This window comes from Streptosporangium vulgare (assembly GCF_042428775.1).
Taxonomy (GTDB): Bacteria; Actinomycetota; Actinomycetes; order Streptosporangiales; family Streptosporangiaceae; genus Streptosporangium; species Streptosporangium vulgare.
The window spans coordinates 1-48,624 of the sequence record NZ_JBHMBS010000043.1; the positions used below are offsets into that span (position 1 = coordinate 1).

General features: G+C 70.0%; 45 protein-coding genes and 3 pseudogenes. 26 read left to right on the forward strand and 22 right to left on the reverse strand.

Annotated features, from left to right (window positions below; genetic code table 11):
- Positions 1-103 precede the first annotated feature (103 nt).
- Both ACFFRH_RS41480 and ACFFRH_RS41485 read right to left on the reverse strand, forming a co-directional pair.
- On the reverse strand, positions 104-370 hold the full coding sequence (locus ACFFRH_RS41480) for a multicopper oxidase domain-containing protein (protein WP_386163476.1): 267 nt from the start codon (positions 368-370) through the stop codon (positions 104-106).
- Positions 367-1,515: pseudogene (locus ACFFRH_RS41485) on the reverse strand (IS3 family transposase). Before ACFFRH_RS41485 ends, ACFFRH_RS41480 begins: the two are co-directional and overlap by 4 nt.
- A 665-nt stretch (positions 1,516-2,180) precedes the next feature.
- Between ACFFRH_RS41485 and ACFFRH_RS41490 the strand changes: the two are divergent.
- Positions 2,181-2,522, forward strand: coding sequence for a DUF3147 family protein (locus ACFFRH_RS41490; RefSeq protein ID WP_386163478.1), 342 nt, complete (start codon positions 2,181-2,183; stop codon positions 2,520-2,522).
- A complete protein-coding gene (locus ACFFRH_RS41495; RefSeq protein WP_386163481.1) occupies positions 2,519-2,920 on the forward strand; it encodes a DUF3147 family protein in 402 nt (133 codons plus the stop codon). Before ACFFRH_RS41490 ends, ACFFRH_RS41495 begins: the two co-directional genes overlap by 4 nt.
- Before the next feature lie 754 nt (positions 2,921-3,674).
- On the opposite strand, the gene ACFFRH_RS41500 is transcribed toward ACFFRH_RS41495, so the two are convergent.
- On the reverse strand, positions 3,675-4,598 hold the full coding sequence (locus tag ACFFRH_RS41500; protein ID WP_386163483.1) for an IS3 family transposase: 924 nt from the start codon (positions 4,596-4,598) through the stop codon (positions 3,675-3,677).
- Positions 4,483-5,805 carry a hypothetical protein gene (locus ACFFRH_RS41505; RefSeq protein ID WP_386163485.1) on the reverse strand — a complete coding sequence of 441 codons (1,323 nt, stop codon included), beginning with the start codon at positions 5,803-5,805 and terminating at the stop codon, positions 4,483-4,485. The genes ACFFRH_RS41500 and ACFFRH_RS41505 overlap by 116 nt, the downstream gene beginning before the upstream one ends.
- On the opposite strand from ACFFRH_RS41505, the gene ACFFRH_RS41510 reads away from it, so the two are divergent.
- The 6 genes from ACFFRH_RS41510 to ACFFRH_RS41535 all read left to right on the forward strand — a co-directional run bounded on the left by ACFFRH_RS41510 (position 5,804) and on the right by ACFFRH_RS41535 (position 15,844).
- Positions 5,804-6,985: a site-specific integrase gene (locus ACFFRH_RS41510; protein ID WP_386163487.1), complete on the forward strand. Its 1,182-nt coding sequence runs from the start codon at positions 5,804-5,806 to the stop codon at positions 6,983-6,985. The two genes, ACFFRH_RS41505 and ACFFRH_RS41510, sit on opposite strands and share 2 nt — an antisense overlap.
- A 579-nt stretch (positions 6,986-7,564) precedes the next feature.
- The gene (locus ACFFRH_RS41515) at positions 7,565-7,783 is read left to right on the forward strand and encodes a hypothetical protein (protein ID WP_386163489.1); all 219 of its coding nucleotides are present in this window, start codon (positions 7,565-7,567) and stop codon (positions 7,781-7,783) included.
- 305 nt (positions 7,784-8,088) lie between these two features.
- Positions 8,089-9,888, forward strand: a complete 1,800-nt coding sequence (locus ACFFRH_RS41520) for a thiamine pyrophosphate-requiring protein (RefSeq protein WP_386163491.1) — start codon at positions 8,089-8,091, stop codon at positions 9,886-9,888.
- A complete protein-coding gene (locus tag ACFFRH_RS41525; protein ID WP_386163493.1) occupies positions 9,885-11,000 on the forward strand; it encodes an enolase C-terminal domain-like protein in 1,116 nt (371 codons plus the stop codon). Before ACFFRH_RS41520 ends, ACFFRH_RS41525 begins: the two co-directional genes overlap by 4 nt.
- Before the next feature lie 190 nt (positions 11,001-11,190).
- The gene (locus ACFFRH_RS41530) at positions 11,191-14,037 is read left to right on the forward strand and encodes an FAD-binding and (Fe-S)-binding domain-containing protein (RefSeq protein ID WP_386163495.1); all 2,847 of its coding nucleotides are present in this window, start codon (positions 11,191-11,193) and stop codon (positions 14,035-14,037) included.
- Positions 14,038-14,065: 28 nt separating this feature from the next.
- Positions 14,066-15,844 (forward strand): glycoside hydrolase family 15 protein, encoded by a 1,779-nt coding sequence (locus ACFFRH_RS41535; RefSeq protein ID WP_386163497.1) that lies wholly within the window; start codon positions 14,066-14,068, stop codon positions 15,842-15,844.
- A gap of 11 nt (positions 15,845-15,855) precedes the next feature.
- On the opposite strand, the gene ACFFRH_RS41540 is transcribed toward ACFFRH_RS41535, so the two are convergent.
- Both ACFFRH_RS41540 and ACFFRH_RS41545 read right to left on the reverse strand, forming a co-directional pair.
- Positions 15,856-17,259 carry an SDR family oxidoreductase gene (locus ACFFRH_RS41540; protein ID WP_344748850.1) on the reverse strand — a complete coding sequence of 468 codons (1,404 nt, stop codon included), beginning with the start codon at positions 17,257-17,259 and terminating at the stop codon, positions 15,856-15,858.
- Between the two features lie 89 nt (positions 17,260-17,348).
- The gene (locus tag ACFFRH_RS41545; protein ID WP_344748869.1) at positions 17,349-17,588 is read right to left on the reverse strand and encodes a hypothetical protein; all 240 of its coding nucleotides are present in this window, start codon (positions 17,586-17,588) and stop codon (positions 17,349-17,351) included.
- Here ACFFRH_RS41545 and ACFFRH_RS41550 point away from each other — a divergent pair.
- Positions 17,546-17,749 (forward strand): excalibur calcium-binding domain-containing protein, encoded by a 204-nt coding sequence (locus ACFFRH_RS41550; protein ID WP_344748852.1) that lies wholly within the window; start codon positions 17,546-17,548, stop codon positions 17,747-17,749. The two genes, ACFFRH_RS41545 and ACFFRH_RS41550, sit on opposite strands and share 43 nt — an antisense overlap.
- Before the next feature lie 105 nt (positions 17,750-17,854).
- Here ACFFRH_RS41550 and ACFFRH_RS41555 read toward each other — a convergent pair whose 3' ends face one another.
- Positions 17,855-18,109: a helix-turn-helix transcriptional regulator gene (locus ACFFRH_RS41555; RefSeq protein ID WP_344748854.1), complete on the reverse strand. Its 255-nt coding sequence runs from the start codon at positions 18,107-18,109 to the stop codon at positions 17,855-17,857.
- A gap of 143 nt (positions 18,110-18,252) precedes the next feature.
- Between ACFFRH_RS41555 and ACFFRH_RS41560 the strand changes: the two genes are divergently transcribed.
- Both ACFFRH_RS41560 and ACFFRH_RS41565 read left to right on the forward strand, forming a co-directional pair.
- Positions 18,253-18,774, forward strand: a complete 522-nt coding sequence (locus tag ACFFRH_RS41560) for a hypothetical protein (protein ID WP_344748855.1) — start codon at positions 18,253-18,255, stop codon at positions 18,772-18,774.
- Positions 18,775-19,008: 234 nt separating this feature from the next.
- Positions 19,009-19,851, forward strand: coding sequence for an IS5 family transposase (locus tag ACFFRH_RS41565; RefSeq protein WP_386163501.1), 843 nt, complete (start codon positions 19,009-19,011; stop codon positions 19,849-19,851).
- 39 nt (positions 19,852-19,890) lie between these two features.
- Here the strand turns inward: ACFFRH_RS41565 and ACFFRH_RS41570 are convergent.
- From ACFFRH_RS41570 to ACFFRH_RS41585, 4 genes and pseudogenes are all read right to left on the reverse strand, one after another.
- Positions 19,891-20,629: pseudogene (locus ACFFRH_RS41570) on the reverse strand (IS30 family transposase); the annotation flags it as partial.
- 4 nt (positions 20,630-20,633) lie between these two features.
- Entirely contained in the window at positions 20,634-21,401 is a 768-nt protein-coding gene (locus ACFFRH_RS41575; RefSeq protein WP_386163503.1) for a DDE-type integrase/transposase/recombinase, read from the reverse strand.
- Between the two features lie 568 nt (positions 21,402-21,969).
- Positions 21,970-22,623, reverse strand: coding sequence for a hypothetical protein (locus tag ACFFRH_RS41580; RefSeq protein WP_344748856.1), 654 nt, complete (start codon positions 22,621-22,623; stop codon positions 21,970-21,972).
- The gene (locus ACFFRH_RS41585; protein ID WP_386163505.1) at positions 22,616-23,566 is read right to left on the reverse strand and encodes a sugar-binding transcriptional regulator; all 951 of its coding nucleotides are present in this window, start codon (positions 23,564-23,566) and stop codon (positions 22,616-22,618) included. Before ACFFRH_RS41585 ends, ACFFRH_RS41580 begins: the two co-directional genes overlap by 8 nt.
- Positions 23,567-23,730: 164 nt before the next feature.
- On the opposite strand from ACFFRH_RS41585, the gene ACFFRH_RS41590 reads away from it, so the two are divergent.
- The 6 genes from ACFFRH_RS41590 to ACFFRH_RS41615 all read left to right on the forward strand — a co-directional run bounded on the left by ACFFRH_RS41590 (position 23,731) and on the right by ACFFRH_RS41615 (position 30,331).
- A complete protein-coding gene (locus ACFFRH_RS41590) occupies positions 23,731-24,765 on the forward strand; it encodes an ABC transporter permease (RefSeq protein ID WP_344748859.1) in 1,035 nt (344 codons plus the stop codon).
- 6 nt (positions 24,766-24,771) lie between these two features.
- Entirely contained in the window at positions 24,772-25,773 is a 1,002-nt protein-coding gene (locus ACFFRH_RS41595) for a substrate-binding domain-containing protein (protein WP_344748860.1), read from the forward strand.
- A complete protein-coding gene (locus ACFFRH_RS41600) occupies positions 25,774-27,396 on the forward strand; it encodes a sugar ABC transporter ATP-binding protein (RefSeq protein ID WP_344748862.1) in 1,623 nt (540 codons plus the stop codon).
- A gap of 47 nt (positions 27,397-27,443) precedes the next feature.
- Positions 27,444-28,115 carry an SIS domain-containing protein gene (locus tag ACFFRH_RS41605; RefSeq protein ID WP_344748863.1) on the forward strand — a complete coding sequence of 224 codons (672 nt, stop codon included), beginning with the start codon at positions 27,444-27,446 and terminating at the stop codon, positions 28,113-28,115.
- A gap of 2 nt (positions 28,116-28,117) precedes the next feature.
- Positions 28,118-29,584, forward strand: coding sequence for a xylulokinase (gene xylB, locus ACFFRH_RS41610; RefSeq protein WP_386163508.1), 1,467 nt, complete (start codon positions 28,118-28,120; stop codon positions 29,582-29,584).
- 102 nt (positions 29,585-29,686) lie between these two features.
- Positions 29,687-30,331 carry a transaldolase family protein gene (locus ACFFRH_RS41615; protein WP_344748864.1) on the forward strand — a complete coding sequence of 215 codons (645 nt, stop codon included), beginning with the start codon at positions 29,687-29,689 and terminating at the stop codon, positions 30,329-30,331.
- A gap of 24 nt (positions 30,332-30,355) precedes the next feature.
- Here ACFFRH_RS41615 and ACFFRH_RS41620 read toward each other — a convergent pair whose 3' ends face one another.
- Positions 30,356-30,685 carry an HIT family protein gene (locus tag ACFFRH_RS41620; RefSeq protein WP_344748865.1) on the reverse strand — a complete coding sequence of 110 codons (330 nt, stop codon included), beginning with the start codon at positions 30,683-30,685 and terminating at the stop codon, positions 30,356-30,358.
- A gap of 60 nt (positions 30,686-30,745) precedes the next feature.
- Between ACFFRH_RS41620 and ACFFRH_RS41625 the strand changes: the two are divergent.
- Positions 30,746-30,976: pseudogene (locus ACFFRH_RS41625) on the forward strand (IS3 family transposase); the annotation flags it as partial.
- Between the two features lie 175 nt (positions 30,977-31,151).
- On the opposite strand, the gene ACFFRH_RS41630 reads toward ACFFRH_RS41625, so the two are convergent.
- The 6 genes from ACFFRH_RS41630 to ACFFRH_RS41655 form a co-directional block, all read right to left on the reverse strand.
- Positions 31,152-33,389 carry a heavy metal translocating P-type ATPase gene (locus ACFFRH_RS41630; protein ID WP_386163511.1) on the reverse strand — a complete coding sequence of 746 codons (2,238 nt, stop codon included), beginning with the start codon at positions 33,387-33,389 and terminating at the stop codon, positions 31,152-31,154.
- Positions 33,390-33,419: 30 nt separating this feature from the next.
- Complete coding sequence (locus tag ACFFRH_RS41635) at positions 33,420-34,196, reverse strand: DUF8832 domain-containing protein (RefSeq protein WP_386163513.1); 777 nt, start codon at positions 34,194-34,196, stop codon at positions 33,420-33,422.
- Positions 34,197-34,423: 227 nt separating this feature from the next.
- Positions 34,424-34,636, reverse strand: a complete 213-nt coding sequence (locus tag ACFFRH_RS41640; RefSeq protein ID WP_344748867.1) for a heavy-metal-associated domain-containing protein — start codon at positions 34,634-34,636, stop codon at positions 34,424-34,426.
- 53 nt (positions 34,637-34,689) lie between these two features.
- Positions 34,690-34,971 carry a metal-sensitive transcriptional regulator gene (locus ACFFRH_RS41645; RefSeq protein ID WP_030924263.1) on the reverse strand — a complete coding sequence of 94 codons (282 nt, stop codon included), beginning with the start codon at positions 34,969-34,971 and terminating at the stop codon, positions 34,690-34,692.
- A gap of 129 nt (positions 34,972-35,100) precedes the next feature.
- On the reverse strand, positions 35,101-36,519 hold the full coding sequence (locus tag ACFFRH_RS41650) for an MFS transporter (RefSeq protein ID WP_386163515.1): 1,419 nt from the start codon (positions 36,517-36,519) through the stop codon (positions 35,101-35,103).
- A 144-nt stretch (positions 36,520-36,663) separates the two neighbouring features.
- Positions 36,664-36,945, reverse strand: a complete 282-nt coding sequence (locus ACFFRH_RS41655) for a heavy-metal-associated domain-containing protein (RefSeq protein WP_386163517.1) — start codon at positions 36,943-36,945, stop codon at positions 36,664-36,666.
- A gap of 315 nt (positions 36,946-37,260) precedes the next feature.
- Here ACFFRH_RS41655 and ACFFRH_RS41660 point away from each other — a divergent pair, with 315 nt between their 5' ends.
- A complete protein-coding gene (locus tag ACFFRH_RS41660) occupies positions 37,261-37,440 on the forward strand; it encodes a hypothetical protein (RefSeq protein WP_386163519.1) in 180 nt (59 codons plus the stop codon).
- Positions 37,441-37,750: 310 nt separating this feature from the next.
- Entirely contained in the window at positions 37,751-39,139 is a 1,389-nt protein-coding gene (locus tag ACFFRH_RS41665; RefSeq protein ID WP_386163521.1) for an Ig-like domain-containing protein, read from the forward strand.
- Between the two features lie 457 nt (positions 39,140-39,596).
- Here the strand turns inward: ACFFRH_RS41665 and ACFFRH_RS41670 are convergent, their stop codons facing one another.
- A complete protein-coding gene (locus ACFFRH_RS41670; RefSeq protein WP_386163523.1) occupies positions 39,597-39,962 on the reverse strand; it encodes a MerR family transcriptional regulator in 366 nt (121 codons plus the stop codon).
- Positions 39,963-40,088: 126 nt separating this feature from the next.
- Here ACFFRH_RS41670 and ACFFRH_RS41675 point away from each other — a divergent pair, with 126 nt between their 5' ends.
- The 5 genes from ACFFRH_RS41675 (at position 40,089) to ACFFRH_RS41695 (ending at position 45,009) form a co-directional block, all read left to right on the forward strand.
- Positions 40,089-40,994, forward strand: coding sequence for an NADP-dependent oxidoreductase (locus tag ACFFRH_RS41675; protein WP_386163525.1), 906 nt, complete (start codon positions 40,089-40,091; stop codon positions 40,992-40,994).
- A 13-nt stretch (positions 40,995-41,007) separates the two neighbouring features.
- A complete protein-coding gene (locus tag ACFFRH_RS41680; protein ID WP_386163527.1) occupies positions 41,008-41,232 on the forward strand; it encodes a Tn3 family transposase in 225 nt (74 codons plus the stop codon).
- A 75-nt stretch (positions 41,233-41,307) separates the two neighbouring features.
- On the forward strand, positions 41,308-42,420 hold the full coding sequence (locus ACFFRH_RS41685) for a MerR family transcriptional regulator (RefSeq protein WP_386163529.1): 1,113 nt from the start codon (positions 41,308-41,310) through the stop codon (positions 42,418-42,420).
- Positions 42,420-43,733 (forward strand): MFS transporter, encoded by a 1,314-nt coding sequence (locus tag ACFFRH_RS41690; protein WP_386163531.1) that lies wholly within the window; start codon positions 42,420-42,422, stop codon positions 43,731-43,733. The genes ACFFRH_RS41685 and ACFFRH_RS41690 overlap by 1 nt, the downstream gene beginning before the upstream one ends.
- Positions 43,734-44,115: 382 nt before the next feature.
- Entirely contained in the window at positions 44,116-45,009 is an 894-nt protein-coding gene (locus ACFFRH_RS41695; protein ID WP_386163533.1) for a hypothetical protein, read from the forward strand.
- A gap of 362 nt (positions 45,010-45,371) precedes the next feature.
- On the opposite strand, the gene ACFFRH_RS41700 is transcribed toward ACFFRH_RS41695, so the two are convergent.
- Both ACFFRH_RS41700 and ACFFRH_RS41705 read right to left on the reverse strand, forming a co-directional pair.
- Positions 45,372-45,593: a nuclear transport factor 2 family protein gene (locus ACFFRH_RS41700; protein WP_386163535.1), complete on the reverse strand. Its 222-nt coding sequence runs from the start codon at positions 45,591-45,593 to the stop codon at positions 45,372-45,374.
- 52 nt (positions 45,594-45,645) lie between these two features.
- Positions 45,646-46,140 (reverse strand): winged helix-turn-helix transcriptional regulator, encoded by a 495-nt coding sequence (locus ACFFRH_RS41705; RefSeq protein WP_386163537.1) that lies wholly within the window; start codon positions 46,138-46,140, stop codon positions 45,646-45,648.
- Positions 46,141-46,231: 91 nt separating this feature from the next.
- On the opposite strand from ACFFRH_RS41705, the gene ACFFRH_RS41710 reads away from it, so the two are divergent.
- On the forward strand, positions 46,232-47,641 hold the full coding sequence (locus ACFFRH_RS41710) for an MFS transporter (RefSeq protein WP_386163539.1): 1,410 nt from the start codon (positions 46,232-46,234) through the stop codon (positions 47,639-47,641).
- 70 nt (positions 47,642-47,711) lie between these two features.
- On the opposite strand, the gene ACFFRH_RS41715 is transcribed toward ACFFRH_RS41710, so the two are convergent.
- Positions 47,712-48,509 carry a cytochrome P450 gene (locus ACFFRH_RS41715; protein WP_386163544.1) on the reverse strand — a complete coding sequence of 266 codons (798 nt, stop codon included), beginning with the start codon at positions 48,507-48,509 and terminating at the stop codon, positions 47,712-47,714.
- Between the last annotated feature and the right edge of the window lie 115 nt (positions 48,510-48,624).

Below are 48,624 nucleotides of genomic sequence, written 5' to 3' on the forward strand. Positions count from 1 at the left end.
GGCATGATCCTTCCGTGCCGGCCCGTCCCCGCTCGTCTCCTGCGAAGACCACTTCCGCCCGGTGGCGGGACGCCCCGCCCCGCCGTGAAACTTCCACGCGGTGCTAGCCGCCGTGCCCGCCGTGGAAGGGGGATGTCACGCCCTCGTACCGCAGATGCGGGGCCGTCCCCTGGTCGGCGTGCGCGAGGTTGTGGCAGTGGTTCATCCACACGCCGGGATTGGCCGCGCGGAACGCCATCTCCCGCACCTCGCCGGGCCGCACGTCGAAGGTGTCCAGCCACAGCGGGCTGCCGGACGGTGAACCGCGCCGGGATTGCTGGAGGCTTTGATGTACCCCGAGTTCGGTGGAGTCGGTTTGGTTGACTCTCATGCCGACTGGACGTTCGGGTAGAGCATCTCGTATTCGATGGGGGTGAGCATCCCCAAGGCACTGTGTCGTCGTTGCCGGTTGTGGAAGATCTCCAGGTATTCGAAGATCGCATTTGCCAGTTCGATCCGGGTCCTCCATCGCTTGCGGTTGAGCAGCTCGGTCTGCATCCGTCCCCAGAACGACTCGATGACGGCGTTGTCGAAGCAGTCGCCGATCGATCCCATGGACGGGACCAGGCCAGAGGCCTTGGCGCGTTGGGTGAAGGGCCAGGAGGTGAATTGCACTCCGTGATCGGAGTGAATCAGCGTTCCAGGCGGTGGTGTGCGGTTGTGGATGGCCATGCCGAGCGCGTTGGTGACCAGCGTTGCGGTCTGGCCGGCATCGATGGACCATCCCACCACCCGGCGGGAGTAGACGTCCAAGACGACGTAGCAGTAGACCTTGCCCTCGCGGGTGGGGTGCTCGGTGATGTCGGTGACCCCCAGCTCGTTGGGGGCGCCCCGGGCGAACTGGCGCTCGACCAGATCCGCGGCGGTGGGGGTCTGATGAACGGGCCGGCGGCGCTTGTTGCCGGGCAGGCCTTTGATACCGGCGCGGTGCGTCAGCATGGCCACCGCACCGTGCCCGACCGCGATGCCGCGCCCCATGGTGAGTTCAGCGTGAACCCGCAGGCCGCCGTAGACGCCGTTGGATGCGGCGTGCACTTTGCGAATTTCGTCGGTCAGCCAGGCGTGCCGGAGCGTCCGGGCCGAGGGCGGCCGGTCTCGCCAGGCGTAGAAGCCCGACTCCGACACGTTCATGATCCGGCAGCAGACCTGGATGGGGAGCCCTTCGGCGGCCATCACCGCGATGGCCTCGAACCGCCTTTTGGGGGCACCGCCTCTCTCAGAAGCTCTGCGGCGCGCCTGGTCACGGCCAGCTCGGTCTCCAGCTCAGCGATCTTGCGCCGGGCCGCGACCAGCTCAAGGTGATCGCAGGAGGTGATGCCGGGCTTCTGACCGGTGTCGATCAGCTCCTGCTCACGCCAGTTGTAGATCGTCTGGTCGCTGATCTGTAGATCGAAGGCCACTTGCCGCACGGTCCGGCCGGCCTTCAGCAGGTCCTCCGACCTTGCGGCGAAACTCAGGGGGATATCTCTTAGACATGCCGACCTCTTGAAGGGAGCGGAGGCATGTAGTCAATCAAAGCGACTCCACGAAAGCCGGGGTACATCAGTTTCGATGTCCGGTCCGACAGAAGGTGCACCAAGCGGTGAAGGCGTTCCCCACACCCTGACCACCAGTGCCCACTACGTGAGTGCTCCGACCCGGCAGGCAGGTGCTGAGCGGGCCCTCGAACAAGCCTTTTCCCGAACTCCGGCACCGTATCCGGCCTGCCGGACTCTCACTCAGGTTCGAGCGCCGGTTACCGAAGCCGGCCATTCGATGATCCGGTCGACGCCAGGTGGCGGTTCGGCGGCGGCCCGGCCCGGAATCCCGCCGGCAGCATCACCCGCTCCGCGTCCGCCGCCACCGCGAGGCGGGCACAACCCGCCCTCATCGCGCCGAATCCCCTGCCGCTTTGCCGATCTTTATCCCCGCTGCGGGCTTTTCCCGAGCTGCTGGGGGGCAGTCCAATGGCGAGCCGCCGACGAAGAAGCCGCTGCCCAGCCAGCGCTGCCACTCCAGCCCGCAGCAGGCGGGAGAGGCCGCGCGGGCGACCTGAGCCGTGTGCCTTCCGCCCGCGGCGGAAGGTACACGGGGATGAGGCGCGGGCTTAGGGGACGATGCCTCCCTCCTCCCAGGCCGCCCGCGTTGCCGGGAGGACGCCGATGAGCCAGGTGTGGTGGATCGCGGTGCGAGGATTGTTCGGAGGCGTTCTTGTGATGACCTTCGCCATGATCGGTGAGATGACGACGCCGAAGCGGTTCGCCGGCATCTTCGCCGCCGCTCCCGCTGTGGCGCTGGCCGGGATGACGGTTACGGTGTTGAACGAGGGCAGCCGCGCGCTCGCGGAGTCCGCGCTCGGCATGATCGCCGGGGCGGTGGCGATGGTGGCCTACTGCGCGGTGGCCGTGCCCCTGGTGCGCCGCCTGGGCGCTCTGGTGGGGTCGCTGACGGCACTGGCGGCGTGGGTGGCTGTCGCGGGCGCGGGCTGGGCGCTGATGACATGAGCGCGGGAGAGAAGATCCGGCTGCGGCCTTCCAGACTGCGGAACACACCGGTGCGTGGGCTGGCGGTGCGCTTCGGCTTCGGCGCGCTGGTCTCGGTGGTCGCCGGCTTGGTCGGGCTACAGCAGGGGCCGGTCACGGGAGGGGTGTTCCTGGCCTTTCCTGCCATCCTGGCCGCCACGCTGACCCTCATCGAGGAGAAGGAGCACCGGCGCGCTCCGGCCGCCCAGGACGCCCGGGGTGCGGTGCTGGGCGCGGCGGGCATGATTGTCTTCGCCGGGTGCGTCTGGGCGCTGGCCGCCCGGCTGCCTGCTCCGCTCGTCCTGGGAATCGCCACCGTGGCGTGGGCGGTGATCGCCGCCGCCCTGTACCTGGTGTTCGGCGCCCGTCGTGGCCGATGAACCCAGTGGCCTCGGATCACCCGCCTTCGGCCGGGGAGGTAGCGCTATGAAAGACCCGAGGTGTATGCGGTGATCGGCCTGGTTTTGCTGGCCGGAGATGCGCGTCCGGGCAGGTGGTCGAGGAGTTCTATGTCGCTGTCTGGGCCCGGGATGGCGGCCGGGCGTGCGCCTTGCTGACACCGGCCGCCGTGAACTCGCTCGCCTCGGGCGGGCCCGACTGCGCAAACGCCGTCCTTGAGTGGCGTTTACCCGGCCGGGGCCCGCGCGGGTAGGCCGCCTCTGGGGTGGAACCGGAAAACCTTCCGAAGCGGCTTCATGGCGATACCGCCCCGGGCGAACAGAGCTCCGAGCCCGCAGTAAGGAAACCCGCCCATGATCGACCGCCCGTTCCTGCGCCGCCTGACCCGCGCCGCGAGGCCACCCAGGGTAGACGGACGGATCCGGATAGGCGCCGACGGAAAAGCGTCGGCCCTTTCCTCCCCCGTCGTGCAACCCCATCGCGGATATAGGTCCAGAGACCTACCAACCGGAGTAGGACTTTCCACCCTGTTCAGTGAATATGGGCACAGACCCTGTGGGTTCACATCGCATCAGCGTGATCTCGCCTCGGGAAACTTGTGCGCCCCCCTTTGGGGTGGCACACCGGCTCAGCTCCGCTTCATCCGTTCCCGAAGCTTCGCGCGGGCCCGAGCGCCTGAGATGGCTTCCCTGGATTGAACTTGCTCCGCTTCGGCGGACACCATCGTTGTGGTGGTCAGGCCGCTGCGGCGGCCTCGTGGGCGGCAGGGCTACGGTAGCCCAGGCTGCTGTGCAGGCGGTGCAGGTTGTACCAGCCTTCGATGAACTCGAAGATCGCGCTGTGGGCGGCGGCTCGGGTGGGCCAGGGCTGGATGTCGAGGAGTTCTCCCTTGAGGGTGGCGAAGAACGACTCGGCCAGCGCGTTATCCCAGCACTGGCCGGTGCGCCCGACCGACAGCCGCACCCCTGGCCGCATGGCCAGCTGGGCGTAGGCGGCGCTCGTATATTGACAACCACGATCCGAATGGAAGATCACCGGCCCGCTCGGCCGACGACGGGCGCAGGCCTGCTGCAGGGCCTCGGCGACCAGATCGGTACGTAGGTGACCGGCGGTCGCCCAGCCGACCACCCGGCGGGAGGCGATGTCGATGACGGTGGCCAGATACAGCCGGCCCTCCTCGGTCGGCACATATGTGATGTCGCCGCACCAGCGCGTATCGATGGCCGCCGCGTCCGGCATGAAATCGCGCTCGATCAGGTCTGGCCGCAGGCTCGCGTACGGATCGGAGATCGCGGTCTGCCGCCGGCGGCGCCGATACCGTCCGGCCAGACCGAGCGTGCGCATCAGCCGGGCCACCCGCCGCCTGCCACATCGCTGCCCGTCCTGCTGCAACTGCGCGTGCACCCGCGGTGCGCCGTAGCTGCCCCGCGGGCGCACGTGCACCTCGGCGATGCGCTCGGCCGGCGAGGACGCGGCTTCTTCTTCCCCATGCTCTCCATCATGGACATCCTTTCGGGGACGAGCCCCTGATCTCGAATGTCCGTCAAACCGGATCAAGCCCACCCTCAGCGGTTGCGGCTTGCGGAGGCGGTTGAAGAGTGAGTAGACGGTTAATCGTCTGCTGGGCGGCCTCTTCGCGCTGTTCGGCGGCTTGAGCACGGAGTTCGGCCCCTTCCAGCGCCTTTTGCAGGACCTCCAGTCGGGCGCCGGCCACCGCGATTGCGGTGCGTGCCTCATCGCGCTGGATGCCGGTTCGCCGCAGTTGTTCACGTTCGGTGGCGAGTTCCTCGCGCACCTGGGTGGTCTCGGCGCGGGCCGCCGCGACTTCCTGGTGTGTCTTCTCCCGGGCGGTCTCGGCGCGCTCGGCTCGGCTGGCAGCGGCTTTCAGATCGGTATGTGCCTGGTCGAGAGCGGTGGTGCGGTCGGCCAGGGCGGTTTTTAGTGCGGCGATCTGCCGGTCGTGTTCGGTGGCCGCGGCGCGGGCCTGGCGGCGTTCGGTGTCCAGGACGCCTTGCAGAGCGTCACGTTCGGAGGTGATGCGCCGGGTCGCGCGTTCGGCGGTGGTGGCGCGTTCGGCGCTGGTGGTGGCGTTTTGCTGGGCGTGGGTGCGGGCGGATTCGTGCTCGCCGGCGGTGCGCCAGGCCGCGCGTTCGGACTCCTCGGCGCGTTGCTGGGCCGCGGCGGCTTTTTCCATCGCTGTCTCGCTGGCGGCGATCGCGGCCTTGGCCTTGTCTTGAGCGGCGGTGGCGCGCCGGTCGGCGGCGGCGACGTGGTCGGCAGCGCGCTGCTCGGCGGCCGCGGCGGCGGCGCGGGCCTCTTCGGCGGCTTGTTCGGCGGCGTCGATCTGGGTGAGCGCGCCGGTGGTCGCGGCGTGCAGCGCCTCGCGGAACGCGGCCAGCTGGACGCTCCACTGCTCGCCCGCGGCCAGCAGGTCCCCGCTCAGCGCGCCGGTGCGGCGCAGCGCCTCGGCGACCATCGGGGTGTGGGTGGCGGTGCGGGCGCGGTGTGCGGCGCTGCGGCAGGCGTCTCCGCAGTACAGGGCCGGGCGGCCGCTGCGGCGCCCGCCACCACGCCCGGTGGGTTCCAGCCGGTTGGCGCAGCCCGAGCGGGCGCACATCCGCCCGGTATCGGGATCATCTGGGCCTGTCTCCAGGGGGGCGGAGGGGGCGACCGCGTGGGAAGGATCTTCAGTCATCGACAAAGAATAGCATCGTATCGTTCGTGAACGATCGCTTTTCGTTTCGATACGAAACGAAATTTCGAAGATCAATGCATCCCAGGCAGGCTTGCGATAAGTTGCCTTATCGCAAGCCTGGAACGCCGAAATAGAACCAATGGTCCTATGAATCAACAGGAGCAGTCGCATGAACCTGGAGCACCCGGGCAACGATGACGGCACGATGCTGGGCCTTGACGGCGATGACGGTGCCGAAGTGGATGCCTTCCCCGATGAGCCGAGCCCGTCTGGGACCGCGCTCGCTCGGCGCGCTCCGGCCGACGATGCGGCACGGATAGACAATGCGGTCGTTTTGGACGGAGTGACGGTCACCGACGGTCGGCGTTCGGCCGACGATCAGGTGACTGAGGAGGCGGCGCGGCTGATCGCGGCGGCTCCTGCGGCCAACACCACCCGCGCCTACGCCCGCGTCTGGGCCGACTACCTGGCCTGGTGCACCGCCACGGGACGTACCCCGCTGCCGGCCACCGGCGCGACCCTGGCCAGTTTCGTCGCCGAGCTGGCCGGGCGCGGCCTGGCTCCGGCCAGCATCGACCAGGCGCTGGCCTGCGTGTCGTCCGCGCACGGCAAGGCGGGCTTGGCCAGACCGCACACCACCGCCGCCCGCGACGCGTTACGCGCCTACCGTCGCGCCTGGAGCACCAAACCGGGCAACACGGTGCGCAAGGCCCCGCCGATCACCATCGACATCCTGCGCAGCCTCATCGCCCACACCCCCGACGACACGCCTACCGGGATCCGGGACCGGGCCGCGCTGGTGCTCGGCTTCGCGCTGATGGGCCGGCGCAGCGAACTCGCCGCCCTCGACTGCGAGCACCTCACCTTCCCGCGCCAGGGTTTGGAGGTGTTCATCCCCGTCAGCAAGACCGACCAGGACGCCGCCGGGCAAACCGTCGCGGTCCCCTACGGCTCACACCTTTCCACCTGCCCGGTCCGCTCGGTGCAGGCCTGGCTGGCCGTGCTGCACGAGTGCGGCATCACCACCGGGGCGCTGCTGCGGCCCATCGACCGCTTCGGCCGCATCGGCGGCACCCCCGGCTGGGCCGGCCGCAGCGGGCTACGCTTGTCCGGCGTCACGCTGAACACCATCGTCAAGGACGCCGCACTGCGCGCAGGCCTGGCCGACGCCGAACGCTACAGCGCGCACGGGCTACGCGCCGGCGGCGCCACCACTTTGGCCGATGCGAACGTGCCTACCGGCAAGATCGCCGAACAGGGCCGCTGGAAGCCCACTTCCCCCACCGTGCACGGCTACGTCCGCGCCGTCGACCGCTGGAAGGACAACCCCATGGGCAAGGCCGGGCTGTAAAAAAGGGGGCAGAGCGAGGTGAGCGGGCTATCACAGCAGTGCGGCCAAGACGCTGTGACGTTCACCTGTCGGCAGTGCGGAGAAGGCCGCCAGGACGTACTGGGTCGCCACGTTGTAGGGCAGCACACGTGCGTAGGAGTTTCGCAACATAACCGCGCACGCTGGCAGAGGGTGAACCGGGCCGGGATTGCTGGAGGTGATGTACCCCGGCGCGGTTCAGGATCGTCCGGTTGGCCAGGCTGGAGATCAGGACCGCGAGCAGTAACAGCGCGGAGAAGGCGAGCAGCAGGTTCATCGGCGGGCTCCGGTCCGGTCGGGGACGTGTGAGAAGAACTGCCGACCAGACTTCCCGGCGCACCGCCGCGCACCCTAACAACCCCGCAAGCCCGCCGATACGCCGCCCATCGATCACGGTCGCCGGTGTCCTGCTCCCGCCCGGCCCACCGGGTGCAGGGAAAGGTGTTTACAGAACAGGCCAGTTGGGCAATATGTCACCTTTTGTGGTGGTTTAGCGCCTATTTCGGGTAGGGGAGAAGCAGGAAAAAGGAGCGACGGCATCACCGGCTGGGGGGGAGGGTCATGAGGAAACCGCTGAACTTCCGGTTGATCACCTCCTGTGTCGCGTTCATCGTCTTGCTGGCGCTCACCCTTGGCGCCGGGATTTCCCAGGCGTGGCCGCTCTTCCTGGCGGGTCTCGCGCTGACCGCGGTGGCTGCCGCCTGCGCGCTGGTCACCGGGGAGTGGCTGGCGACCCTGCGCAGGGGCCGCTCCCCCAGGTCCGGAGCCCGGCGCCGCTGAGCGCCGACGGCCAACGGCCGGCAGGAGGGTGCCGCGTGGCCCGCTCCGGATCCGGCGGAGACTCCGGGTGGGGGTCGGCCTGGTGGTGCCCTCCAGCGGCATGACGCGCGCGAATGCCTGCGGCAGGCTGGCGCGGAGCCGGTACCGGGCCACCTCGTATTCCTCGGTGAACAGGCCGGTGGTGTCGCGGCTGGACCGGATTCGCCCGAGGCGGCCGGGCCTGGAACCGGCCGGTGGGGTGGACGGGGGCGGGGGTATATCCCAAGGTGAGAGCGGTCCTTTGACCGTCTGAGGGGGAATGACCGATGGCTTCGACGACCGTTGCCGACTATGTGCTGGAGCGCCTGCGTGAGTGGGGGGTCGAGAGGGTTTTCGGCTATCCGGGCGACGGCATCAACGGCCTGCTCGCCGCCTGGGGACGGGCCGGGGACCGGCCGGTGTTCGTCCAGGCGCGGCACGAGGAGATGAGCGCGTTCGAGGCGGTCGGCTACGCCAAGTTCGGCGGCCGCCTCGGGGTCTGCGCGGCGACCTCGGGGCCGGGCGCGATCCACCTGCTCAACGGCCTCTACGACGCCAAGCTCGACCACGTCCCGGTGCTCGCGATCGTCGGCCAGACCAACCGCAGCGCGATGGGCGGCTCCTACCAGCAGGAGGTCGATCTGCTGTCGCTGTACAAGGACGTGGCCGGCGCCTACGTGCAGATGGTCACCGTGCCCGAGCAGCTGCCGAACGTGCTGGACCGGGCGATCCGGGTGGCACTGGCCGAGCGGGCCCCGACCGCGGTCGTCCTGCCCGCCGACGTGCAGGAGCTGGACTACTCCGCGCCGGGCCACGAGTTCAAGATGGTGCCCTCCAGCATCGGGATCGACTGGCCGACGATCTCTCCGGACGAGGAGGCGCTCCACTACGCCGCCGACCTGCTCAACGCCGGCGAGAGGGTCGCGATCCTGGCCGGTTCGGGCGCCCGGGGGGCCCGTGAGGAGCTCCAGCAGGTCGCCGGGCTGCTGGGCGCGGGCGTGGCCAAGGCACTGCTGGGCAAGGACGTGCTCTCGGACGAGCTGCCGTACGTGACCGGCTCCATCGGGCTTCTGGGCACCCGGCCCAGTTACGAGATGATGAGCGGCTGCGACACGCTGCTCACCGTCGGCTCCAGTTTCCCCTACACCCAGTTCCTGCCGGACCTGGACCAGGCGCGGGCCGTGCAGATCGACATCGACCCCAAACTCATCGGCATACGCTACCCGTACGAGGTGAACCTGGTCGGCGACGCCGCGATCACCCTGCGGGCCCTCATCCCGCTGCTGGAGCCCAGGCGGGACCGCTCCTGGCGCGAGGGCATCGAGTCCGGCGTCGAGCGGTGGTGGGAGACCATGCGGATGGAGGCGATGGTCGAGGCCAAGCCGGTCAATCCGATGCGCCTGTTCCACGAGCTGTCCTCGCGGCTGCCGGCCGACGCGATCGTCGCCGCCGACTCCGGCTCGGCCGCCAACTGGTACGCCCGCAACCTACGCTTCCGCGACGGCGTGCGCGGTTCGCTGTCGGGCACGCTGGCCACCATGGGAGCGGGCGTGCCGTACGGGATCGGCGCCAAGTTCGCCCACCCGGACCGTCCGGTGATCGTGTTCGCCGGTGACGGGGCGATGCAGATGAACGGCCTGGCCGAGCTGATCACCGTCAAGCATTACTGGCGCGACTGGTCCGACCCTCGGCTGATCGTCGCGGTGCTGCACAACAACGACCTCAACCAGGTCACCTGGGAGATGCGCGCCATGCAGGGCGCGCCCAAGTTCCCGCAGTCGCAGACCCTGCCGGACGTGGACTACGCCTCCTTCGCCGCGAGCCTGGGCCTGGGCGCCCTCACCGTCGACAGCCCCGAGCAGGTCGCGCCGGCCTGGGAGCGGGCGCTGGGTGCCGACCGGCCCGTGCTCCTGGACGTGCACGTCGATCCGGACGTGCCGCCGATCCCGCCGCACGCGACCTTCGAGCAGATGAAGGACGCCGCCGAGGCGCTCCTGCGGGGCGACGAGAACCGCTGGGGCGTCCTGCGGGAGGGGATCAAAACCAAGATGCAGGAGTTCCTGCCGCACCGCGACGGCGGCAGGTGACCGGCCCCACGACCGGCCCGCTCGTCGAGGCGGTCGAGGCGAGCGCCTACACCGTCCCGACGGACGGGCCCGAGGCCGACGGGACGCTGGCCTGGGACTCGACCACGATCGTGCTGGCGCGGGTGCGGGCCGGTGGCGGCACCGGTCTCGGCTGGACGTACGGGCCCGCCGCCTGCGCCTCCGTGATCGGCGACCGGCTGGCCCCGGTGGTGCGGGGCCGCGCCGCGCTGGACATCCCCGCCGCCTGGCAGGCCATGGTCCGCGCGGTGCGCAACGACGGCAGGCAGGGAGTGGCCGGGTACGCGCTCTCCGCCGTGGACGTGGCGCTGTGGGATCTCAAGGCCCGCCTGCTGGACCTGCCGCTGCACCGGCTGATCGGCGCGGCCCGCGAGGAGGTCCCGGTCTACGGCAGCGGCGGGTTCACCACCTACGACGACCGCGCGCTCACCCGCCAGCTCACCCACTGGACCCAGGAGCGGCGGATCTCCCGGGTGAAGATCAAGATCGGGGAGTCCTGGGGCGCGAACCCAGGCCGCGACCTGGAGCGGATGCGCCTGGCCAGGCAGGTCGTGGGCGAGGGCGTCGAGTTGTTCGTGGACGTCAACGGCGGCTACACCGTCAAGCAGGCCGTCCGGGTGATGGGCGAGGCGGCCGGGCTGGACGTGCGCTGGCTGGAGGAGCCCGTCTCCTCCGACGACCTCGACGGGCTGCGCGAGGTCCGCGCCGTCGTGTCGCCCGAGGTCACCGCCGGGGAGTACGGCGGTGACCTGACCTATTTCCGGCGGATGTGCCAGGCGGGGGCGGTGGACTGCCTGCAGGCCGACGTGTCGCGCTGCGGCGGGATCAGCGAGTGGCTGCGGGTCGCCGCCGTCGCCGCCTCGTACGGCCTGCAGCTCTCCGGGCACTGCGCGCCGCACCTGCACGCGCACGCCGCCGCGGCCGTTCCCAACCTGCGCCACCTGGAGTGGTTCCACGACCACGCGCGGATCGAGACGATGTTCTTCGACGGCGTCCTCGACCCGGACGACGGGCTGCTGCGGCTCCGCCCGGACGCGCCGGGGCACGGCCTGAGCCTGCGCGGGGCCGACGCCGAGCCGTACCGGGTCGGCTGAGACGTCGGGCCGCCCGCCAGAGCCCGGCTCCGGGCGGAAGCCGGATCCGCGGACGTGGCGGACCCCGGCTCCGGCTCCAGCAGAACTCCATGCCGGAAAGTTCCCCGCTTTTACTCAATTTAGTGATATGCCGGGTATATAGCCGTACGTGTCTCTTTATCGCAGTCTTAGCGATCGGGTGGACGGGGAGGTGCGGCGCGACGAGGGGTCGCTGGCCGCCTACGCCCACGACTCCTCGAACTACCGGCAGACCCCGTCCGTGGTCGTGGTGCCCCGCACCGTGGAGGCCGGGGCCGAGGCCGTGCGCGTCTGCCACGAGCACGGGGCGCCGATGCACTCCCGGGGCGGGGGCACCAGCCTGGCCGGGCAGTGCTGCAACGAGGGCGTGGTGATCGACTGGTCGAAGTACTGCACGCGGCTGCTGTCGGTGGACGGCGAGCGGGCGCTGGTCGAGCCGGGCATCTGCCTGGACGATCTCAACGCCGAGCTGGCGGACCGGCACCTGATGGTCGGTCCCAAGCCCGCAACCCACGACACCTGCACCATCGGCGGGATGATCGGCAACAACTCGTGCGGCGCCTCGGCGCAGGCGTACGGGAAGATGGCCGACTCGGTGATCCGGCTGGAGGTGCTCACCTACGACGGCCTGCGGATGTGGGTGGCAGAGACCTCCGACGAGGAGTACGAGCGGATCCTCGCGCCGGGCGGGCGCCGGGCGGAGATCTACCGGGCGATGCGGAGGCTGCGCGACGAGAACCTCGCGCTGATCCGGACCCGCTACCCGAACATCCCGCGCCGCGTCTCGGGCTACAACCTGGACTCGCTGCTGCCGGAGAACGGCTTCAACGTGGCCCGCGCGCTGGTGGGCAGCGAGTCGACGCTGGTCACGGTGCTGCACGCGGAGATCAGGCTGGTCGAGGTGCCGCGGTTCCAGTCGCTGGCGGTGCTGGGCTACCCCGACATCGCCACGGCGGGCGACATGGTGCCAGCGATCGTGAAGCACCGGCCGCTGGCGCTGGAGGGGCTCGACCACGAGATGATGGACCTGGCCCGGGTCGAGCACGCCGCCGGGCAGGACGTGCTGGACAGGCTGCCCAAGGGGTCGGGCTGGCTGATGGTGCGCTTCGGCGGCGACACCCGCGAGGAGGCCGACGAGCGGGCCAGGAAGCTGCTCGGCAAGGCCAAGAGCGCGCACACCACCTATCTCGACGACCCCGCCGAGGAGGAGCGGGTGTGGAAGGTCCGCGAGGCCGGGCTGGGCGTGACCGCCTACCCGCCGGACAACCTCGACACCCACGAGGGCTGGGAGGACGCGGCCGTCCCGCCGGAGCGGCTCGGCGACTACCTGCGCGACTTCCAGGCCCTGCTGAACCGCTTTGACTACCACAACTGCTCTCTCTACGGGCATTTCGGGCAGGGATGTGTGCACACCCGGATACCGTTCGACCTGGACGACCCCGAGGGGGTGGCGAAGTACCGCCGGTTCGTCGAGGAGGCCGCGCACCTGGTCTCCTCCTACGGCGGGTCGCTGTCCGGCGAGCACGGCGACGGGCAGTCCCGGGGCGAGCTGCTGCCGATCATGTTCGGCCCCGAGGTCGTCGGGCTGTTCGGCGTCTTCAAGCGGATCTGGGACCCCGGGGGGCGGATGAACCCGGGCAAGATCGTCAACCCGTACCGGCTGGACGAGAACCTCGACCACCTGGACTACCATCCCGCCGAGCCGGAGACGTACTTCGGCTACCCGGACGACCACCACCGGTTCACCCACGCCGCCGCCCGCTGTGTCGGCGCCGGCAACTGCCGCTCCACCTCCGGCGGGGTGATGTGCCCCAGCTACCGGGTCACCCGGGAGGAACGGCACAGCACCCGAGGCCGGGCCCGCATCCTGATGGAGATGATGCGCGGCGAGACCGTCACCGGCGGCTGGCGCTCCAGGGCGGTGCACGAGGCGCTCGACCTGTGCCTGTCGTGCAAGGGCTGCCGCGGTGAGTGCCCGGTGCATGTGGACATGGCCACCTACAAGGCCGAGTTCCTCTCCCACCACTACCGGTGGCGGCCACGGCCGGCCGCGCACTACTCGATGGGCTGGCTGCCCCTGTGGGCCAGGATCGCCTCCCTCGCCCCCGGAGCGGTCAACGCGTTCACCCACGCGCCCGGCCTGAGCGGGCTGGTCCGGCTGGCCGGGGGCGTGGACCGGCGCCGCGAGCTGCCGCGCTTCGCCACCGAACGCTTCACCGACTGGTTCCGCGACCGGCCGCCGGCCGAGGGCGACCCGGTCGTGCTGTGGCCGGACACCTTCACCAATAACTTCCACCCCGGCGCGGCCGTGGCGGCGACGCGCCTGCTGGAGGCGCACGGCTACCGGGTCGAGGTGCCGCCGGTGCCGCTGTGCTGCGGGCTCACCTGGATCTCCACCGGCCAGCTCGCCACCGCCAGGCGCGTCCTGCGCCGGACGGTGGCGGCGCTGGCCCCCCGGCTGCGGCGGGGTGTGCCGGTCGTCGCACTGGAGCCGAGCTGCGCCGCCGTCCTGCGCTCCGACGCGCCCGAGCTGCTGTCCGGCGACCCCGACGTGGAACTGCTCGGCCGCCAGACCAGGTCGCTGTCGGAGATGCTGCTCGACCGGGTGCCGACCGCCCCGCCGCCGGGCACGGGAGTGCGCGCGCTCGCCCAGCCACACTGCCACCAGCACGCCATCTGGGGCTTCGACGCCGACGCCGGGCTGCTGAAGCGCGCCGGGATCCAGGTCGAGGTGCTGGACGTGGGCTGCTGCGGGCTCGCGGGTAACTTCGGCTTCGAGCGCGGCCACCACGAGATCTCGACCGGGGTAGCCGAGCTGGGGCTGTGGCCCGCCGTACGGGCCGCGGACGAGGGGACCAGGATTCTCGCCGACGGCTTCTCCTGCCGTACCCAGATCGAGTCCGGCACCCACGCGAAACCGGTCCATCTGGCCGAACTCCTCGCCGAGGTGCTGCTACGGCCGTCACCGGGCCCCGCGCGCCGGGAGGAGAAGCGGGTGCGCCTGGGCGGGATCCGCTGACCGCCGGGTGCCGAAGGGGGGTCGCTCCATGGTGGACGAGGACGCCACAGGCTTCGCTCCGCAGGTGCTGCGGCAGTACGCCTTCCTCGCCGACGGGTATCGCGGGGCCCTGATCGGCCCGAGAGGGGACATCGGCTGGCTGTGCATGCCGCGGTGGGACTCCGACGCCGTGTTCACGAACCTGCTCGGCGGCCGTGGCATGTATGCCGTCACGCCCACCGACGCACGGTTCGTGTGGGGCGGGTTCTACGAGGGCGGCTCGCTGATCTGGAACAGCCGGTGGGTGACCTCGCACGGCATCGTCGAGTGCCGTGAGGCCCTCGCCTTCCCCGGCGATCCGGAGCGTGCCGTGTTGCTGCGCCGGATACGGGCCGTGGACGGCCCCGCCCGGGTGGCGGTGATCCTCGATCCGCGGGCGGGTTTCGGCAGGCGGCCCATGCGTGAGCTGCACCGCGAGGCGGGAACCTGGAGCGGACGCACCGGCGACCTGCATCTGCGCTGGACAGGTGCCGAGCATGCCCGCCAGGGAGGGGCGGGAGATCTGCGCGCCGAGCTGCGGGTGCCCGAGGGCGGGCATCACGACCTCGTCCTGGAGCTGGCCTGCCGCCCGTTCGAGGGGGCGCCCGTCGATCCGGTGACGGCGTGGCGCGCCACCGAACAGTCGTGGTTCGTCGCGGTGCCCTCCCTGCGGGGGTGCGTCGCCCACCGCGACGCCGTGCACGCCCACGCGCTGCTGCGCGGCATGACGGCACCGGGCGGGGGGATGGTCGCCGCGGCCACCACCTCGCTGCCCGAGCGCGCCGAGGCCGATCGCAACTACGACTACCGCTACGCCTGGATCCGCGACCAGTGTTATGCCGGTCACGCGGCGGCGGCCGCCGGTCTCGACGATCTGCTGGACGCGGCGGTCGCGTTCATCACCGCACGGCTACTGGCCGACGGCCCCCATCTGGCCCCCGCCTACACCACCGGCGGCGGCCGGGTGCCCGAGGAGCGCGCGCTGCCGTTCCTGCCCGGCTACCCGGGGGCGCCGGTCAGGGTGGGCAACTGGGTGACCGGGCAGCTCCAGCTGGACGCGTTCGGCGAGGGGCTGCTGCTTCTCGCCGCCTCCGCGCGCCGGGACCGGCTGGACATCGATTCCTGGCACGCTCTGGAGGGCGCGGTCGACGCCATCGCGCGACGGTGGCGGGAGCCGGACTCGGGAATCTGGGAGTTGCCCCCGCGGCAGTGGGTGCACTCCAAGCTGACCTGTATCGCCGGGCTGAAGGCCGCGGCGGCCGTCGCCCCGGCCAGGCAGGCCGCTCACTGGCGGGCTCTGGCCGACAGCGTCCTGGCCCACACCTCACGGCACGGGCTCCACCCGTTGGGCCACTGGCAGCGCGCTTTCGACGATCGGCGGGTGGACGCGGCCCTGCTCATCCCGGCCGTCCGCGGCGCCCTGGCGCCCGACGATCCGCGGACCGTCGCCACGCGCGCGGCCGTACACGCCGAACTCGAACGCGACGGATACCTCTACCGCTTCCGCCAGGACCGGCGTCCCCTCTGCGACGCCGAGGGCGCCTTCGTGCTGTGCGGGCTGATCGCCGCGCTCGCCGCGCACCAGAGTGGCGACGAGATCGGGGCGACCCGCTGGTTCGAACGCAACCGTGCCACGTGCGGCCCGCCCGGCCTGTACGCCGAGGAGTACGACATCGGCCAGCGGCAGTCGCGGGGCAACCTGCCCCAGGCGTTCGTGCACGCGCTGCTGCTGGAGTCGGCGGTGACGCTGTCGGCGTCAGGGCCGGGCAGCGCGGATGCCTTCCCGTAAGGCGGCCGGTGTCACGGTTTGCCGCTGTCGCGCAGTCCGGCCAGGCTCCAGGCGAGGGCGACCCCCGCGTCGGACAGGGCGACATGGCGCCATCGGTGGTCGGCAGCCCCGAGCGCCAGGGCGGTGCCGGCGTGCACCAGGTCGATCACGGCGCCACCGGCGAGCACCGCCTGGCTGGGACGAAGGCCCGACCAGGCCGCCTGCCCCAGTTGCCTGGCACCCAGCAGGCGGGCGACGGCCTTCGCCATGTGATCGCCTCTCCCCCCGAGGACGCGGAGCACCTGCGAGGGCGCCAGCAGCAGTGCCAGCCCCCATGCCGCGCGTGCGACCTCGACCGCCCGCACCGGCGGCAGCCTCCCACCGGACCGTTCCTCGAAGGACCCTGGCCGCGTCGTCCCCGCCGTCTCGCGCCCACGCGCCCACGCCAGAGCGCCCAGACCCGCCGTCAGGGCCGATGCCGCGAGCAGTCCGTGATGCTGGGAAGCCCAGAGCTGGGGGCTGCGCGTTATGGCCTTGTGGTCGAAGGAACCGTGCGCCCCCTCGTCGGTGCCGGGTTCGTCGTCGGCCGGGCGCCACAGGTTGGGAGGGTCGCGGTGGGTCACCTCGGTGGTCTGCTGGGAGCCGTAACCCGTCCAGCCCAGGTACCGGTCCAGGAGTCCGGGGATCACCGCGTTGGCGAGGAGCGTCGCCGCGGTCGAGACGCCGACCCAGTATTCGCGCCGCCGCGGGTGATCCGCCGCGTAGAGGATGGCGTCGGCGGGGATCTCGGGCTGGTAGATCGGGGGAACGGGCTGGGGATGGCCGGGCAGGCGCGACAGCACCCAGTCGAACTGCGGCGTGTTGACCGCCGGCATCTGCACCATGGTGACCCGTACGCTGCTTTTGTCGTGCAGCAACTCGCAGCGCAGCGACTCGTTGAACCCCTGGATGGCGTGCTTGGCTCCGCAGTACGCGCTCTGCAGCGGGATCCCCCGGTACGCCAGCGCCGAGCCGACCTGGACGACCACGCCGTGATCGCGGGGTAGCATCCGCCTCAGCGCGGCCCGCGTGCCGTTGACGAAGCCGAGGTAGGTGACCTCGGTCGCGCGGCGGAACTCGTCGGGGGTGATCTCCGTGAAGGGGGCGAACACCGAGGAGAAGGCGACGTTCACCCACACGTCGATGGGACCGAGCTCGGCTTCGGCCCGCTCCGCGGCGGCGTCGATCTGATCGTGATCGGCGGTGTCGGCCGCGATGGTCAGCGCCTCGCCGCCCGCCCGGCGCACCTCGCGCGCGGCCCCCTCCAGGCCGTCGGCGCCTCGTGCGATCAGCGCCACGGCGTCGCCCCGGGCGGCGAAACGGCGGGCGGTGGCCCGGCCGATGCCCGCGCTGGCTCCGGTGATCACTACGACGCGTCGTCCATCTCGCGTTGTCATGGCTCGGCTCCCATCGTGCAGGAGTCGACATACCCGACCAAAAGCGACAAAACACGTCAAAAGGGTTAATCTTCTTATGGTCGCTGCGTTCACATGAGGTAGCACAGCCAGAGGTACGGCGTCACCAGCGCGATGGCGGTGAAGGCGACGACGAGCCCGTATTTGGTGAACTCCCAGAAGCTGATCGGAGTGCGGTTGCGGGCGGCGATGCCGATGACGACGACGTTGGCCGCAGCGCCGAGCAGGCCAAGGCCAAGCGCGAGCGGCTGCGCATCTGGTCGGGCCGGTGCGACACCACCAACACCCCGGCCCGACTCCGACCCCGGCACCCACCTCGACGCCGGATCCACCCTCGGGCGGAAACGATCCCCGCTTTCCCACCTGCGCGGCGGCCAACGCCGCCGGATACGGGCCCTACCGGCGCGGAACCGATCCCGAGTACGCCTGGCACCAAGACCGCGACGGCGACGGCGTCGTCTGCGAGCGCTGATCCTGGCCTCGGAAAGCTCCCGTCCGTGAAGGGCGGGGGCTTTCTGCGATGGGGTGAGATATCGCCCGGCGTCCTCGTCGACGGCCTGAATCTCCGACTGTCGGTTTACTCGCTGCGCAGGACTTCGCAGCCGTCGAACAACTCTGTGACCGAAACGTCGAGGGCGTCGGCGATCTGGAAGACGTTGTCCAGCCGGGGGCTGTACATGCCGTTCTCGATGCAGTTGATGGTTTTGCGGTCGACGTCGGCGAGTTCTCCGAGGCGTTCCTGGCTGAGTCCTTGACCTTCCCGCACGTCGCGTAGCCGCAGGCCGAACTGTCTGCGCAGCTCAGCGAGGCGTGGCGTGATCGGGGCGGGCACTTACCCAAGGTGGCGTGCATGATCCTCAAAGGTCTGTACCAAGTTTGGTACATATAACGGAGGGTGATCAGCGTCCGCCCCCACGCAGCCGGGAAGCTGACGGCGACCCCTTTGCTCACCTCGGCAAACCTGAAGAGGCAACCATGATCACAACGGAGTCGCGTCGCCCCGCCCGCACAGTCGCCGTACCACGCCGCAACCACCACGGCGGCCACTCCCCCGCCTGGCTGCTGGTCCAAGCCGCCCAGCTGTCGTGGGAGATCAACTCCATCCTGTCCCTCATCCACGGCGCACGCCTCAACCTCACCGAGGAGCTGTCCATCCAGCACGAGGCGACCCAAGCTTTGATCAACGCCACGCACGCCGGCGTCATCGTCGAATCCCGCCTCCCGTTGGCCCCCTCCTGGAGCAGCGGGGTACCGCGCCCGCGCTCGGTGTTCGCCCAAGCCCGCGAGGCCGGCAGCGATCCGCAGGCGGTCATCCCGGAGATGTTCGCCCCCGCCAAACCCGACATCCCCGCCGAACACCTGCAGGCGCTGAGCGAGGCTTCTCGCCCTGACCTCTTCCCGCACGCCCAGTGCTCCGGCGTCAACCTCAGTGGGTGTTTGAGAGGTGATCGAAGACCTCTCAAACACCCACTTAGTGAGCGTTTGGCTCATAAGTAGGTTGTTTTGTGCTTGTTTCCGCAAGCAGCGGAAGGCGTGCGGGGTGGAACGTCTGGGGAACCCGGTATCCACAGTGGCACGTGGGGTGGATGCGACAGCGATCTGCGGCCTTCCTCCTGTCTGATTCCACGATGACCTGAGGTGAGCTCTTTGTGGCTGGCGGCGGCGCTGCAGTTCGCTGTCGTGACCTGCAAGCCTCTGGGCTTGACGACCTGCGGGCGGTAGGCCGTTTCCATGGCTGGACCTCCCCCCTATCCCAGTGATCTGTCCGATGCCCGCTGGCAACTGATCGAACCCGTCCTGATCGCCTGGCGCGCCCGCCGCCAGGCAGGCGCGCCAGGCTTCGGACGGCCTGCCGAGCACGATCTGCGCACCATCATGAACGCGATCGTGTACGTGGACCGCACCGGCATCGCTTGGCGCTACCTGCCGCATGATTACCCGCCCTGGGCCACCGTGTACTGGTACTTCGCCGCCTGGCGCGACGAAGAGGTGTTCACCGAGCTGAACGGGCTGCTGCGCCGTCTGGTGCGCCAGGCCGAAGGCCGCAACCCCGAGGCATCGGCGTGCGTGATCGACGCACAAAGCGTCAAGACCTCCGCCAACGTCCCGGTCACCGGCCAGGGTACGGACGCGGCCAAGAAGATCGTCGGCCGCAAACGCAGCATCGCGGTCGACACGCTCGGTCTGCTGCTCGCCGTCTTGGTCACCGCCGCCGGCGTGCAGGACTCAGCCGCCGGCATCTCTCTGCTCGACCAGCTCGCCACCGGCCATCCCACCCTCAGCAAGGCCTGGGTCGATGGCGGCTACCATCGCGCACACTTCATCGACCATGCCGCCACCCTCGGCATCGACGCCCAGGTCGTACCCCGAGACCCCGCCACCCGCGGGTTCACCGTCCTGCCTCGCCGATGGGTCGTCGAACGCACCTTCGGCTGGCTCATGCAGCATCGCCGCCTGGCCCGTGACTACGAAACCCTGCCCGCCACCTCCGAAGCCATGATCCACCTCGCCATGATCGACACCATGACCCGCCGCCTCACCGGCGAAAACACCCCAAACTGGCGCGGAACCTGAGTACCCGAACCAGACAGAACTCACAGGATCAAACGCTCACTTAGGGAAATACTGCCGCAGCGGGCCGTTGGTGTTTTCGTTGGTTTCGCGCTGCCACGGGCTGTGTGGGTCGGCGAAGTAGACCTGAAGCCCGGTGTCAATGCGCAGCTGCGCATGCTGAGCCATCTCCGCGCCTTGGTCCCAGGTCAATGACCTGCGCAGTTGCTCGGGCAGCGTGGTGATGGTGGCGGCGATGGCGTCGCGCACGGCCTCGGCGCCGTGCCCGGCCAGCGCCGGGCCGTTCTTGACCCGCTCACCTTCGCCGTGGCATTCGCATCGTCTCATCCTGAGGAAAGTCGATCGGGAGCCGGCCCGCGATCTGCTGCGGACTCCATGACGTCGCCCAGCGCCGGTCCTGGCGGCGCCCGTGACGTCGCCCGATCCAGCGGACCGTCGGCCCGTCAACCGCACTGCCGTCCGGGGCGCAGACCGTGCCGGCCAGCCGATCTTGCACATACTGCCGCAGCTGGTCGTTGGCGGCGAGCCTACCCACCTTGGGCCGGCGTGCCTGGCGCTCAGCGTGCCACTGCGCGACCGAGGCCCGGTAGTCCAGGCGACCGCAACGGGTCGCCGCGTTGCGCCGCAGCTCCCGCGAGATCGTCGACGGGGCCCGTCCCGGACGGCGGGCGATCTCCCGAACTCCGCATTCCTGCGCGCGCAGTACGGCGATCTCCTCGCGCTCAGGAAACGACAGATAGCGGCCCGAGGGTGGGTCCAAGCTGATCGGCGGCATACCGCCACCCTCACGAAACCAACGCGGTCCTAACGGCATCGACACACCGCACGCGAGGGCGGCCTCCTCGCTGGCCGGCCCTGCGGCGATCAGCCGCCAGAAACGCTGCCGCTCCTGGCGCCGGTTGACCGGAGGCCGTCCTGGTGACCGAAGCGGCGGACGACCGGCCAAAATCGCCGCACGTGCTCTTCCCTGCGCCACAACATCCTCCTACACGATCGAGGTGTTGCGACGACCAATTGAATCCGCCTTCGCTGCCGCGGCCGGTGTGGAAGATCACCCCGTCGACGGTCCCGCCGCGGGTGACCGCGGCCATCTGCAGCGAGGCGATGGTCAGCGTCGCGTCGTGATGCTCGGACATGGCGTAGCCGAGCAGCCGGCGGGAGAACAGGTCTTCGACGGTGGCCAGGTAGAGCTTGCCCTCGTCGGTGACGATCTCGGTGACGTCGCCGCACCACAGCACGTCCGGCGCGACCGCGGTGAAGTTCCTGCGCACCAGGTCGAGGGCGGCGGGCCGCTTTCCCTGACGGGTCAGCGACCGGCGTTTCCTCACCACCCGGCCGGCCAACCCGAGCACGGCCATGCGCCCGGCCACGGTGTTCTCCGATACCCGCCATCCGGCCTCGTGCAGGTCACGGGTGATGCACGGGCTGTCGTAGGTGCCGCCCGAGGCGGTGAATCTCGCCTCGATCTGCGCGTCCAGGTCAGCGCGGCGCCGCTGGCGAGCCGTCGGCGCCCGGTCGCGCCACTTGTAATGCCAGGACTGTGAGATGCCCAAGGCCCGGCTGCCCCTCCCCCAGAAGCGCTCGCAGCGGGGGCCGGCAGCGCGTTCAGATCCACCCACATGCTGCTGCCGTTGGATCCGCTCCCCGCCCGCCCCCAGGCAGGTACCGCAGATCGGGGGTCTTCTCCCGAACGCGTCCCCAGCCCCAAGGCGAGCCGATCTACGCAAGTCACTTGACTTCCGAGAAGATCGTGTTCTCAGAAGGGGAGACGGTCGCAACTTCTGAGAACACACACGGCTGAGAGGTGAAACCCCGGCTCGACGCTTCCGAGAACAGGACCGCGTCTCTAGGGCGGCGGGGGACACGTTCGGGAGGAGGAGGCCACACCGGTCCCCTCCGGCAGGCCGCCCCACTCCAACCACTCCCTGCCTCGGGCGCCGACCAGGCCCAGATCACCCGACTCGACGTCCACCGACATGATCGACTCGGCGGCATCCTCAGGGAATACCAATATGCGGTTTGATCTGCACGGGTGATTAATCGGCACTCGCAGAGTTAAACAGTTCAGCGCCCTCTTTACCGGTTCGCGCGATCAAATGTCGGCCATGGCGTCAGACAGGATCAGTCGTGAGACGGCGCCTGGGCGCCTCGTACGTCGGAGAGCCATGCTCGGGGCGTGGACGAGCCGAACAGGTCGGTGCCACTGACCAGCCAATCGGCGCCGCTAGCCGTGGCGCGACGGCCAATCTCGCGGGTCACGCCGCCGTCGAGCCCCAGCAGGCGGGAGGCTCCGGAGGCGGCCTCCCGGAGCGCCCGCACGGTCGCGAGGGCCGACTCGTCGAACGTGGCGCCGGCCTCCCCCGGGACGACCGACATGGTGAGAACGGCCAGCTCGTCCGAGGGCACGAACGTCGCCGGGGTGCCCCGGGACAGGGCCAGGGCCGGCCGGGAACCGCGTCGTTCGATACGGTCGAGCGCCGCCCGCCACCCCTCGGCCTCGGCGTGGACGATGACGAGCTCGCAGAAGCCGGTCCATGCGTCGAGGCGGGCGAGCGGGTCGGTGACCATGAGGTGGGCCTCGGCGCGCATCCCGCTCTCCCCGGTCATCGCGGCGGCCGTCTCGACCGAGAACCCGCCCTCACGGGCGAAGACGCCGTCGGTAGTGTCCCAGTGGAGCACGTCGAGCCCAGCGTCGCGAAGCCGGTGCGCCTCACTTGCCTGTGCAGCTGGGGGGACCGACCACAGGGAGCCCGCGATCCGCATGCGCTCAGCCACCGGCGGGGTGGTCGAAAGGCTCGCGGAGCACGACCTCGGCGAGGGCTCGGTCGGTGACCAGGGAGGACAGCAGCCCGGAGCGAGCCACGGCGAGCACGGCCTCAGCCTTGTCGGCGCCTGCGGCGACCGCGATGACGCGCGGCACCCGCCCGAGCTCCTGGGCGCTGATGGACAGGCACCGCTCGGCGAAGTCCTCTCCGACGAGGCGTCCGTGGCGGTCGATGAGGATCCCGGCGACCTCGGCCTGCACCCCCCTGGCCGCGAGTTCCGCGCGGTCGGCGTCGGACATGACCTCGCGGATCTGCGAGATCGGCGGATCCCATGAGCCGACGGCGACCACGGCGACGGTCACCTGAGTGAACAGCCGCATGGCCGCGGCGACGTCGGTCTGCCGTCGGAGGGCTGCCGCGGTCGCCGCGTCCTCCACGACCAGTGGCGCGAAGATGGCGTGCGCCTTGCCTCCCGCGCTCAGCGAGGCCTTGCGCACGACCTCGACGGGTGACTCGGCAAGGTCGGAGCCGACGGCACCGGTGAGCTGCACAACCGAGACGGGCGGTAGGGAGGTGAGGCCCTCGGTCATCGCGGTGAGGGTTCTGCCCCATGCCAGGCCGAGGACGTCGCCGGGGTGGAGCGTCTCGGTGAGCAAGGTCGCGGCGGCGGCCCCGACCTGGCTGCGCACCTGCGCGTCGGTTCCGAGCGTTTCGACAACAATCGCCTCACGGAGCCGCATATGTGCGCTGAGCTGGGCGGACATGACGTCGTCGACATACCCGGCGTCCCTTAGAGTGATGGTCACGATACCGGTGCTCTTCGCCTGCTCAAGCAGTCGGGCGATCTTGAATCGCGAGAGCCCGAGCTCCTTGGCGATCTCCACCTTCGAGACGTCATCAATGTAGAAGCGTCTCGCGACGGTCGCCATGAGCCTTCGTTCGGCGGCCGTCATCTTCGCAATATCGCTCATATGAGCGCTGGGATTGCTCATTCGTTACCTCACTGCGACCCGTATGTCTTGTTAGCAGACTCTGATGGACCTTATAGTACACAAACGAGCGCCTTTGACGCTCATATGAGCGAAGCTCGGGAGGGGTAGTTGTGAGATCACGCCGTATGCCGGACGAGATCGGAATCTTCGGAATTCTGATCCTGGTCGCCCTCGTCATGAGCCTGCTGTCCGAGAACTTCCGGACCGTCGACAACCTACAGATCTTGCTACTCAACGGCGCGGTCATCGCCTTCCTCGCCCTGGGGCAGACCTTCGTGCTCCTGACAGGAGGCATCGACCTGTCCACGGGGTCGAACGTCGCCCTGACGGGGATGCTGGCGGCGGTCGTCATGAAGGCAGGGGTCGGGTGGCCGATCGCCGCGCTGGTGGCCATTCTCGCAGGAATCGTAGTAGGCCTGTTCAACGGCGCGATCATCCATTACCTGAAGCTTCCGCCGTTCATCGTGACCTTCTCCACCTTCGGCATCGCCGCGAGCATTCCCCAGATCATGACCGGCGCGAAGTCGGTGTCGGTCACCGACCCGATGTTCGCCGTCATCGGCCGCGGCGCCCTGCTGGGCGTCCCGATGCCGGTGGTCCTGGTCATCGTCGCCGCCTGCGTCTTGACCTTCTTCCTGCGCAGGACCGCGACGGGCGTGCACATCTACGCCGTCGGCGGCAACACCGAGACCAGCCGCCTTGCCGGGATCGGGATCGGGCGCACCACCATGCTGGTCTACGCGGTGAGCGGCCTGTGCGCGGCGTTCGGCGGGCTCATCACCACCAGCCGGCTCATGGTCGGCTACCCCACCGCCGGTTCGGGCAACGAGCTGTTCTTCTCCATCGCGGCGGCCGTTGTCGGCGGCGTCAGCCTGTTCGGCGGCATCGGCTCCGTCCCCGGCGCCTTCCTCGGCGCGGTGCTGATCGCGACCGTGTCCAACGGCATGAACGTCATCGGCGTCGACAGCTTCTGGCAGCCGCTCGTCATCGGCGTCATCATCCTGCTCGGCGTCAGCCTCGACACCTACCGCCGCAGGCTCTCACTCTCCGACTTCTCCCGGCTGTTCAGCCGTTCCGGTCCCCCGGGCCCGACAGCTCGTAAACCGCTCGATTCCCTCGCGCCGGGCGAAGGCGCTGTTTCCATCGAAAACCGGAGGTAGCTCCCCATGAAGCGACGTTTTTCCCTGGCCACCGGCGCGGCGCTCGCCGCGCTGACCCTCGCCGGATGTAGCACAGGGGTCGACACCGGCGCCCAGGCCGGCGCCGGCAAGCCCGAGGGCGGCATCCCCCGGCCCGAGGCGTGCGCCGCCGACTCCAAGTACGTGGCGGTCGCGCTCCCCAACCTGACCAACCCCTACTACGTGGCCATGAAGAAGGGCTTCGAGACGGCGGGCCAGGCGGCGGGCTTCGAGACCGAGGTCCAGATCGCCAACGACGACGACGCGGCACAGCTCGCCCAGGTCCAGGCGATGCTCCAGAAGAAGCCGTGCGCGCTCGCGCTCAACCCCGTGAAGTCCGAGCCCGCCGCAGCGATCGTGAAACTGGCCAACGACGCGGGCGTGCCCGTGTTCACCGTGAACGTCACCGTGGACGACGCCGCGCTCAAGGCCCAGGGCGCGAGCATCGTGCAGTACCTCGGCGCCGACAACGCCGCAGGCGGGAAGCAGGTGGCCGAGCAGGTGCTCAAGGACCTCGGCGCCGACGCCGACCTCAAGGTCGGTTTCATCACCGAGCCCGACGAGGGCCCGGTCGTCGCCCGGGACAAGGGCTTCGAGGACACCATCGCCACCGACGTCAAGGCCAAGATCGTGGCCAAGGTGGACGGCAACGTCAAGCCCGACGACAGCCTTGCCGCGACCACCGAGCTACTCCAGGGCAACCCGGACGTTAACGTCCTGTTCACCAGCACCGGCCCCGCCTCCTATGGAGCGCTCCAAGCCATCCAGAGCGGCGGCAAGAAGGTCAAGGTCTACGGCTTCTGCGCGGCCGACGAGCCACTGACCGACCAGTACCCGGCGTGCGTGGCACAGGAGCCCGAGGACTACGGCAAACGCGTGATCGAGCAGATCTCCGCCTGGCTGGGCGGCGCCAAGCCCGAGGCCCAGATCCTGCGCCCGCTCAAGCTTTACACCAAGGGCCAGACGCCCGCACCGGGCGAGGTGGGCTGAATGACCGGGCCGACGGCGACGGCCACGTCGGCCGGAGGAGCTCACCCCGGACCGGCGGAGGGTCTCCGGGCCGAGGGGATCGTCAAGCGATACGCCGGTGTCCCCGTGCTCTCCGGCGTGACCGTCACCGTTCGGCCCGGCGAGGTCGTCGGACTGGTCGGGCACAACGGCGCGGGCAAGTCCACCCTGCTCAGGACGCTCTCCGGGGCGATCAGGCCGGACGAGGGGACGATCAGCGTGAACGGCGGCCGGATGCAGCTGACCGGCCCCGCGGTCGCCCTGAAGGCCGGCATCTCCACCGTCTACCAGGAGCTGTCGCTCCTGCCGAACCTCACGATCACCCAGAATGTGTTCCTGGGCCGCGAGCGGCGGCGCGGCGCGCGGACGCTCGACGGCGAAGGCATGCGCCGAGCGGCCCGGGACCTGGTCGATCGCTTCGGCCTGCGGGTCGACGTGGACCGGCCGCTGGGCCACTATCCGGTGGCCACCCGACAGCTCCTGGAGATCGCGATCGCCACCGAGCGCGAGACCCGTTTCCTGCTCCTGGACGAGCCGACGACGAGTCTGGAGGGTGAGCAGGTCGACAGGCTGCTCGAACTGATCAGGTCCTTGACCAGGGAGTCGGGACTCGGCGTACTACTCGTCGACCACAAGCTCGACGAGCTGTACGCCGTGGCCGACTCGGTCGTGGCCTTGGTCGACGGTGAGGTCCGAATCGCCGGGCCGGTCGAGGAGACCGACCGAGCGGACGTCATCCGCGCGATCGCGGGTGAGGAAGCCGCCGTGCACCTGGCCGAGACCGGGCAGTACGACCAGCTCCCGGTGGAGGAACTGGGCGACCTGGCGTCAGGGCGGCCCCAGGGACGGCGTCCCGTCTCGGCGCTGCCGGCCGGGGCCCGGCCGAGCCTCCGGGTGCGCGGCCTGCGGGCCCCCGGCCTCACCGACGTGTCCCTCGACGCCTATCCGGGACGGGTTCTCGGCGTCTACGGCCTTATCGGGTCGGGGCGCACGGAGTTCCTGCGCGCGCTGGTCGGGCTGGACAGGATCGACGCCGGGCGGCTGGAGCTGTTCGGAGAGCCTTATCGGCCGCGCAACCCCTCCCACGCGCGGCGAGCCGGCGTCGTCTACCTCACCGAGGAACGCAAGGTCGACGGGATCGTGCCTGGGCTCGACTCCGCCACGAACATCGTCCTGCCCGTGCTGCACGGGTTCTCCAGGTACGGAGTGCTGGACCGCCGTGCCATGGCAAGGAGCGCCACCCGGTTCATGGACCAGCTCCACGTGCGCGGCGACAGAGACGCCCCGGTCGTCAGCCTGTCCGGCGGCAACCAGCAGAAGGTCCTTCTGGCGCGAGCGCTGGCGCAGGAGCCCCGACTACTGCTTCTGGACGAGCCCACCAAGGGCGTGGACATCGGCGTGAAGACCGAGATCCATCGCCTGCTCCGCCGCCTCGCCTCCGAGCAGGGCATGACCGTCGTGGTCGTGTCGAGCGAGGAGGAGGAGATCCTCGACGTGTCCGACGACGTCGTGACGTTCTCGCACGGGCGATGCGACGGCGGCATCCAGCTCGCCTCCGAGCTCTCGCTGGTCAAACTCCGGCAGGTCGCGTGGGGGGCGGCATGATCCCCCGCCTCGGGCCCGCCCCCCAAGAAAGGCAACAGAGAACATTGATGGCCGCTGCTGCGAATGATGTGCTGTCCGAGGGCCGCGAAGCCGTACGCCGGGAAGCGGACGGCGTGCTGTCCGTCGCCGACCAGCTGGACGACAGCTTCGTAGAGGCGGCCCGCCTGCTCTACGACTGCGAGGGCAAGGTGTTCGTCACGGGGGCCGGGACCTCCGGGGCGGTGGCCCGGCGCATGGCTCATTTGCTGTCCGTCTGCGGCACGCCGGCGCTGTTCATCCAGGCGGCCGACGCCCTGCACGGCACGATGGGAGCCGTCACGGAGGGCGACATCCTGATCGCGATCTCGCGGGGCGGCGGGTCCCGGGAGATCAACGACTTGACCGAGCGCGTACGGGAACGCGGTGCCCGGGTGATCGCCCTGACGGCGGTCACCGAGTCCGAGCTGGGGAACCGCGCGGACCTGGTGGTCAAGCTGGAGAGCCCGCCCGGCGTGGATCCGGGCGAGGTGATCGCCATGGGTTCGACGCTCGTCACCGCGGTGTGGGGCGACGCGCTCGCGTACGTCCTGATGAGGCTGCGCGGCTACGGATGGGAGCAGGTGCTGCACAGTCACCCGTCGGGGGCCGTGGGGCAGATCGACGACGCCCCAGAGCCCCTGCCCGCGCTGACCTTCGACGCCGGCACCGAGGCGGCGGGCGTGTCGAGGGGCACGGTCTGACCATGCCCATCGTCGCAGGCATCGACAGTTCGACGCAGTCCTGCACCGTGGAGCTCCGCGACGCCGGTGACGGTGCGCTGCTCGGGACCGGCCGCGCCCCGCATCCGGTGACGCACCCGCCGCTCAGCGAGCAGGATCCCGCGGCCTGGTGGCGCGCCCTGGCCACCGCGCTCGCCCTGGCCTGCCGGGACGCGGGCGTACGGCCGGGCTCCATCGACGCCGTGAGCGTGACCGCCCAGTGTCACGGCCTGGTCGCCCTCGACGCCGCCGGCCAGGTCCTGCGGCCTGCCAAGCTGTGGAACGACACGACGTCCGCGTCGCAGGCGGCCAGCCTGGTGGCGCGCTACGGGGCCCGGAACTGGGTGCGCGCGACCGGCCTGACCCCGACCGCCGCGCTGACCGTCACCAAGCTGGCCTGGCTGGCCGAGCACGAGCCCGGCAACCTGCGGCGCCTCACCACCGTGCTGGTGCCGCACGACTGGCTGACGTACCGGCTGACCGGCGAGCGTGTCACGGACCGATCCGACGCCTCCGGGACCGGCTACTACGCGGCGTTCGAGAATCGGTGGCGTACCGACCTGCTCACCGAGCTGGTGTCGCCGAACGTCGACTGGGACGCGGCGGTTCCCCGGGTGCTCGGCCCCGCCGAACCCGCGGGCCGCGTGCTGCCCGAGGTCGCGGCCGAGCTCGGGCTGCGGCCCGGCGTGCTGGTCGGCCCGGGCGGCGGCGACCAGCATCTCGGCGCCGTCGGTCTCGGCCTGAGGACCGGCGACGTCGCCTACAGCCTCGGCACCTCCGGGGTGGTGCTGTCGGTGAGTGCCGACCCCGTCTTCGACTCCACCGGCTGGGTGGACGGCGTCGCGGACGCGACGGGAGGCTACCTGCCGCTGGTGTGCACGCTCAACTCCACCAAGGTCACCGACACCTTCGCCCGCCTGCTGGGGGTCGACGTCGGGACACTGGGCCACCTTGCGCTGGCCGCCGACCCCGCGCAAGCACGGCCTACGCTGGTCGCCTATCTGGACGGTGAACGCAGCCCGGACCTGCCGAACGCCCAGGGGGTGATGGCCGGCCTGACGACCGCCTCGACACGTGAAGGCTTGGCGCTCAGCGTGTTCGAGAGCGTGATCTTCGGGCTGGTGCGCGGGCACCAAGCGATCGACGCCGCGGGCGTGCCGACCCCGGGCGAGGTGGTGGCCGTGGGCGGAGGCGCACGATCCCTCGCCTACCGGCAGGTCCTCGCGGACGTACTCGGCCGCCCGGTGATCACGCGGGACGCGCCCGAGGTGAGCGCCCGGGGTGCCTGCGTCCAGGGCGCCGCAGTGCTCTCCGGTTCCGATATCAAGGACGTGCGCGACGCGTGGCGTCCACCTCTGGCGGCGATCGTAACTCCCCGTCCCGGCGACTCGGCCGCGCTGATGGAGCGCTACCTGCTGCTCGCCGAACAGGTGAGGGCGGACAACGGCTGACAGATCGCCGTCTCACAGACTCGTGCACCCGCCCTCGACTGCATCCCCCATCCATAGATTCGTGCACCCGCCATTCACAGATCCGTGCAAAGGAATGGACCCATGACCCTCTACGTCGACTCCGCGGAACGCTCGGCCGTTGAACCCCTGCTGGCCACCGGCCTGTTCGCCGGTGTCACCACCAATCCGGCGCTGCTCGCTCGCGCCGGGCTGACCCAGGCCGACCTTCCCGCCGTATTCACCTGGGCCACGGCCGCGGGCGCGAAGCAGGTCTTCATGCAGACGTTGGGCACGACCGCCGGGGAGATCCTCGCCGCGGGCAGGAGGATCCGCGACCTCGGACCGCAGGCGATCGTGAAGATCCCCGCCACGCGGGAGGGACTGGGCGCCGCCCGTGTCCTGGCGGACGAGGACGTGCCCATTCTGGTCACCGCCGTCCACCACGCGACGCAGGCACTGTTCGCGGATGCCGTCGGCGCGCGCTTCATCGCGCCGTACGTCGGCCGGATGACGGACCAGGGCCGCGACGGCGTCGCCGAGACGATCCAGATGCATCAGGTGTTGTCCGGATCGGGCACGCGGGTGCTCGCGGCGAGCCTGCGCGACCGGGAGGACGTCGCGGCGCTGGCCGCCGCGGGCGTACCCGACTTCGCGCTGAGCGCTCCGCTGTGCGAAGCACTACTGGCCGACGAGCCCACGCTCGCCGCTGCCGACCAGTTCGAGACCATCGCAGCGCGCCAGAATTGACGACGCCTCCGAAATCACGCAGTGTCACCGGCTCTTCCAGGCCGGTCTTTTATCGCAGCACTTCCCGCGCGGCTGCGGCGTCCTGAGCGAGTAGATCTCGCGCCCGGGTTTCCACCGGGCCCTGATCTCGGAACCGTCCCCCGAGTATCTGGGGATGACGTGCAGGTGCAGGTGCAGGTGGAAGACCTCCTGGAAGGCCACCTCGCCGTCGGCGAGGAAGAGGTTCATCCGCTCACAACGTACCCCCGCCCCCCGGCGAAGCGCCCGGGCGACCCGCTGCCGGGCCCGCCAGACCTGGGCGGCGGTCTCCCCGTCGAAGTCGTCCAGCTTTGGGGTGCGGAAACTCGGATTCACCCCCACCGAGTACGAGATGCTTTACCCGAACGCCCAGCTGGCCTGATGTACCCCGAGTTCGATGGCATCCATATCGGGCGCAAGCGGGTGGCCCGGTTGATGCGCGCTGCCGGGCTGGCCGGGGTGAGCCGCCGTAGGGGCTGCCGCACCACGATCACCGACCGGCGAGCGGTCGCGGCCAGTGACCTGGTGCACCGGAGGTTCACCGCGGCCGAGCCGAACCGGATCTGGACCGCCGACATCACATACGTGCCGACCTGGCAGGGCTTCCTCTACCTCGCGGTCGTCTTGGTCGAAAGCCCTGACGTGTCTACCGAACCGGGGCAACTCCACATCCATGTCTGTTGAGCAGGCTCTCACTTCCACGCCATGGCGGCGGAACATAAGGGCGTTCAATCACAGCTGTGATTGAACGCCAACGTGGCTGGAGGCGATGCGTTCGCCTTCAGCCACATTGGCGCTTCCCCTATGTGAAGCGGCGCAGGCGCAGGCTGTTGCCGACCACGAAGACCGAGGAGAACGCCATCGCGGCTCCGGCGATCATGGGGTTGAGCAGGCCGAGCACGGCCAGCGGCAGAGCGGCCACGTTGTAGGCGAAGGCCCAGAACAGGTTGCCCTTGATGACGGCCAGCGTGCGGCGCGACAGCCGGATGGCATCGGCGGCCACCCTTAGGTCGCCGCGTACCAGAGTGAGGTCGGAGGCCTCGATGGCGGCGTCGGTGCCGGTCCCCATGGCCAGGCCGAGGTCGGCCTGAGCCAGTGCCGCGGCATCGTTGACGCCGTCACCGACCATAGCCACCGACCGGCCTTCGGCCTGCAGGCGCTTGATGACGTCGACCTTGGCGGCCGGCAGCACCTCGGCGATCACCTCCTCAATGCCCACCTCAGCGGCCACCGACCGGGCGACGCTTTCGTTGTCGCCGGTGAGTAGCACCGGCCTCAGCCCCAGGGTGCGCAGTTGCCGGATCGCCTCGGCGGAGGTCGGCTTGACGGTGTCGGTCACCACCAGGACCGCGCGGGCCTTGCCGTCCCAGCCGACCGCGACGGCCGTACTGCCTGCCGCCTGCGCCGCGGTGAGCGCCCCCTCCAACTCGGCGCTCAGGTGCTGTGACCATTCGGCGAGCAGCGTGGGACGGCCCACCAGCACGGCGTGCCCGTCGACGACCCCCTGGACGCCGAGGCCTTCGAGGTTGGCGAAGTCCTCGGGGGTGGGCAGGTCGCCCACGCGCTCGGCGGCGCCCCGGGCGATGGCCTGGGCGATGGGGTGCTCGGAGGCGTGCTCCAAAGCGCCGGCTAGGCGCAACACCTGCGCCTCCTCCTGGCCGTCGGCCAGGTGCACTTCGGTGAGGGTCATCTTGCCCTCGGTGACGGTGCCGGTCTTGTCCAGCACCACGGTGTCGATCCTTTTGGTGGACTCCAGCACTTCGGGGCCCTTGATCAGGATGCCGAGCTGGGCTCCGCGGCCGGTGCCGACCAGCAACGCGGTCGGGGTGGCGAGGCCCAGGGCGCACGGGCAGGCGATGATCAGCACGGCGACCGCGGCGGTGAAGGCCGCCCCGGCGCCGCCGCCGGTGCCCAGCCAGTAGCCGAGCGTGCCGACGGCCAGTGCGATCACGATCGGGACGAAGATCCCGGAGATGCGGTCGGCCAGTCGCTGGACCTGGGCCTTGCCGGTCTGGGCGTCCTCGACCAGCCTGGCCATCTGGGCGAGCTGGGTGTCGGAACCGACGCGGGTGGCGCGGACGACCAGGCGGCCCCCGGCGTTGACGGTCGCGCCGGTCACCGTGTCGCCGGGCCGTACCTCGACCGGCACCGACTCACCGGTGAGCATGGAGGCGTCGACCGCGGAGGAACCCTCCTCGACCACGCCGTCGGTGGCGATCTTCTCGCCCGGCCGGACCACGAACCGGTCGCCGGCCACGAGCTGATCGGAGGGGATGCGGCTCTCGGATCCGTCGCGCAGGACGGTGACGTCCTTGGCACCCAACTCCAGCAGGGCTCGCAGGGCGGAGCCCGCACGGCGTTTGGCGCGGACCTCGAAGTAGCGGCCGGCCAGGATGAACGCGGTCACGCCCGCGGCCGCCTCCAGGTAGATGTTGCCCGAGCCGTCGGTGCGCTCGATCGTGAACGAGAACGGATGGATCATGCCCGGGGTGCCCGCGCTGCCGAAGAACAGAGCCCACAGCGACCAGCCGAGAGCGGCGAGGGTGCCGAGCGAGACCAGGGTGTCCATGGTCGCGGCGCCGTGGCGCAGGTTCGTCCAGGCGGCCCTGTGGAAGGGCCAGCCGGCGTAGATGACGACCGGGGCCGCCAGGGTGAGCGACAGCCACTGCCAGTTGGTGAACTGCAGCGCCGGGATCATCGCCATCGCGATCACCGGTACGGCGAGCACCCCGGAAGTGATCAACCGCTGGCGCAGCGGCCGGAGCTCGTCCACGGGCTCTTGCGGTGAGTCTTCGGCCCTGGGCGGGGCGGGCAGTTCGGCGGTGTAGCCGGTCTTCTCGACCTCGGCGATCAGCTCCTGCGGATCGACGCCCTCGCCGAAGGTGACCTTGGCCTTCTCCGTGGCGTAGTTGACGGTCGCGGTCACGCCGTCGAGCTTGTTGAGCTTGCGCTCGATCCGGTTGGCGCAGGACGCGCAGGTCATGCCGCCAATGGAGAGTTCGACCGTGCTCTGTGGTCTGTCGTCGGTGAGGGGGGACATCACCTGCTCCTTTCTCTCGTCATGCCTGCGTCAGTGGTTGTGATCGCCGTGTGAATCGGATGCGGACGGGGTGGCCGTCGGCGTCGGGCTTGAGGTCGCAACCGGCGCTGAGGCCCCGCCGGCACGGGCGGTGAAGGCGGCGGTGCGCACGTCTCCTTCGTGCTGGAAGTCCAGGAAGAGCCGGTAGTCGCCCCGGCTGGGCACCTCGGCGTAGAAGGTGACCTCCGGACCGGCGGGCGTTGTGCCGTCGCCCGGCTCACCGTCGGGATGCACGTGCAGGTAGGCCAGATCCCCGGCGCGCAGCGCGACCAGGTGACCGTAGGCACCCAGGTAGGGTTGCAGGTCGGTGACCGGGCGGCCGTCCTTGCTCACCTTCAGGGTGAGCTTGCTGGAGGCGCCCGGAGTGAGAGTTCCCTCGAGCTCTACGGTGTAGCCGTCCACGGTTGCGGTCCGGTTGGCCACCGGCAGCGCCTTGGACTCGTAGTCGCCGGCGGCGTGCAGGTCCGTGCCCAAAGTCAGGCCGCTGCCGCCTTCGGGGGCGAAGTCGGCGAACGCCCGGTAGGCGCCCGCTTCGGGCAGCGTCAGCTTCACCGACCACACGCCGCCTGCGGCCAACTCGGGGTGCAGGTGCTGGAAGCTGCCCAGGTCACGGGAGACCACGATGAAGTGCAGCTTCTTGTCGTGCAGCACCTGGTAGCCGGTGACCGGCCTCCCGTCGGGGCCGGTCACGCCGAATCGGAAGTCCGTGGCCTTGCCGGGCTCGATCGTCGTTGTCTCGGGGGTCAGGGTGTAGCCGTCCTGGGACACTTGAAGCCCTCCTGGGAGGGATGCCGCGGCCTCGGCCCGGCTCGGGGCCGCCTTCTCGGGGACTCCATCACCGTCCATCGCCTGGCTCGGGGACGGGGTCGCGTGGGCTCCGTGGCCGTCCGCGATGGGCGCGGTGCCGGCGGACCCCACCGCAGCGCCGGCTCCGAGAGCTCCACCGAAGATCACGGCAAGGCCCAAGGCGTAGGCGCCCAGCTTGGCGGGCGTGTTCATGACGCGGTCACCACTTCGTATCCGGCCTCCTCGACCGCGGCCGTGATCGCGGCGTTGTCGAAGGGGCCGTCACCGTCCACTGTGACCAGGCCGGTGGCCAGGTCCACCTTGACGCCGGTGACGCCCGGGACCTCGGTGACTTCTTCGGTGACCGAGCTGACGCAGTGGCCGCAGGTCATGCCCTTGACGGCGTAGGTGGTGGTGGTCATGACGATCACTCCTCTTTGTGATGGTGACGGTTGGCTGCCGGTCTATGTGAGGGTCAGGAGCGGACGAGGCGGGCGATGGCGTCGGAGGCTTCCTTGACCTTGGCCTCGGCCTCGGCGCCACCTTTGGCGACGGCGTCGGCCACGCAGTGTGCCAGGTGCTCTTCCAGCAGGGACAGGGCGAAGGACTGCAGGGCCCGGTTGGCCGCCGACACCTGGGTGAGGATGTCGATGCAGTACTTGTCTTCCTCGACCATCCGCTGCAGACCGCGGGCCTGACCTTCGATCCGGCGCAGCCGCCGCAGATGGTCCTGCTTGTTGTCGGCGTATCCGTGCATTTTTCCCCTAAGGCTGGCTTCTTCTCACTGCAACAATATACCCCCCTACCGTATTCCAGTCGGCTTCGTGACGGAGTCTGTGAGTAAGGAGCGGCGGGGGGCGTGCCGGGGCACGCCCCCCGAACCGCGTTACACCTGGGCCACCTCGGGTTGAGCGTTTGCCTGCTTCGGCTTGCGCATGAGCAGCAGGGTGAGCACGGCCCCCATGGCGGCCACGGCCCCGGCGCCGATGAAGGCACCCTGGAAACCGTCGGTGAGCCTGGGCAGATTCCCCAGCTCGGCGGCGCCCTGGGAGGTGGCGATCGCGGTCATGACGGCCAAGCCCAGAGCCGAGCCGACCTGGTAGGTGGTGTTGACGATGCCGGAGGCCAGCCCGCTCTCCTCCGGACGCGCCCCGGACATGGCCGACATCATCGCCGGGATGTAGGCCAACGACATGCCGACTGCGGCGATCAGCGAAGCGGGCAGCACATCGGAGATGAATACCCCGTCCGGACGGACCAGGGACAACCCCGCCACTCCGGCGGCCAGGACGAGCAGGCCACCGGCGATGAGTGGCTTGGCGCCGAACCGGCCGAGCAGCCTCGCGGTGATACCGATCATGAAGATCATGATGGCGATGGTCATCGGCAGCAGCGCCGCGCCGCTGGGGAAGGCGCCGTAGCCCAGCACCTGCTGCAGGTAGAGGTTGAGGAAGTACCACATCGGGATCCAGGCGGCGCCGAGAAGTGCCATCGCCAGGTTGGCGGTGGCCAGGCCGGGGGTGCGCCAGATACCCAGCGGCATGAGGGGCTCGTGCACCGTGCGCTGGACCACGAGGAACAGCGCCAGCAGCGCGGCCGCTCCGGCCAGCTCCAGCAGCGTCGCAGCCGAGCTCCAGCCCTGCTCGGGAGCGCGCACGATGGCGTGGACGGCCAGGGCGATGCCCGCGGTGACCGCGATGGCGCCCAGCACGTCGACCGAACCGCGCTTGCCCTGGACGGCAGGCAGCAGGGCGGGGACGGCGGCCAGGGTGGCCAGGCCGATCGGCACGTAGACGATGAACACCCACGGCCAGCTCAAGTATTCGGTGACGACGCCGCCCAGAAACACGCCCGCGGTGCCGCCGGCCGGGGCCGCGGCGCCGTACAGCGCCATGGCCTTGCCCAGCTCGCGCGGGTTGTGACCGAAGAGCATCATGAGCAGGGTCATCGAGGCCGGGGCGATGAGCGCGCCGCCGACCCCTTGGACGCCGCGGCCGAGAATCTCGATCCAGGCGTTACCCGCCGCGGCGGCGACGATGGAGCCGGCGATCAGGATGAGCCAGCCGGTGGTGAAGACCTTGCGGGCGCCGAACAGGTCCGACAGCCGACCGCCGAGCAGCAGCAGGCCGCCGAAGGCGATGACGTAGGCGTTGAACACCCACTGCAGGTTGCCCTGGGAAAAGCCGAGGTCGCGCTGCATGTCGGGCAGGGCGACACCGATGATGGAGGTGTCCATGATGACCATGAACTGTGCGGCGGCGAGCACGATGAGTGCCTGCCACCTGCGTGGATTGACGGCGTTCATGCCGCACTCCTGGTTCCTCGCATCCCGCCGGAGTGGCAGGATGCGTCGTAGGGGGTTGGGTGTGATGTCGAAGTCGGACCGGCCCCGCAGGTGGGCGTGCACGCCAATGCACGCCCACCATCTGTTTGCTCAGGCGAAATTCCTCTAGGAAGCGCTGACGGGCGAGGCCTCGGCCAGGGCGTAACCCGCCTGCTCCACCGCCGCGCGGATCTCCTCATCGGAGAAGCCCGCTCCGCTGACGGTGACCGCGCCGCCGGCCAGATCGACCTGGACGCCGGTCACGCCGCCGACCTTGCCGATCTCAGCGGAGACCGACGAGACGCAATGCCCGCAGGTCATCCCGCTGACCGTGTAGACGCTTCCGCCGTTGGTCTCCACCTGCGCGGAGATGCTGTCCGCGGTGCCGCACGCACATGCCGTGCACATGAGGTTCTCCTCTCGCATGTACCCCAGTGGGGTACCTCGATTCATGACCTTAACATACCCCCAGGGGGTTAAGACCCCATGGCGATTCTTGATTGCACGAATAAAGAGAGGAGTGCGGCAAGCCCGCACAGGTAATCAACGCGGGCGTGCGTGGCACTGTTGCGGTCACTTGGCGGCGGCGAGGAAGTCCATGATCGGAACTCGCGTCGATCCACGTATCGAACAGGGGGCTATCTCCGCCGAGGTCGAGCTCTACGCTCTCTACGCTTCATTCGTGCAGCCGCATCCGTCGCCGGCGCTCGGGCGCTCCTGGAGGTGAAGGCGGCCTCAACCTCGCTGATGGACGAGATCGGTGAAGGCCTCGGCGAGATGGCCGACCTCGACGAGCTGAGTCACCGCTGTCGTCGAGGTGGGGCTGCGGGAGGAGCCTTCACCCCCGACGAGCAAGCCGCCGAGACCGGCCGGGTCCGCGAGGACTTCCCTGAGCGTCCTTGAGGCGTGGGCGTCCCCGCGCCGCAGCGGCCCCCGGCAGCGGAGAACGCCTCTCCCGATGCCATGCCGCGCACAGCATGCGCACGGCGCTGTCGCCCGAGCCGGCTTCGCCGAGCCAAAGGGGACGCCTGACCACATCCCCGCAGGCCAGAGCTGTATCCATTGGATTTTTGGCCAGGGCCCAGGGACCCCTTGAGCAGAGCGGTGGCCGTCGGCGCGACACGAAGATCACAAATATCGCCACCGTGCGCGATTCCAATATCACTCACAGTAATGTCTCGGCTGAGTTGATCTATCGGAACGGAGCTTCATCTTGAGGTCACAACGCCGCATATCCGCCCTGGCCGCCACCCTGATCACCCTGGTCGCCGCGTCCGCGGCACCGGTCACGGCCGCCGAGGCGGCCTCGGATGCGCGAAAGAACGTGACGTCCTGCGTACGGCCAGGTCAGGCGGCCTACCCGGTGAACTACTACTGGAAGAACGTGCTGGGCATGCAGCTCGGCAGCGGCAACGTCGCGGTGGACACCACGCCGGCGCTGTGGGGCGGCCAGATCGCGCCCGGCTCGACCTTCACCCTCCGGCTGACGCACAGCACCGCCATGTGGCCGACGCTCGTGCGCAGCTACACCACGAGCTGGGACATCTCCTCGCTGCTGGCCAACGCCGACGTCGTCAGCCAGTCGGGCGCGGGCACCATCGGCGGCAACACCCTGACGATCCCGTCGTCGGGCACCAAGACCGACCCCGCTCCCAAGGTCATCACCTTCCGCGTCAAGCAGGGCACCGTCGGGCAGAACATGACCATCCGCCCGAGCGGCATCAGCAGCGTCATCGCCTTCCCCGGCCAGCTCGGCGGCAACACCCCGGCGCCGCCGATCCAGATCGTCAGCGGCCAGGCCATCTCGCCGACCACGGCCGTCAACGACACCGTCACCACCCCGCAGGACACGGCGGTCACCGTTGCGGCGCTGGCCAACGACACCGGCTCCGGCGCGACGATCACCGCCGTCGGCACGCCCGCCAACGGCACCGTGGTGATCTCCGGCAACAGCGTCGTCTACACCCCGCCGAAGGGCCTCAGCGGCACCGACACCTTCACCTACACGATCAGTACGCCCTGCGGCACCAGCACCGCGACCGTAACCGTCGTGGTCACCTGCGTCACCAACCCGATCACTCTGGCCAACGGCAGCTTCGAGGCCCCGTACGTCGCCACGGCCGACTGGAACATTCCCGACGCGTCCACCAACCCGGCCGCCGGCTGGCGTACCACCGCCTCCGACGGCAAGCTGGAGATCTGGCGCAGCGGCTTCCAGGGCGTACCCTCGGCCGACGGGGCGCAGTTCGCCGAGCTCAACGCCAACGAGCCGTCCACGCTCTACCAGGACGTGCCGACCGTGCCCGGCACCGTGATGAGCTGGTCGATGTGGCACCGCGGCCGCGCGGGCACCGACGTCATGCAGGTGCTGATCGGCGCACCCGGCGCGCCTGTGGCGCAGACCCCGACCGGGGCGACCTCACCCGACATCGCCACCGACAACACCGCCTGGCGGCAGTACTCGGGAACCTACACGGTCCCGGCCGGACAGACCACGACGCGTTTTTCCTTCCAGGCCGTGTCATCCGCAGGCGGGGGCGCGTCCGGCAACTTCCTCGACGGCGTGGTCTTCCAGACGCCGCCCTGTCAGCCGATGCGGTAGGCCAGAGGCCGAGGAACAACACCTGGAACGCGCGGCACGCGGCGGCGCCGTCGTGGCCGGCCCGGTGCCGGGAGCACGGCCACGACGCGCCGGCCGTGCCGAGGTGGGCCAAGGGGCAGGCGGCGCCGACAAGGTGGCCGATGCCGGAGTTGGGGGCGGTGAGGACGACGCCGTTCCCGAGTCCGAGCGGGAGTACATCCGCGAGAAGTCGCCGGAAGGGCAGGCCTCAGCCCGGGAGCGCGGCCGCCACGGCGGGCGTCCGGAAATGTTCGACCGGCGGCGAAACGGTCGGCGCTGAGATCGATCATGACCCGGTAGCGGACGCAAGGGCGTCAGTGCGGTTCGCGTATTCGCGGCGGGCCTCGCGTTGTGTGCCGGGACCACCAAGGCCCGCCCGAGGACACACTGGTGTTGATCTTGATGGGCGATGTGATCCCTGTCCGTGCGCCGGCTTCACTCACCGCCCGTGAGCACAGCCAGGGTCCGGGTTTCGCACCACACCGATGACGTCGTCGAGCCGGTCGCGCACGGCGAGCAGGTCGGTGATCCGCTGCTCGATGAGCGCGCGCTCGTCCACCAACCGGTCCAGCAGGCCAGGGGGGACCTCGCCCGAGTCCACGCACGGCAGCACCTCACGGACGACGGCGCTCGCCAAGCCCGCGGCATACAGCTGCTGGATCAGCCTGACACGTTCGACGGCGGAGTCGGGATACCGCCGCTGGCCGCCGGCGCTGCGGTCGGCGGGGAGCAGGCGCTGTTCTTCGTAGTAGCGCAGGGCTCTCACGCTCACCCCCGCCCGCTCGGCGACCTCACCGATCCGCACCCGTCCTCCTCCAGCCGGAAGGCGGTCCCGGCTTGCCGACTTGCACCTCACGTCAACGTCAGCTTCTAGAGTAACGGACACCGAATAAACGCGTCATTTCACGCCATAAAGGTAAGGCAGGACATTATGCGTGCAGCCCGTTTCCACGAATACGGCGGAGCGAAGAGCCTGGTGGTCGAGCAGGCCCCCGACCCCCACCCCGGACTTGGCGAGATCCGTGTCCGCGTCGCGGCGGCCGGCGTCAATCCCATCGACTGGAAGCTGCGCACCGGCGCCCTGCACCAACTGCTTCCCCTGGAGCTGCCCGCCATTCCCGGGCGCGACGCCGCCGGCGTGGTCGACGAGATCGGCGACGGAGTGCGGGGGGTGAGCATCGGCGACCGCGTCTTCGGGCTGGGCGGTGTCACCGGCGCGACCGCGGAGCTGGTCATCCTCTCGGCCTGGGCCCACACCCCCGCCACGTGGAACGATGAGCAGGCCGCGGGCGCCGGTCTCGCGTCCGTGACCGCGATGCGTGGACTGAACGCGCTCGGCTCCCTCGCGGGGCGCACCCTTCTCGTCGAGGGCGCCGCCGGAGGCGTGGGCAGCGCGGCAGTGGAGATCGCGGTGGCCCGAGGTGCCACCGTGATCGGGACAGCCGGCGAACGCAACCACGAATTCCTCACCTCTCTCGGCGCCGTTCCCACCACCTACGGCCCCGGCCTCGCACAGCGCCTCTCCGCTCTCGCTCCGCACGGCGTCGACCTCGCGCTCGACACCGCGGCCTCCGGCTCCCTGGACGACCTCGTCGCGATCACGGGCGACCCGGCGCGCGTCGCGACGGTCGCCGACCACGCGGGCGGGCAGCGCCTGGGCACGCATGTGGTCAACGCGGAGAACGACTCCTCCCTCCTGTCCGCGGCCGCGGAACTGGGCCGGCAGGGCCGCTACACACCTCGTATCGAACAGGCCTACCCCCTGGAGCGAATCGCCGACGCCCACGCGCACGCCGAGCGCGGACGCACACGAGGAAAGATCGTCATCTGCATCTGAAGAGTCCTCGCTGGTGTTCGTCAACACCCGGCTCCTGCAAGCCGTCCTACGAGATCCGGCCCGAGCGGCCAAGCTCACCGGCGGAGACCGGCGCGCCCTGTCGCCGCTGTTCTGGGCCCACGTCACCCCCTACGGCCGGTTTCGCCTCGACATGGACAGCCGTCTCGATCTCGGGGTCAGCGTGCGGCGATCGCCAGGGAGCTCGAAGCGGTCCTGCCAAGGCGTGGAAGGGTGGTGATGTCGTTGACCTTCCCCTTGGGTGAAGCCCCAGCATCGTTGACACCGGTCGTCGTGGCCGGGACGAGGAGGAGTGGTGCGGGAGCTGCTGACGATCGGAGCGTTCGCTCGGGCGGCTCGGCTGTCGCCGAAGGCCCTGCGGCTCTACGACGAACTCGGGCTCCTGCCGCCGGCCGCCGTGGATGGCGATTCGGGATACCGGCTCTACGGTCCGGAGCAGCTGGAGCGAGCCCGGTTGATCGCCTGGCTGCGGCGTCTGGGCATGCCCTTGACCCGTATCCGGCATGTGTGTGACCTACCTGCGGAGGCAGCGGCCGAGGAGATCGCCGGCTACTGGGAGCAGTTCCTGGCCGAGACCGCCGCTCGCGGCCGGCTGGCGACCTTCCTCGTCGACTACCTGACGGGAAGAGGCAGCCCTGTGGACGATTCCGCGACCATGCTCGGGATCCGTTACGTCGCCCGCTCGGAGTCGGGACCGGTGCGGACGAGCAACGAGGACACCGCCTATGCGGGCCCCCGCTTGCTGGCGGTGGCCGACGGCGTCCGTGGCGGAGCCGGAGACCTCGCGAGCGCGACCGCCATCGAGGCGCTCAAACCGCTGGAGGCTCTCGCCATGCCCGCCGAAGACCTCCTCGGCGCGCTGGCCGACGCGGTCGACGATGCCGACGCGGAGATCGGGACGATCGCCGCGGCATCATCGGATGGCGAGGCCGTCACCACCCTGACCGCACTGCTGTGGTCCGGCTCCCATCTGGCGCTGGTGCACATCGGCGACACCCGCGCCTACCGCCTGCGAGACGGTGAGCTCTCCCAGATCACCCATGACCACACCTTCGTCCAGTCCCTGATCGACGAAGGACGGCTGACCCCCGAGGAAGCGGCCTCACACCCGCAGCGCTCACTGCTGGTGCGAGCACTGACCGGCACAGGCGGGACGCATCCGGACCTGTCACTTCACCAGGCCGCTGCCGGTGACCGCTACCTCCTGTGCTCCGACGGGTTGTCGGCCGTCGTCTCGGCCGCGTCCCTGCGGAAGGTGTTGACCGAGGAGGACGGCCCGCAGGGGGTACTCGACGCATTGATCGCGCAAGCGTACGCCGCGGGTGCTCCCGACAACATCGCCTGTGTCGTCGCCGACGTCGTACCGCTGGACGCCGCGGATGCCGTCCGGAACGTTCCCGGCCGGTGATGCGTGCCCCTGGGCTCAAGGCAGGGCGCGGCATCGTCGTCGATCGTCGGCCGCTGGGGGTCGGCGCGTTCCGGCGGTTGTGGGTGGCGTCGGTGGTGTGCGCGGTGGGCGGGTCGTTCAGCCTGGCCGCGATCCCGACGCAGTTGTTCACCATGACCGGTTCGTCGGCGGCCGTGGGTGCCTCGGCCGTCGTGTCGTTCGTCGCGCTGGTGGTGGCGGCTCTGTGGACGGGTGCTCTCGCCGACGTCGGAGACCGGCGAACGATACTCCTGGCCGCGCACTGCGGCCTGACGTCGACCTACGCGGCCTTGTGGGCTCAGTCTGTGCTGGACGCCCGATCCGTCCCGATCCTGATGATGCTGGTGGCCTGCCAGGGACTGACCTTCGGATCGATCATGACGACGATGGGTGCCGTGGTGCCCCGCCTCGTCCCGGCCGAACTGCTCCCGGCGGCCAACAGCCTCAGCTCTCTGGTCCGCTACGCCGGGTCGATCGTGGGCCCCGTGCTCGCCGGCCTTCTGATCCCGCTCGTCGGGCTCGGCACCCTGTACCTGTTCGACGCGCTCGCGCTGCTGGCCGTCGTGTGGGCCGTCGCCAGGTTGCCCCGCTTGGAGCCGGCCCGGGCATCGAACGTTCCGGCCGGACCGCACCGCGGAAATCATCCGGCCATCGCTCGGATCCTGGCCGGGTTCCGGTACCTGGCCGCCAGCCGACTGCTCGTGGCAGTGCTGGCGGTCGACCTCTCGGCGATGGTCTTCGGCATGCCGATCGCGCTCTTCCCCGAACTGGCCCAGCGCACCTACGGCGGCCCGGCCGGCGGCGGCCTGGCACTGGGACTGCTCTACGCCGCCTACCCGGCCGGGGTGTTCGCGGTCGGTCTCCTGTCGGGCACCTTCACCCGCGCCCGCCGCCACGGCGCTCTCATGGCGGCAGCCGCCGCCGCGTGGGGCATCACCGTGGTCGCACTCGGCTTGGCGGCACAGCTGTGGATCGCGCTGACGGCACTCGTCCTCGGCGGAGCCGTGAACTTCGTGCTCAGCACCTTCCGCAACGCCATCTCCCAAGCCCTCACCGATGACGCCATGCGCGGCCGGATCCAAGGAGCGCTCACCGTCGTCCTCATCGGTGGACCGCAGCTCGCGAACTTGCTGCACGGGACCGCCGCGTCGCTCCTCGGGCCCCGAACAGTGATTTGCGTCGGAGGTCTACTGACCACCACGGCCGTCGCCGCGATCGCATGGCGAGTTCCCGAGCTGCGTTCCTACACGATGTCCACCCCCGGACCACGTCGTGACCCGGACCGCTCAGCGTGATCCGCGCCGGCCTCGCTCCAGGCGCGCGGGCCTGAGGTGTTCCTCCATACGGGCGGCACGTCCCGGCCGGGGGCGCGCGATGACCGGCCCCGGCCCGCCGAACGGATCCACGCCCGGGTTTCACGTCCCGCGGCTCTTCTGCTCGGCATGATAGTCGGCGTCCGTATTCCGCGGCGAATTCCCCGCTTGCGGATCACTTACAGATTTCTCATGAAAGTGTTCTGCAAGAGGGCCGTTGGATTCTTGCCGGCGCCAAGAGAGCGGGCGCCTGCGACGGTGACGCTCAAACGGATGAGTTGAGCGCCGGATTCATCTCTGCGAAAGTACGCAGACCGCCGGCCCCGCGACTCAAAACCGCTCGAAGACCAGTCAAGGAATTCGCATGTCCCGAAGAGTCCTAGCAGCCATCACGCCACTCGCGGCCGTTGTCGCGGGCATGACCGTATTCACCGGGATCGCTCACGCGGCCAACAGCGATTCGGCCGGGAACGTTTTCGACGAGGTGAATGGTTGCTCATTCACGATCGAAGGGGCATCTCCCGCGGTGGACACGAGGACGCAGTCGAAACTCGACCTCGCCCTGCACGCCTCCGGCAACCCGAGGGGCGGCATCTTCCAGGGGTGCGCGGAGAAGTTCGGCGGCGGCAGGCTGATCACTCAGATCGTCTGCGAGCTGGGCTCGTCCGCGGTCCAGAACACTCCTGCGGAGCCCGGCTCGTCCACCGCCATCACCAACGTCAATTTCTGGAACGGGTCCCAGCAGAGCTGGTGTTACGGACGCTTCAGATTCTCCGACGGCACCATCAATCCCGACGGGACCCAGAAGTGGGGGACCGAGTGGAGAATTCCGTGGACCCCGCAGGAAGGATGGGGTCAGCCGATGACGAAGGAGGATCAGCAGAAGGAAGAGAAATCCGGGTTCACCAAACCCGGAAACGCCGACTCCTTCCCCATGTACGACTGTGGCCCGCTGGTCGCGAACCAGCCGAACATGGGCTGCTTCGTGGCCTACGGCACCACCAAGACGTCGAACACGTCAGCGGGTTTCGCCGGTTCCGCAGCCCTCAGGGACGCCGGGAAAACGGAGGCCCTCGGCAGTCTCGACGCTTTCGAGAAGGGAAACGTTTCCTATTTCGGCGGTGCGGCCAACTGCATCGATCTGGCGACCAGCTCCCCCCAGGTCCAGTCGCAGTACGCCTACGACTCGGCGAACCCGAACAACATCTACTGCTATTCCTACGGGGTGTGGCTGTATGGAAAGAAGTCTTCGCAGTGAGGCCTTCCCGCCGCTGACCGTTCCCGGAGTGTGACGGGAGCGGGACGGGGGTGGCCGCCGGGCGACGCGTCCCGGCGGTGAGCGCCGCACGGCGGACGGTCCGCGATCTCGCGGGCCGTCCGTCGTGCGAGCCGGGCGGTGCCGTCGCGGAACCGGGCGGGTTCCTCGTCAGGCGCCTGTGGGACCGCGCGGTCCCCCGTGGCCCTGCCTGCTCACCGGACCGCGCCACGGCACCCTTCCGACCGGCCAATTCGTCTCAAGCGTGTCTTCGTCCCCTGTGACCAGGTTCGGTCACCACCGAAAGTGAACCAGAGCCGAAACCGTGCAGTCCCGCCGAGCATGGTCGTGGTGCGGGGCCGGCTTCAGGAGTCGCGGCGCAGGGAGGACAGCGCCCACAGTTCGGAGATACGCCCGTCGCGCACCCGGAAGATCTCCAGCATGGTCGGTGGCTGCCGGCCGGGAACGCCCCGCACGCTCGTGCGGACGGCGACGGTGTTCCCCTCGACGACCATGTCCTCGACGACGGCCTGCGCGTCAGGGAAGGCCCCGTGGAACTGCTGCCATGCCCGGGTGACCACCGGCACCGGCGAGCAGCCGCTCCTGGTACGCCTGGTGCGATCGCTCGGGGTCTGAGGGTCAGTCGTCCTGTGGCTTGCGCCGGCCGGGGTTGAGGCGGACGGCGAGGTTCTCCAGCTCGACCTTGCGGCCGGTGCCGCTGCGCAGCTCGACCTCGACCGGTGATTCGGTGCCGTGCTCGAGGTAGAGCAGCGGCGGACGCCCGTCCTGCAGGTACTTGTTGCCCCACTGCATCAGGCTCATCACGGCGGGCAGCAGGTCGCGGCCCATGTCGGTGAGCACGTACTCCTCGCGGGCGCGGCCGCCCTCGTCCCGATAGGGGCGCTTGGCCAGCAGCCCTGCCTCGGTGAGGTGCCTGAGCTGCCCGGCCGCGACCCGGTCGGTGAGCCCGGTGCGCCGGGCGAAGGCGCTGAAACGGGTGGTGCCGTAGTAGGCCTCGCGCAGGATCAGCAGCGACGACCGGGTCCCGACGATCTCCAGGGCCTTGACCAGCGAGCAGCCGTCGGTCTTCCACGCGCCGAGGTCCGCCAGCGGTCCCTCCATCACAGCAGCCATGGGACCATGCTACCCGCCATGACTTCACTTATGTATAGTCAGCGCCAAGCTGGCTATACATAAGTGAAGTCAGATGGATGAGAGGCCCCCCATGCCCGAACCCACGTTGACGCCCCTGGCGCCGCCTCGGCACGCCCGGCCCGGCGCCGTCACCTTCGTGCTGTGCGCGGCCGCGTTCATGGCGATGCTCGACGTGTTCGTGGTCAATGTCGCCTTCACCGACATCGGCGCCGCCTACCGGGACTCGAACCTGGCCAACCTCAGCTGGGTTCTGAACGGCTACACCATCGTGTACGCGGCGCTGCTGATCCCGGCCGGGCGGCTGGCCGACCGGCACGGCCGCAAGACCGCCTTCCTGGCCGGCCTCGCCCTGTTCACCGTCGCCAGCGCGGCCTGCGCGGCGGCCCCGTCGCTGTGGTGGCTGGTGACCTTCCGGGTGCTGCAGGCCGCCGGAGCCGCGGCGCTCACCCCGGCGAGCCTCGGCCTGCTGCTCACCGCCCTGCCCGCCGAACGGCGCACCGGCGCGGTGAAGATCTGGGCCACCACGAGCTCCTTCGCCGCCGCGATCGGCCCGGTCGCGGGAGGAGCGCTGGTGCAGCTGTCCTGGCAGTGGGTGTTCCTGATCAACGTGCCCATCGGGATCGCGGTGATCATCGCCGCCTGGCGGCTGATCCCCGTCACCGGCGTCGCCTCCGCGGTCCCGATGCCCGACCTGCTCGGCGTGGCAGTGCTGGCCGCGGCGGTCGGCGCCCTGTCGCTCGGCCTGGTCCAGGGCGGCGCGTGGGGCTGGGCGGACGGGCTGACGATCGCGGCGCTGGCCGCCGCGGCCGCCGGGATCGGCGTGTTCGCCCGCCGAACCGCTCGGCACCCGGACCCCGTCATCGACCCCGCTCTGCTGCGGGTGCCGTCCTTCGTGTGGGCCAACGCCACCGCCCTGGTGTTCTGCACGGCCTTCGGCGCGGCCTTCCCCGCCCTCGTGCTCTGGCTGGAGCACGCCGCCGGGTACAGCGCGATCCAGACCGGCCTGGCGATCGTGCCGGGGCCGCTGATGGTACCGCTGTTCGCCGTCGTCGGGCAGCGCCTGGCCCGGCGCGTCCCGGCCGGAGCCCTGGTCGCCGCGGGCAACCTGCTGTTCTGCGCCGGCGCGCTGCTGCTCGCCGCCGGAGCCTCCGCGGATGTCCGCTACGTCACGCAGGTGCTGCCCGGCTGGCTCGTCATCGGCGTCGGGATCGGGCTGGCCCTGCCCACCATGATCGCCGCCGCCACCGCGAGCCTGCCGCCCGCCCAGGCCGCCACCGGCAGCGGCGTGGTCAACACCAGCCGCCAGCTCGGCTACGTCCTGGGCGTGGCGATCCTCGTCGCCGTCCTCGGCACCCTCGACCTCCCCGCCACGCACCTGCGGGAGGCCTTCCGGCACGGCTGGTGGTTCATCGCCGGCGCCGCCGCCCTCAGCGCCGCCACCGCCCTCGGCATCACCCCGCTGCGGAGGGCCCGCCCGTGACCGCCGCGCCCCCTCCCGCGCACCTGCTCGCACGATCCGCCCCCGCGCCGTACCGTCCGGCAGGTAGAACTTACGCGGCCCCGTCCCCGAGACGGAGGTTCGCATCGCGTTCACCCCCGATCCCAGGTGACGGGCAGGCTGTGCCGCCGTACACCTGCGAGGGATCGGTGCGCAGCGACAGCTCTTCAGCCGGTACGGCGAGCCGCAGCGCCGGGAAGCGGACGAGCAGCACGGGAAACGCGACACGCATCTCGAGGCGGGCAAGCTGCCGGCCGAGGCACTGATGGACGCCGTGGCCGAAGGCCAGATGCCCGGCGGCCGAGCGGCGCAGATCGAGCACGTCGGGGTCTGCGAACCTGGCAGGGTCCCTGTTGGCGGTGTTGATCGCGATGACGACCGTGTCGCCCGCCCTGAGCCGCCTGCCGCCGACCTCCACGTCCTCCAGCACGCCGCGCATACCGGTGGCGGCGACGGACAGGTAACGCAGCAGCTCCTCCACGGTGTCGGCGGCCAGGCCGGGGGCGCCGCGCAGGGCGGTGAGCTGGGCCGGGTCGCGCAACAGGGCGAAGGTGCCGAGCGCGAGCATGTCGGCGGTGGTGTCGAGCCCGGCGCCGAGCAGGAACGCGGCCACGCCGCCGAGCTCCTCGTCGGTCAGGTCGCCGCCGGTGGCCAGGTCGCTGGGCAGGTCGTCGGTCGGCTTGGCCCGCTTGGCGAGCGCGAGCCCCCGCAGGCAGGTGCCGAGCTCGACGAAGGCGGCGTACTGCGCCTCAGCACTCCCGGCGTCCGGCAGGGCCCGGGTGGAGCTCTGGAACCGGTCGTGGTCCTCGTACGGCACGCCGAGCAGCTCACAGATCATCAGCGCTGGCACCGGCTGCGTGAAGAGGGTCCCAGTAGCAATGAAGAAATTTCCACCGGAGTAGCGTCTGAGCTGCAACGATTCGGGGCCCCTGCGGCTAGGGCCTCGATTTGCCCACGGTGCTGAT

Excerpts from the sequence above, each read along its gene's own strand:
- ACFFRH_RS41595 (WP_344748860.1), top strand. The coding sequence starts at position 24,772 with ATGAAGCGACGTTTTTCCCTGGCCACCGGCGCGGCGCTCGCCGCGCTG.
- xylB (WP_386163508.1), top strand. The coding sequence starts at position 28,118 with ATGCCCATCGTCGCAGGCATCGACAGTTCGACGCAGTCCTGCACCGTG.
- ACFFRH_RS41565 (WP_386163501.1), top strand. The coding sequence starts at position 19,009 with ATGGCTGGACCTCCCCCCTATCCCAGTGATCTGTCCGATGCCCGCTGG.
- ACFFRH_RS41655 (WP_386163517.1), bottom strand. The coding sequence starts at position 36,945 with ATGTGCACGGCATGTGCGTGCGGCACCGCGGACAGCATCTCCGCGCAG.
- ACFFRH_RS41600 (WP_344748862.1), top strand. The coding sequence starts at position 25,774 with ATGACCGGGCCGACGGCGACGGCCACGTCGGCCGGAGGAGCTCACCCC.
- ACFFRH_RS41535 (WP_386163497.1), top strand. The coding sequence starts at position 14,066 with ATGGTGGACGAGGACGCCACAGGCTTCGCTCCGCAGGTGCTGCGGCAG.
- ACFFRH_RS41710 (WP_386163539.1), top strand. The coding sequence starts at position 46,232 with ATGCCCGAACCCACGTTGACGCCCCTGGCGCCGCCTCGGCACGCCCGG.
- ACFFRH_RS41615 (WP_344748864.1), top strand. The coding sequence starts at position 29,687 with ATGACCCTCTACGTCGACTCCGCGGAACGCTCGGCCGTTGAACCCCTG.
- ACFFRH_RS41705 (WP_386163537.1), bottom strand. The coding sequence starts at position 46,140 with ATGGCTGCTGTGATGGAGGGACCGCTGGCGGACCTCGGCGCGTGGAAG.
- ACFFRH_RS41640 (WP_344748867.1), bottom strand. The coding sequence starts at position 34,636 with ATGACCACCACCACCTACGCCGTCAAGGGCATGACCTGCGGCCACTGC.
- ACFFRH_RS41675 (WP_386163525.1), top strand. The coding sequence starts at position 40,089 with ATGCGTGCAGCCCGTTTCCACGAATACGGCGGAGCGAAGAGCCTGGTG.
- ACFFRH_RS41480 (WP_386163476.1), bottom strand. The coding sequence starts at position 370 with ATGAGAGTCAACCAAACCGACTCCACCGAACTCGGGGTACATCAAAGC.
- ACFFRH_RS41690 (WP_386163531.1), top strand. The coding sequence starts at position 42,420 with ATGCGTGCCCCTGGGCTCAAGGCAGGGCGCGGCATCGTCGTCGATCGT.
- ACFFRH_RS41540 (WP_344748850.1), bottom strand. The coding sequence starts at position 17,259 with ATGACAACGCGAGATGGACGACGCGTCGTAGTGATCACCGGAGCCAGC.
- ACFFRH_RS41520 (WP_386163491.1), top strand. The coding sequence starts at position 8,089 with ATGGCTTCGACGACCGTTGCCGACTATGTGCTGGAGCGCCTGCGTGAG.
- ACFFRH_RS41515 (WP_386163489.1), top strand. The coding sequence starts at position 7,565 with ATGAGGAAACCGCTGAACTTCCGGTTGATCACCTCCTGTGTCGCGTTC.
- ACFFRH_RS41560 (WP_344748855.1), top strand. The coding sequence starts at position 18,253 with ATGATCACAACGGAGTCGCGTCGCCCCGCCCGCACAGTCGCCGTACCA.
- ACFFRH_RS41695 (WP_386163533.1), top strand. The coding sequence starts at position 44,116 with ATGTCCCGAAGAGTCCTAGCAGCCATCACGCCACTCGCGGCCGTTGTC.
- ACFFRH_RS41585 (WP_386163505.1), bottom strand. The coding sequence starts at position 23,566 with ATGACGGCCGCCGAACGAAGGCTCATGGCGACCGTCGCGAGACGCTTC.
- ACFFRH_RS41510 (WP_386163487.1), top strand. The coding sequence starts at position 5,804 with ATGAACCTGGAGCACCCGGGCAACGATGACGGCACGATGCTGGGCCTT.
- ACFFRH_RS41505 (WP_386163485.1), bottom strand. The coding sequence starts at position 5,805 with ATGCGACTGCTCCTGTTGATTCATAGGACCATTGGTTCTATTTCGGCG.
- ACFFRH_RS41650 (WP_386163515.1), bottom strand. The coding sequence starts at position 36,519 with ATGAACGCCGTCAATCCACGCAGGTGGCAGGCACTCATCGTGCTCGCC.
- ACFFRH_RS41490 (WP_386163478.1), top strand. The coding sequence starts at position 2,181 with ATGAGCCAGGTGTGGTGGATCGCGGTGCGAGGATTGTTCGGAGGCGTT.
- ACFFRH_RS41630 (WP_386163511.1), bottom strand. The coding sequence starts at position 33,389 with ATGTCCCCCCTCACCGACGACAGACCACAGAGCACGGTCGAACTCTCC.
- ACFFRH_RS41495 (WP_386163481.1), top strand. The coding sequence starts at position 2,519 with ATGAGCGCGGGAGAGAAGATCCGGCTGCGGCCTTCCAGACTGCGGAAC.
- ACFFRH_RS41605 (WP_344748863.1), top strand. The coding sequence starts at position 27,444 with ATGGCCGCTGCTGCGAATGATGTGCTGTCCGAGGGCCGCGAAGCCGTA.
- ACFFRH_RS41590 (WP_344748859.1), top strand. The coding sequence starts at position 23,731 with ATGCCGGACGAGATCGGAATCTTCGGAATTCTGATCCTGGTCGCCCTC.
- ACFFRH_RS41645 (WP_030924263.1), bottom strand. The coding sequence starts at position 34,971 with ATGCACGGATACGCCGACAACAAGCAGGACCATCTGCGGCGGCTGCGC.